Annotated in this window: 40 protein-coding genes; 22 read left to right on the top strand and 18 right to left on the bottom strand. The window is 72.4% G+C overall.

Features of this window, described 5'->3' with window-relative positions; translation table 11 throughout:
• The 10 genes from H3C53_07300 to H3C53_07345 all read right to left on the bottom strand — a co-directional run bounded on the left by H3C53_07300 (position 1) and on the right by H3C53_07345 (position 9,790).
• On the bottom strand, positions 1-618 hold the full coding sequence (locus tag H3C53_07300; GenBank protein MBW7916466.1) for an alpha/beta hydrolase: 618 nt from the start codon (positions 616-618) through the stop codon (positions 1-3).
• A 56-nt stretch (positions 619-674) separates the two neighbouring features.
• On the bottom strand, positions 675-1,706 hold the full coding sequence (locus H3C53_07305; protein MBW7916467.1) for a ring-cleaving dioxygenase: 1,032 nt from the start codon (positions 1,704-1,706) through the stop codon (positions 675-677).
• 25 nt (positions 1,707-1,731) lie between these two features.
• Positions 1,732-2,979 (bottom strand): FAD-dependent oxidoreductase, encoded by a 1,248-nt coding sequence (locus H3C53_07310; protein MBW7916468.1) that lies wholly within the window; start codon positions 2,977-2,979, stop codon positions 1,732-1,734.
• 36 nt (positions 2,980-3,015) lie between these two features.
• Complete coding sequence (locus H3C53_07315; GenBank protein MBW7916469.1) at positions 3,016-4,206, bottom strand: MFS transporter; 1,191 nt, start codon at positions 4,204-4,206, stop codon at positions 3,016-3,018.
• Between the two features lie 258 nt (positions 4,207-4,464).
• Positions 4,465-4,953, bottom strand: coding sequence for a DUF2249 domain-containing protein (locus H3C53_07320; protein ID MBW7916470.1), 489 nt, complete (start codon positions 4,951-4,953; stop codon positions 4,465-4,467).
• Positions 4,954-5,059: 106 nt separating this feature from the next.
• Positions 5,060-5,659, bottom strand: coding sequence for an HAD family phosphatase (locus H3C53_07325; protein MBW7916471.1), 600 nt, complete (start codon positions 5,657-5,659; stop codon positions 5,060-5,062).
• Positions 5,656-6,552, bottom strand: coding sequence for a carbohydrate ABC transporter permease (locus H3C53_07330; protein MBW7916472.1), 897 nt, complete (start codon positions 6,550-6,552; stop codon positions 5,656-5,658). Before H3C53_07330 ends, H3C53_07325 begins: the two co-directional genes overlap by 4 nt.
• Positions 6,553-7,458 (bottom strand): sugar ABC transporter permease, encoded by a 906-nt coding sequence (locus H3C53_07335; GenBank protein MBW7916473.1) that lies wholly within the window; start codon positions 7,456-7,458, stop codon positions 6,553-6,555. It lies immediately after the preceding gene.
• Positions 7,459-7,467: 9 nt separating this feature from the next.
• Complete coding sequence (locus tag H3C53_07340) at positions 7,468-8,754, bottom strand: extracellular solute-binding protein (protein MBW7916474.1); 1,287 nt, start codon at positions 8,752-8,754, stop codon at positions 7,468-7,470.
• Between the two features lie 223 nt (positions 8,755-8,977).
• Positions 8,978-9,790, bottom strand: a complete 813-nt coding sequence (locus tag H3C53_07345) for a neutral zinc metallopeptidase (protein ID MBW7916475.1) — start codon at positions 9,788-9,790, stop codon at positions 8,978-8,980.
• A gap of 87 nt (positions 9,791-9,877) precedes the next feature.
• Here H3C53_07345 and H3C53_07350 point away from each other — a divergent pair, with 87 nt between their 5' ends.
• The 9 genes from H3C53_07350 (at position 9,878) to H3C53_07390 (ending at position 20,193) form a co-directional block, all read left to right on the top strand.
• Entirely contained in the window at positions 9,878-10,630 is a 753-nt protein-coding gene (locus H3C53_07350) for a tyrosine-protein phosphatase (protein MBW7916476.1), read from the top strand.
• 60 nt (positions 10,631-10,690) lie between these two features.
• A complete protein-coding gene (locus tag H3C53_07355) occupies positions 10,691-11,296 on the top strand; it encodes a TetR/AcrR family transcriptional regulator (GenBank protein ID MBW7916477.1) in 606 nt (201 codons plus the stop codon).
• Positions 11,297-11,373: 77 nt separating this feature from the next.
• Entirely contained in the window at positions 11,374-13,635 is a 2,262-nt protein-coding gene (locus H3C53_07360; GenBank protein ID MBW7916478.1) for an MMPL family transporter, read from the top strand.
• A gap of 17 nt (positions 13,636-13,652) precedes the next feature.
• Positions 13,653-14,429 carry an outer membrane lipoprotein-sorting protein gene (locus H3C53_07365; GenBank protein ID MBW7916479.1) on the top strand — a complete coding sequence of 259 codons (777 nt, stop codon included), beginning with the start codon at positions 13,653-13,655 and terminating at the stop codon, positions 14,427-14,429.
• Between the two features lie 44 nt (positions 14,430-14,473).
• Positions 14,474-15,745 (top strand): hypothetical protein, encoded by a 1,272-nt coding sequence (locus tag H3C53_07370; GenBank protein MBW7916480.1) that lies wholly within the window; start codon positions 14,474-14,476, stop codon positions 15,743-15,745.
• A gap of 64 nt (positions 15,746-15,809) precedes the next feature.
• Positions 15,810-16,493 (top strand): hypothetical protein, encoded by a 684-nt coding sequence (locus tag H3C53_07375; GenBank protein MBW7916481.1) that lies wholly within the window; start codon positions 15,810-15,812, stop codon positions 16,491-16,493.
• Positions 16,494-16,666: 173 nt separating this feature from the next.
• Positions 16,667-18,235 (top strand): ABC transporter substrate-binding protein, encoded by a 1,569-nt coding sequence (locus tag H3C53_07380; GenBank protein ID MBW7916482.1) that lies wholly within the window; start codon positions 16,667-16,669, stop codon positions 18,233-18,235.
• A gap of 84 nt (positions 18,236-18,319) precedes the next feature.
• Positions 18,320-19,327: an ABC transporter permease gene (locus tag H3C53_07385; GenBank protein ID MBW7916483.1), complete on the top strand. Its 1,008-nt coding sequence runs from the start codon at positions 18,320-18,322 to the stop codon at positions 19,325-19,327.
• Positions 19,324-20,193 carry an ABC transporter permease gene (locus H3C53_07390; GenBank protein MBW7916484.1) on the top strand — a complete coding sequence of 290 codons (870 nt, stop codon included), beginning with the start codon at positions 19,324-19,326 and terminating at the stop codon, positions 20,191-20,193. The genes H3C53_07385 and H3C53_07390 overlap by 4 nt, the downstream gene beginning before the upstream one ends.
• A gap of 19 nt (positions 20,194-20,212) precedes the next feature.
• Here the strand turns inward: H3C53_07390 and H3C53_07395 are convergent, their stop codons facing one another.
• Both H3C53_07395 and H3C53_07400 read right to left on the bottom strand, forming a co-directional pair.
• Positions 20,213-22,468 (bottom strand): alpha-glucosidase, encoded by a 2,256-nt coding sequence (locus H3C53_07395; protein ID MBW7916485.1) that lies wholly within the window; start codon positions 22,466-22,468, stop codon positions 20,213-20,215.
• Positions 22,469-22,472: 4 nt separating this feature from the next.
• A complete protein-coding gene (locus tag H3C53_07400; protein ID MBW7916486.1) occupies positions 22,473-22,646 on the bottom strand; it encodes a hypothetical protein in 174 nt (57 codons plus the stop codon).
• 161 nt (positions 22,647-22,807) lie between these two features.
• Between H3C53_07400 and H3C53_07405 the strand changes: the two genes are divergently transcribed.
• The 3 genes from H3C53_07405 (at position 22,808) to H3C53_07415 (ending at position 25,933) form a co-directional block, all read left to right on the top strand.
• A complete protein-coding gene (locus tag H3C53_07405) occupies positions 22,808-23,767 on the top strand; it encodes a tripartite tricarboxylate transporter substrate binding protein (GenBank protein MBW7916487.1) in 960 nt (319 codons plus the stop codon).
• A 5-nt stretch (positions 23,768-23,772) separates the two neighbouring features.
• The gene (locus H3C53_07410) at positions 23,773-24,276 is read left to right on the top strand and encodes a tripartite tricarboxylate transporter TctB family protein (protein ID MBW7916488.1); all 504 of its coding nucleotides are present in this window, start codon (positions 23,773-23,775) and stop codon (positions 24,274-24,276) included.
• 145 nt (positions 24,277-24,421) lie between these two features.
• On the top strand, positions 24,422-25,933 hold the full coding sequence (locus H3C53_07415; GenBank protein MBW7916489.1) for a tripartite tricarboxylate transporter permease: 1,512 nt from the start codon (positions 24,422-24,424) through the stop codon (positions 25,931-25,933).
• 17 nt (positions 25,934-25,950) lie between these two features.
• Here H3C53_07415 and H3C53_07420 read toward each other — a convergent pair whose 3' ends face one another.
• The 3 genes from H3C53_07420 to H3C53_07430 all read right to left on the bottom strand — a co-directional run bounded on the left by H3C53_07420 (position 25,951) and on the right by H3C53_07430 (position 28,380).
• On the bottom strand, positions 25,951-26,265 hold the full coding sequence (locus H3C53_07420) for a QacE family quaternary ammonium compound efflux SMR transporter (protein ID MBW7916490.1): 315 nt from the start codon (positions 26,263-26,265) through the stop codon (positions 25,951-25,953).
• Positions 26,266-26,407: 142 nt separating this feature from the next.
• Entirely contained in the window at positions 26,408-27,517 is a 1,110-nt protein-coding gene (menC, locus tag H3C53_07425; protein MBW7916491.1) for an o-succinylbenzoate synthase, read from the bottom strand.
• A 35-nt stretch (positions 27,518-27,552) separates the two neighbouring features.
• On the bottom strand, positions 27,553-28,380 hold the full coding sequence (locus H3C53_07430; GenBank protein MBW7916492.1) for a MurR/RpiR family transcriptional regulator: 828 nt from the start codon (positions 28,378-28,380) through the stop codon (positions 27,553-27,555).
• A gap of 196 nt (positions 28,381-28,576) precedes the next feature.
• Here H3C53_07430 and H3C53_07435 point away from each other — a divergent pair, with 196 nt between their 5' ends.
• The 6 genes from H3C53_07435 (at position 28,577) to H3C53_07460 (ending at position 36,239) form a co-directional block, all read left to right on the top strand.
• Positions 28,577-30,181 (top strand): hypothetical protein, encoded by a 1,605-nt coding sequence (locus H3C53_07435; protein MBW7916493.1) that lies wholly within the window; start codon positions 28,577-28,579, stop codon positions 30,179-30,181.
• Between the two features lie 53 nt (positions 30,182-30,234).
• Positions 30,235-31,161: an ABC transporter permease gene (locus H3C53_07440; GenBank protein MBW7916494.1), complete on the top strand. Its 927-nt coding sequence runs from the start codon at positions 30,235-30,237 to the stop codon at positions 31,159-31,161.
• Between the two features lie 13 nt (positions 31,162-31,174).
• Positions 31,175-32,056, top strand: a complete 882-nt coding sequence (locus H3C53_07445; GenBank protein ID MBW7916495.1) for an ABC transporter permease — start codon at positions 31,175-31,177, stop codon at positions 32,054-32,056.
• Positions 32,056-33,498, top strand: coding sequence for a beta-lactamase family protein (locus H3C53_07450; protein ID MBW7916496.1), 1,443 nt, complete (start codon positions 32,056-32,058; stop codon positions 33,496-33,498). Before H3C53_07445 ends, H3C53_07450 begins: the two co-directional genes overlap by 1 nt.
• A gap of 23 nt (positions 33,499-33,521) precedes the next feature.
• The gene (locus tag H3C53_07455) at positions 33,522-34,991 is read left to right on the top strand and encodes a M81 family metallopeptidase (protein MBW7916497.1); all 1,470 of its coding nucleotides are present in this window, start codon (positions 33,522-33,524) and stop codon (positions 34,989-34,991) included.
• 90 nt (positions 34,992-35,081) lie between these two features.
• Positions 35,082-36,239, top strand: coding sequence for a DUF2961 domain-containing protein (locus H3C53_07460; GenBank protein ID MBW7916498.1), 1,158 nt, complete (start codon positions 35,082-35,084; stop codon positions 36,237-36,239).
• A 103-nt stretch (positions 36,240-36,342) separates the two neighbouring features.
• On the opposite strand, the gene H3C53_07465 is transcribed toward H3C53_07460, so the two are convergent.
• Complete coding sequence (locus H3C53_07465) at positions 36,343-37,356, bottom strand: deoxyhypusine synthase family protein (protein MBW7916499.1); 1,014 nt, start codon at positions 37,354-37,356, stop codon at positions 36,343-36,345.
• Positions 37,357-37,503: 147 nt separating this feature from the next.
• Here H3C53_07465 and H3C53_07470 point away from each other — a divergent pair, with 147 nt between their 5' ends.
• Complete coding sequence (locus H3C53_07470; GenBank protein ID MBW7916500.1) at positions 37,504-39,372, top strand: S8 family peptidase; 1,869 nt, start codon at positions 37,504-37,506, stop codon at positions 39,370-39,372.
• A gap of 22 nt (positions 39,373-39,394) precedes the next feature.
• Here the strand turns inward: H3C53_07470 and H3C53_07475 are convergent, their stop codons facing one another.
• Positions 39,395-39,904 (bottom strand): hypothetical protein, encoded by a 510-nt coding sequence (locus H3C53_07475; GenBank protein MBW7916501.1) that lies wholly within the window; start codon positions 39,902-39,904, stop codon positions 39,395-39,397.
• Between the two features lie 139 nt (positions 39,905-40,043).
• Between H3C53_07475 and H3C53_07480 the strand changes: the two genes are divergently transcribed.
• Positions 40,044-40,745, top strand: a complete 702-nt coding sequence (locus tag H3C53_07480; protein MBW7916502.1) for a hypothetical protein — start codon at positions 40,044-40,046, stop codon at positions 40,743-40,745.
• 652 nt (positions 40,746-41,397) lie between these two features.
• Entirely contained in the window at positions 41,398-41,646 is a 249-nt protein-coding gene (locus H3C53_07485; GenBank protein ID MBW7916503.1) for a hypothetical protein, read from the top strand.
• Between the two features lie 70 nt (positions 41,647-41,716).
• Here the strand turns inward: H3C53_07485 and H3C53_07490 are convergent, their stop codons facing one another.
• Positions 41,717-42,220 (bottom strand): hypothetical protein, encoded by a 504-nt coding sequence (locus H3C53_07490; protein ID MBW7916504.1) that lies wholly within the window; start codon positions 42,218-42,220, stop codon positions 41,717-41,719.
• 80 nt (positions 42,221-42,300) lie between these two features.
• Between H3C53_07490 and H3C53_07495 the strand changes: the two genes are divergently transcribed.
• Positions 42,301-42,503: DUF4870 domain-containing protein (locus tag H3C53_07495; GenBank protein MBW7916505.1), on the top strand; the 203-nt coding region annotated here is incomplete at its 3' end.

Consider the following 42,503-nt stretch of genomic DNA (forward strand, 5'->3'; position numbering starts at 1 on the left):
TCAGCCGACCGCCACGGCCCGCCCGAAGCTCGTCAGCCAGTCGGTCACGCGCCTGACGTCCTCCTCGACCAGCTCGTGGCCGGCGGCGACGGTCAGCTCCTCGAGCGCGGCGCCGCCCTTCCGCAGGTAGGGCCCGACGTCGCGGGCGTGCGGGGCGTACGGGTCGCGGGCGCCCGTGAGGAGCAGGACCGGCTTGCCGCCGAACCGGGCGGCGGGGGGCTGCTCGAGCGGCATGACGGCGCGTAGGAGGACGGCCGCCGCGAAGGCGTCCGGGTCGTAGGCGAGGGTGGCCAGGGCGATGTTGGCGCCGTTCGAGTACCCGAGCGCCGCCAGGCCCCTTGGCGAGAAGCCGTAGGTGGCGGCCGCCCGGCGCGTGAACTCCCCCAGCGCTACCGCCTCGGCGACGATGTTCTCTTGGTCGTAGCTCGTGGGGCCGAAGCGGCGGAAGAAGCGTGGCGTCCCCTCGTCGAGGGAGCGGCCGCGCACGGCGAGGAGGTTGGCGCCGGGCGCCACGAGTCGGCCGAGGCCCACGAGGGAGTTCTCGTCGCCCCCCGTGCCGTGCAGCAGCAGCAGCGTGACGGTCCCTGGGGGCACGGGCGCCTTCGCGCCCGCACCCAGGTCCGGCGCGGGGACGTAGCGGTGGACCCAGGCGAGGCCGGGCGCGGGAGCGTTCGTCATGGGAGCGGCTCGAGCCGGGCCTCGATCGCCGCCCGGTGAGGCTCGAGGAACGGCGGGAGGACGAGCCGCTCGCCGAGGGTGGCGGCGTCCTCGTCGACGGCGAAGCCGGGACCGTCGGTGGCTACCTCGAACAGCACGCCGCCGGGTTCTCGGAAGTAGATGCTGCGGAACCAGAAGCGGTCGACCCAACCGCTGTTGGGTACGCCCAGGCCGGCGAGGTGGTCGAGCCAGTCGCGGTGGATGTGCTCGTCGGGCGCGCGGAACGCGACGTGGTGCACCCCGCCGGCGCCGCTACGCGCCGGGGGCAGGTCGGGGCGCACGGCCACGTGAAGCTCGGCGTGGGGCCCGGTGACGCCGTCCGCCATGCCGTAGACGTGCACCGCGTGGCGGGGGTCCTCCGGGTCGGGGTAGTCGCGCAAGGGGCGCATGTTCGTCACGCCCTGGAGCGCGCGGTCCGTGGGGTTCAGGGCCGGGACGGTGATGACCACTGGCCCGAGCCCGCGGAGCTGATGTTGGGGCGGCAAGGGGCTGTCGTCCCAGGGGACGGGTTCGTCGCCGCTGCCCCCGTCCACTACGAGCGCCAGGCGTTGGCCCTCCGGGTCCTCGAAGCGGAGCTGGGCGCGGCCGTCGACCGTCTCGAGCGGGCCGGCGTCTACGCCCAGGCGAGCGAGACGCTCGCGCCAGTACTCGAGCGAGCCCTCGTCGGCCACGCGCAACCCGGTGCGCGTGACCGCGTGACCGCCACGCCGCTCGCGCGGCAGGCGCCAGTCGAAGAACGTCAGGTCGGTGCCGGGGCTGCCGGCTCCGTCGGCGTAGAAGAGGTGGTAGGCGCCGGTGTCGTCCTGGTTCACGCTGCGCTTCACGAGCCGCATGCCGAGGGTGTCCGTGTAGAAGCGCTTGTTGGCGGCGATCTCGGCCGAGACGGCCGTCAGGTGGTGGAAGCCGGTGAACTGGAGTGTCAACTCGTGCCTCCTCTCGCCCTGCGAGGGCCGGCCGCCGCCGGGCGACCGGGAGCCGGGCGCGGGCATACATACCCGGCCGCGCGTGCCTCCGTCACTCGAGACCCAGGAAGCGCCGCTTGGCGCCGTCGTCGCTGGGCCCGTCCGGCCCTAGGAGTACCACGTCGGGGACCCGGTCCGGGTCGCGGGCGTAGAGGGGGAAGAGCGAGGCGCGCACGGCGTCGGCGGCGGGGCCGGGCGCCCGGAAGACGTCAGCCAACCACGATGTCTGGCGGTGCAGGGCGGCGAAGTCGGCGCGGGCGGCGCCGGCGTACGCCTCGCCGGCTTCGTCCACCGCCTGCGGCGCGAACGAACCAGCGCGGAGCAGCGCCGCGGTAAGGCGCGCCGCGCCGCGCAGGGCCAGCGCGACGCCGCATCCGAAGCTGGGGTCGGCGGCGCCTGCCGCGTCGCCGACCAGCGCGACGCCCCGCAGGTAAGGCGGGTCTACCCAGGTGTCGGCGCCGGGGAACTGGCTCAGCGGCCCCGCCACCTCGGCGCCGGCGAGCCAATCGGGCGGGACGCCGGCCGCGGCGCTGAGGCGCGAGAACTCCGGGAAGGCGGTCGGTCCGCCGAGGCGGTGCCGCCCGGCGGCGAGGTGGTAACCGAGATAGGCGCGGGTCCGGCTCGCGTCGAGGGGTACCAGCGTGGCGAGCAGGCCGGTGGCCGGGGCGAGGAAGACGTGGGCGGTGTCGAGCGCCTCCGTCGTGAAGCCCACGCCGGCGCCCACCAGGAGGACGCCCGCGAACATCAGCTTGGCGGGGTCGGCGAAGAGCTCGAACCCGCCCCACGCGCGCGTGCGCGAGCCGCGCCCGTCCGCGCCTATCACGAGCCGCGCCGGGTGGTCGACGGGGGTGGTGCCCACGCGCGCCTCCACCAACGCGAGTCGCTCGGGACCCGGCAGCCGGCGCACCTGGGTGACGGCGGTGCCCCGCACCACCTCGGCGCCGGCACGCTCGGCGGCGCCGAGCAGGGCCGTCTGGAGTTCGGGGTGAAGGAAGGCGCGCACGCCGAGCCCGCCGCTCTCCGCGGCCATGTCTCGCGGCGGCCGCTCCGCCAGCCCGACGACGCGCGTGCGCCAGTAGCGCACCGGCCTGCTCACGGCGCCCAGCGCCCCCATGAGGCCGAGCCTAACGGCCTCCCTCACCCCCCACGGGTAGACGACGTCGCCGCGCACGCGATCGACGAACTGGTGCTCCCGCTCGAGGACCAGCACGTCGGCGCCGGCGGCCGCGAGGCGGTGGGCGCAGGCCGCGCCCGCCACTCCGCCGCCCACGATCACGACGTCGCGGACCCGTTCGCTCACGCGCCGCCTACGTCCTGCCGTCGGGCGCTCATGGCGTCAGTCGGCGGCAACCGCGGCCACCCGCGGGAGGCGCACGACGACGGCGAGGAGCCCCGCCGTCACCACCGCCCCCGCCAGGCCCATCGCAAGGTAGCCGGCGCGGGCCATTATCAGCCCGCCGACGATGGTGGCGCCCGCCGCCGCCCCACCTACGAGCAGGTCGTTGAACCCCTGCATGCGGCCCTTCTCGGCGGGCGAGAGGGCGTCGGTCAGGAGCGCGGAACCGGCCACGTAGCAGAGGTTCCAGCCCAGCCCGAGCAAGAACAGCGCGAAGGCGACCGGCAGGAGCCGGGGCGACAGCGGCGCCAACAGGCACGAGGCGAGCAGCGTGACGGCGCCGATGCCCAGCACCCGGCGCCTGCCCCACCTGTCGGTCAGCCATCCCGCCACCGACGAGAAGGCGTACATGCCGAACGTGTGACTGGAGAAGACGAGCGAGATGTTGGTGAGCGAGTGCTCGATCTGGTGCATGTGAAGTGACGTCATCTGCATCAGGCCGACCATGACCATGTGTGCCAGCACGACGCTGGTGACGGCGGTCCGCACGGCCGCGTCGCCGAGCAGCTCGCGCAGGCCGCGCGTGGGGCCGAGGCGGTGCGTGCCCGCCTCGTCGAGGGCGATGGCCTCCCCGATCAGGCGCGGTTCCGGTCTCAGGGCAAGGAAGAGGAGGCCGGCCGTGAGGAGGTAGCCGGCGCCGGTGGCCAGGTAGGGGCCGGCGATCTCGCTCCACCCCCACGCCGTGACGAGGCGCCCGGTCGGTCCCACGAGCGCGGGGCCGAGCACGCTGCCGACCGTGCCGCCGAGCACCACCGTGGAGAGCGCGCGGGCGCGCCGCCGGCGCGGGTTCACCTCGGCCGCCACGAAGCGCCCGAGCTGCACGGCCGAGTTGCCCGAGCCGGTGATGAAGAGAGCCACGAGGACGAGCAGGAAGTTGCCGTTGGCCACGCCGAGCAGCGAGAGCGTGGCGCCGAAGGCGCCGGTGAGGAGGGCGGCGGTGAGGGCGCCGCGGCGTCCCAGCCGGTCGGACAGCCGGCTCCAGAAGTAAGCGCCCACCGCGACGCCGACCTGCACGACGGCCGCGGGCAGCCCGGCGAGCGAGTCGCGCCCGGAGAGCTCGGCGCCCACGATGGCCGCGACGGTGGCCGCGGCGATGGAGCCGGCCGAGCCGAGGCTCTGGCTCACGAACAAGGCGCTGGTGATCCTGCGTGCGTGGCGGGCGCGCACCGCGGGGTCGGCGAGCGGCCGCGCGCGTGGTGGGTGCGGCGTCGCTGCTGGCGTCGCGGCAGGCGCGACGGTCGCGCCGACCTCCAGGCTCGGGGGTTCGGGGGACGGCATCACGCCAGACTACTCCGCCGACGCGCCGCGCGCGGCCTTCGGCGCGGCAGTGCGGCCGCCGGGCCGAAGGGAGCGACCCGGCGCGCCAGGCGCCTCAGCGAGGGGCCGCGCTCAGACCCGGCCGATGCGCACGCGCCAGACCTCGGGTCCCTCCTCTAGCGGTTCCCAGCTGAACTCGCCCGGGTACTCGGCGGCGAACTGGTAGTAGAGCGGCTTGGGGTCGTGGTCGTTGACGAGCACGAAGGCGTTGCCCGACGCCAGTCCGAGGTACGTCTCGAGGATGAGGCGGTGGCGTTCGGCGGGTATCAGGTGGCGCACCTCCAGCAGCACGTCCTCGGCCGTCGGGGCTGCCGACTTGCGCGGCCTCACCGTGCGCGTGAGGTAGTGGAGGGTGCCGTTCAGTCGTTCGCCCTCGCGGGGCCAGGCGTGGCGCAGGAGCGTCCACCCTTGGGCCGCCAGCTCGCAGGCGTCGTCCTGCTTACCGGCGTCGCCCAGCGCCCTGAGCGCCGAATCGAAGAGCTTGTTGAGACGGGCCACGGCCTCGTCGGGGGTGAGTTGGGCCGCCTCTGACGCGGACCGGTCGGCTGACGTCTGACTCATCCGGGCACGCTAACCAAGCCCGTCGTGGCGCCACCATGACCTGGGCCAAGGCCGAGCGCGCGGGGCCGGGGCCGCTGCCACGCCGCGCCGTGTGCGGGCCGCTGCCTCACCCGCCGGCGGCGGCGGTGACCGCGGCGCTCACCTGCGGGACCGACTCGAAGCGGACGGCGACGATGCCGAGCGCGGCCGCCGCCGCCACGTTCTCGGGCATGTCGTCGACGAAGAAGGCGGCCGTCGGCTCGGCTCCTTCGGCTTCGAGGATGGCGCGCCAGAAGGCCGGGTCGGGCTTGGAGACGCCCATCAGGTTGGACGCGTAGACGCGGTCGAACACGTCGTAGTCGCCGCGGCGCACGTGCGCCTCGTAGTGCGGGTCGATGGTGTTGGTGCCCGCCACCACGCGCGCGCCCGAGCGCCTGAGGCGGTCGACGAGGGCGTACATGGCCGGGCGCCGGCTCGGGTGGAAGTAGTCGGCCCACGGCTCGCCGCGTGGGCGCCTGCCGGTCGCCGCCTCGAAACGGTCCCAGAACTCGGCCACGGGGATCGCGCCCTCGTGGAGGGCGCGGGAGCCCGCCTCGGCAAGCGCCGCCTCGAGCGAGGCCGGGTCCATGCCGAACTCCGCCGCCATGGCGGGCGCAACGTCGAAGCCGTCTACCATCACGCCACCAACGTCGAAGATGAACAGGGGCGTGGCGCGCGCCGCGGTCACTCCTTGCCCGCCGAGAACACGTTGGCGCCCCTCAAGAACACGCTCGAGAGGCTGAAGAAGATGACGAGCATGGGCAGGCTGGCGAGCGCCGCCACGGCCACCATGGCGCCCTCGTTCGTGCTCTTCTCCTCCATGAACGTCACCACGTAAAGCGGCATGGTCTTGAGCTCCTGCGACTGCACCACGAGCAGCGGCCAGATCAGGTTGCGCCACTGCTCCTCGAACGTCAGCACGGCCAGCACGGCCATGATGGGCACCATGTTGGGGACGACGATCCGGAAGAAGATGCCGACCTCGGAGGCGCCGTCGATGCGGGAGGCGTCGATGAGCTCGTCCGGGAACGTGAGCAGCGACTGCCGCATGAGGAACACGCCGAAGGCGCTGAGCAGGAAGGGGACGATGAGGCCGGGGTAGCTGTCCTGCATCCCCAGGCCCGTGACGACCACGTAGAGGGGGATCATGACCGTCTCGAACGGGATCATGAGGGTCGAGAGGATGAGCATGAAGACGAGGTTGCTGCCGCGGAAGCGGAGCTTGGTCAGGCCGTAACCGGCGAGGGCCGAGAAGAACACGGTGGTCGCCGCCACGCAGCCCGCCACGATGACGGAGTTGAGCAGGGCGCGCGGGAAGATGAACTTGCCGTCGTTGCCGCGGATGGCCTGCCAGAAGTTGTCGAGGTAGAGGCCATCCGGCCACCAGGGGAACGGCATGCGCATGATGTCGCGCGCCGGCATGAACGAGGCCACGAACATGAAGGCGAGCGGCGTCAGCACGAGCAGCACCGCCACGACGAGCACCACCCAGCCGAGGAGGTGGAAGAAGGCCTCGAGCGCGGTGCGCCGGTGGCCGGCCGCGGCGGGGAGGGCGTTCCGCCCCGCTGTCCTGGCGGCCATTCAGGCGTCCCTCGTCCCGCCGAGGCGGAACTGGACCATGGCGAGGACGAACATCACGAGGAGCAGGACGATGCTCATGGCGCTCGCCAGGCCGATCTGGAAGTCGCGGATGCCCGTGTTGTAGATGCCGAGCGTGACCACGTTGATGGGCTCCAAAGGCGCGCCGGCCCTGGTGAAGAGGTACTGGGTGGCGAAGGTGCGCATGCAGAAGATCATCGCCATGATCGACACGAGCAGCGTGGTCGGCTTCAGTAGTGGCAGGGTGATGTAGCGGAAGAGCTGGATGCCGGTGGCGCCGTCGACGGTGGCGGCCTCCTTCACGCTCCGCGGTATGGCGCCCAGCCCGGCGATGAAGATGATGGTGAAGAAGCCGAGCTTGCCCCAGAGGTACACGAGCGAGGTTGAGAGGCGCACCATGTCCGGGTTGGCAAGCCAGTGGTGGTCGACGCCCGGCGTGCCGAGGACGAAGTTGACCCACTGGTTGGCGATGCCGCGCGGGTCGAGCAGGAGCAGCCACACGGCGGCGGCGACCACGCCGGGTATGACGGCGGGGGCGTAGAACGCCATCTGGAAGAAGCGCTGCAGCCGCAGCCGCGAGAAGATCAGCCACGCGAGGAGGAGGCTGAGGACCACGAGCGGCACGGCGGTGCTCAGGGTGAAGAGCCCGGTGGCCTTCCAAGAGTTCCAGAACGTGGCCGAGCCGGCCAGGTCGAGGTAGTTGCGCAGGCCGACGAAGCGCGGCGGCCTGAGCGACAGGACGTTCTTGCTGTGGAGCCCAAGCCAGAAGGCGTTCAGGATCGGGTAGAAGCTGAACAGCGCGAAGTAGATGAGGGCTGGGAGTACGAACGCCCAGCCCCACAACGCTCTTCTGGCGGCGACCGTCAGCGCGGGCCGCTTACGGGTCACCGCGCCTACTCAGTACTCGCCGCGCATGGCGCGCTCGACGCCCTCGCGCATGGTCTTGAGCACGTCGGCGGGCTCCTTGCCCTGGAGCATCACGGCCTCGACGGCGTCCTTGAGGACCTGCTGTACGCGGGGCGCGTCCTCGGCGTAGTAGATGACGTGGGCGTTGGCGAGGTCGTCCATGAACACGGCCGAGTAGGGCGCGTCCTTGAAGAGGGGCGAGCCGATCAGCTCGTGGGTGGGCTGGAGGACGGCGACCTCCTCGAAGAAGTCGGCGGCGTGCTGCGCGAAGTAGCCGAGGAGCGTCCAGGCCGCCCGTTGCTTCTCCTTGGAGGACTGGGCGTTGACCATCCAGTAGTGGCCGTAGTAGGGCTCGGCGACGCGCTCCACGGCGTCCGCCCACTGCGGGAAGGGGATGACCATCCAGCCGTCGCCGGGGAGGAAGGTGGGGTTGTCGTGGACGATGCGTTCGGCCTGGTACTGGCCCGACTCCATCATGCCGATGTCGTCGTTGTTGAAGTTGAAGATCTTGCGGGCGGCGGTGTAGGTGGGCGAGCCGAGGTTCTTGCCCGTCGGGCCCCACTCCTTGAAGTACTCGAGCACGCGCAGCCACGCCTCGTCGTTGACGATGGCGCTCTTGCCGTCGTCGCTCACGAGCTTGCCGCCGAGCTGTTCGGCCATGGGCACCATGAAGTTCAGGTAGTAGGGGTAGCGGAAGTCGAAGCCGCGGCGCGTGATGATGTCGCCGTCGCGGACGGTGAGCTTCTCGGCCACCGCCATCATCTCCTCCCACGTCTTCGGGTAGTCCGTGAGGGGATCGAGGCCGGCGCTCCTGAAGACGTTCATGTTCAGGTAGATGGCCCAGTTCGTGACCTCGAGCGGCAGACCGTACAGCTGGCCTTCGTACGAGACCGGGTCGAGCGTGCCGGGGAGGTAGGCGTCGTAGATGGCCTGCGCGTCGACGTAGCCGGCGGCGGCGGGGTCGATGGGCGCCACGCGCGCGTTCACGATGTACGGGTACTCGTTGAAGATCTCCATGTTGAAGACGTCGGGACCGCGGTTGGCGGCGAAGGCGGCCAGGTTGAGCTGGGCGATCTGATCGGACGGGTTCGTGACGCGCGTGACCTTGATGTCGGGATGGTCGACCTGGAACTGGGCGATCAGCCGCTCCTCGAGGGCCGTGCGGTTGGGGTCCTCGTGGGTCCAGTAGACGATCTCGGTCTGGGCGAGCGCGGCGCCGCCGACGAGCAGCAGCGTGAGGAGGGCGAGGGAGAGCTTCCTTGCCGTGCGGGTGAACATCGTTGCCTCCAACCGGCCGCGGCGCCGGCGTCACGCTGGGCGCGACGCCGGGGACGGCGCCGCCGCCCCGGGAAACGCCTTGGACCGGCGCGACGCCGGACGCCTGGCTCGTTCCGGGAGAGCATAGTTGGTGCCTGCGGGCCGGGTCAACGTGACGAACGCCCCGCGCCGCCCCTACCGCATGGGCGTCAGGGCCGCGCCGAGAGGCGCCAGGGGCCGGGTGTCACCGCGTGGCGCAGGCGCTCGGGTCGCCGGTGCGGTAGCCGGTGCCGAACCACTGGGTGCGCTGGGCCGAGCTGCCGTGCGTGAACGTCTCCTGGTTGGGGATGCGGCCGGCGCGCTTGGCGAGGGTGTCGTCGCCGACGGACGCGGCGGCGGTGAGCCCCTCCTGCAGGTCGCCCGGCTCCATGATGCCGCGGCGCTCGGCGGAGGCGGCCCACACCCCGGCGTAGCAGTCGGCCTGCAGCTCGGTGGCGACGGACCCGCCCCGGGCCTGCGCGCCGCCGAGCGCGCCGAGGAGGTTCTGGACGTGGTGCCCGAGCTCGTGGGCGATGACGTACGCCTCGGCGAAGTCGCCCGGCGCTCCCAGCCGCCTACTCAACTCGTCGAAGAAGGACAGGTCGAGGTAGACGGTGAGGTCGCCCGGGCAGTAGAACGGACCGGTGCTGGCGGGCGCCACGCCGCAGGCCGACTGCACGGCGTCGCGGTAGAGCACGAGCTTGGCGTCGCGGTAGCCGAGGTCGCTGGCCGTGAACGCCTCCTGCCAGTAGGCCTGCACGTCGTCGAGGACGAACGACACGAACCGCACCTGCGGCTCCTCGGCCTGGAGCTGCGACTGGTCCATTGGCGCCTGCGTGCCGGTGGCGGCGGTGGGGCCTACCCCCAGCAGCGAGAAGAGGTCGGTGCCGGTGAGGAGGCTCAGCGCCAGGACCACGAGCACGCCCCCGATGCCGAGGGGTATGGCGGTCCGGCCGGGCCCGGCCCGACCGCGCCTGTCTTCGAGGTTCTTGCTGCGTCCGGCGTCTTCCCACTTCACGGTCATCAGCTCCCGCGGGCGGCGCGCCGCCCGCGGGCATGCTACTACGCGGCGTCCGGCCGCCGCGGCGCGGTACACTCCCGCTGCATGAGCAGCACCCCCTCCCCCACTCACGACGCGCGCTTCGTGCCGCTGAACGGCACGCTGAACACCCGCGACCTCGGCGGCCTGCCAGTGGCGGGCCACGGCCTCACCCGCTCGGGCGTCTTCTACCGTTCCGACATCCCCATGGCGCTGAACGGAGCCGACCTGGAGCGGCTGCGGTCGCTCGGTCTCACCACGGTGATCGACCTGCGCCAGCCGCAGGAGCTGGAGCGCGACCCCAACAGCCTCGCGGGCACGAACGGCATCGATTACCAGAACGTCGAGATCTGGGGCCACATCGACGCGGCGGACGACCGCCCGACGGACCCCTACGACATCACGGCCTTCTACCTGCGCGCGCTCGATCACGCCGGTCCCGCCTTCGTGCGGGTCCTGTCGTTGCTGGCGGCCGCGCCGGGCGCCGCGCTGTTCCACTGCACCGCCGGCAAGGACCGGACGGGGCTGGTGGCGGCGCTGCTGCTCGAGAGCGTCGGCGTCGACCGGGCGACGATCGTCGACGACTTCGCGCTCACCCACGACCGCATCGGTCCGCTGCGGGAGCGGCTCCTCAACGACGCCGAGCAGAACGGCGTGAAGCGCGAGGACTTCGTGCGGCTGCTGGGCGCCACGCCGGAGCTGATCGGCCCGGCGCTCGACCACCTCGACGAGCGGTTCGGCGGCGCGGTGGCGTACCTGAAGGCGAACGGCTTGGCGGCCGAGGCGCTGGGGACGTTGCGGCGGAAGCTGCTGGGCTAGGCGCGCCGCGCGCCGCAGACAACTGGAACGCATGTTCCAGAATGTGCTAGCCTGGGGCCGATGGCGAGGCCCAAGGAGTTCGACCACCAGACGGCCGTGTTGAAGGCGGCGGCGCTGTTCGGGCGGCAGGGGTTCGAGGCCACGTCGGTCCGCGACCTCCTCGACGAGCTCGGGCTGAGCGCCAGCTCTTTCTACGCCGCCTTCGGCGGCAAGGAGCAGCTGTTCATGGCGGCACTCGCCGCCAACGCCGAGGCCGAACGCGACCAGCTGCGCCTCGCCCTCGTCGGGCGCGGATCGTTCCGCGACAAGTACGCGGCCCTCCTCGCCACCCTCGTCGACGAGCTGGCGACCACCGGCGCGAGCAGCTCACTGACGCTGCGCGCCGCCGTCGAGCTGGCCGGCGCCAAACCCGACGTCCTCCGCTACCTCTCCCACTACCTCACGGGGCTCATCGGCATGGTCGAGGGGCTGATCTGGGCCGCCGCCGACCGCGGCGACCTCGCCCCGCGCTTCGGCCCGGAGCAGCTCGCCCGCTACCTCCTCTTCGGCACCTTCAACCTCGGCTTCGTCGCCAAGGTCGACAACCGCCGCGAGGTGCTGGAGGGCCACGCGGCCATACTGCTCGGCGCCCTCGACGACTCACCCGACCCCACCCCAGCCGCCTAGGAGGCCCGTGCAGCCATGACCCGATCCCCACTTGCCCCCACCCTCATCTGGAACGGCCGTTCCAGCGGGGGGGCGGGATGACCCCCACCGGACGGCGCCGCGATTGGGCCACGGTCGTCGCCTTCGCGCTCGTGTCCGTCGGCCTCGGCCTGGGCGCGTTGCGCCTTCAGCTCGACGCCTCCGTGACCGCCATGCTGCCAGACAAGAGCGAGGTCTCGGCGTTGCAGACGGAGATCTCGGACGTCTTCGGCGCCAAGGTCGTCATGGTCGCGCTCGTCGAGGGCGACATCTACACGCCCGAGGCCGTGGCCACCCTCCGGCGGCTGACGACCGACCTCGCCAAGGTGGAAGGCGTCAGCAGCGTGACGAGCGCCGCCAACGCCCAACGCATGGTCGACGACGACGGCTTCCTCCTCGTCGAGGATCTCCTGCCGGCCACCCCGGACGCCAAAGACCTAGCCACGGCGCGCGCCTACCTGGAGACGTCGCCCCTCTACCGCGGCGGCCTGCTGGTGGCCGAGGACGGGCGGGCCGCGAACGTCGTGCTCGAGGTGTCGGGCGACGTCGACTCCGCCGCCCTCAGCCAGGACATCCGCGCCGTGCTCGAGCGCGACTGGCAGGGCGCCGGCATGGGCGCCGTCCACCTGGTCGGCGGCCCGCTCATCAACGGCGAGATGCAGATGACCCTCGCCCGCGAGATGCCCCTGCTGGGCGGCGTGGCCGCGGCCCTGATCCTCGTCATGCTCTTCCTCAACTTCCGCACCGTGCGCGGCGCGATCCTGCCCCTCATGACGGTGCTGGTCGGGCTCCTCTGGGCGCTCGGCGTCATGGGCTGGCTCGGCGCCAAGCTGAACATGCTCAGCGTCATCGCCCCCGTCGCCATCCTCGCCGTCGGCAGCTCCTTCTCTCTCCACCTGCTCGGCCGCTTCTTCCAGGAGCTGGCGCACGGCAAGGCCAAGCCGGAGGCCATCCGCACGGCGCGCAGGGAGACGGGCCTCGGGGTGCTGATCTCAGGCCTCGCCATCTCCGCCGCCCTCACCACCTTCACGCTCTCGGGCATGCCCACCGTCCGCACCCTGGGCCTACTCACCGCCGGTGGGGTGCTCGCCACCCTCGTGGCCGCCCTACTGCTCCTCCCCGCCGTCCTAGGCCTCATGAAGCCGCCGCGGCGCGTCGTCGACCCCGAGCAGCCGGGCGCCATCGCCGGTTTCCTCGAGGCCGTCGCCCGCTTCACCGACCGGCGCCGCCACGCCATCCTCGCGACCTCGGCCCTCCTGCTCGTCCTCGCCGTCGTCGGCGCCACCCGCATCGTGCCCAACACCGCCGTCATCGACTACTTCAACGTCGACTCACCCCTGCGCAAGGACTACGCGGTGGTGGAGGAGGCGTTCGGCGGCTCCAGCGAAGTGCAGGTGATGGTGGAGGGCGACATGACCGACCCGGCCACGCTGCAGGCCATGCTGGCGTTCCAGGAGGGCGTGGCCGCCATCGACGGCGTTGGGCCCACCACCTCCATCGTCACCGTGCTGCGCGCCATCCACTCCACCCTGACGGGAGAGGACGGGCTCCCGACCACGCGCGAGGAGATCGCCCAGGAGCTCCTCCTCTACCAGCTCTCCGGCGACCCGAAGCAGGTGAGCAAGTACCTCACCCTCGACTCGCGCGCGGCCCTCGTCGACGTGGCCACCAAGTCCGAATCGACCTCGGTCATGCGCGGCATGATGGACGAGATCGAGGCCGTCGGCGCCGACACGCTGGGCCGGCACGCGACCCTCGGCTACGCGGGCGCCACGATGGTCCAGCTCGCCATCGAGGACGCCCTGCTTCACGACTTCGTGATAAGCCTGTCGCTCGCCATCCTGCTCGTCCTGATCATCGACTCGTTCGTGCGCTCCGTGCGGGCCGCCATCGTCACCATCCTCGCGCTGCTCCTGACCATCGCCCTGCAGTACGGCCTGCTCGGCCTGCTCGGCATCCCGCTCGACCTCGCCACCATGCTCCTCGGCGCGCTCGCCATCGGCGTCGGCGACTACGCCATCCACCTCACCGTGAGGTACATGGAGGAGCGGCGCGCCGGCCGCGCGCCCGAGCGGGCGATGAGCCAGGCGCTGCACTCCTCCGGCCGCTCCATCCTCTTCACCGCGCTCACGCTCGGCGCCGGCTTCCTCGCCATGGTGTTCAGCCAGTTCGTGCCCGTGCGCACCCTCGGCTCACTCATGGCCTTCACCGTCCTGTCGGTCGGCACCGCGTCCCTCACGCTCCTGCCGGCAGCCTGCCTCGTGTTCCTGCGCAACCCCCGCGGTTCGGCGCCCGCCAAGGCCGCCACCAACCGCGCCTGACCCAGGAGGTCTCACCGATGATCAAGACCGCCCGCCACACCGGAGCGCTTCTCGCCGCCCTCGCCACCCTGGCCCTGCTGGCCACGGCCACGGCCCAGCGCTACGCCACCGCCCAAGAGGTCGTCGACGCCATGAAGGCGCAGCCGGCGCCGACCACCACCATCGCCACGCTGAGCATGACCATCACCTCCGCCGCCGGGCACTCCCTCTCGCGCACCATGCAGATCTGGACGGCCGACGACGGCAAGGCGCAACTCATCAAGTTCCTGGAGCCCGCCGACGTGCGCGGCTCCGGCTTCCTCAACGTAGAGAAGGCGTCCGGCGAGACCGAGACCCTCATCTACCTGCCGGCGCTTGGCCGCGTGCGGCGCGTGGCCGGCGGCCAGAAGCAGGACTCGTTCTTCGGCTCCGACTTCTCCTACGAGGAGATCTCGAGCCTGAGCGGCGACTTCGGCGACGACTTCGAGACCGCCCTCCTGGAGGTCCTCCCCGGCCCCGTCTACGTCCTGGAGGGCAAGGCCCTACCCGGCGCCGAGAGCAGCTACGACCGCATCGTCTACCAGGTGCCCGAGAGCACGCTCGTGCCGCGGCGCGTGGAGTTCTACACGGCGGGCGCGCTCGTGAAGGTGCTCACCATCGAGGCCACCGAGGAGGTCGGCGGCTACACGCTACCGAGCGTCATCCGCATGGAGACGGTGGCGGCGGGCTCCGCCACCACCATCACCCAGTCGGGGTACCAGGTCGACGAGGAGATCCCCGCCGACGTCTTCACCGAGCGGTTCCTGCAGCGTTGACGCGCGCGGCCGCGCCACTCACTCCCCACCAGCGAGGTGCACTCATGAGAAGCCTCCCAACCCGTCGCATCGTCGCCGCCCTCGCCGCCGGCGTGCTCCTGACGGCCATGCCCGCGGCCGCGCAGGTCAGCTACCGCCTCGGCGGCGCCGTCGCGGCGGAGTTCGGCGTCGCCGTCGACGGCGCCATCCCGGTGGCGGCCGCCGACCTGACCGTGAGGCTCGACGGCGAGGTCGGCGCCGGCTTCTTCCCCGACGCGGTCTTCGTCGCCGAGGCGAAGGCGCGCTACGACGCCGCCGCTCCGGAGCCGTTCGGCGCGCGGCTCGGCCGCGCCTACGCCACCGTCTACCTCGGCCCCGTCGACCTGACGGTCGGCAACCAGGTGGTGGCGTGGGGCTCCGTCGACGCCGTCAACCCGGTCGACGTGCTCAACCCGCGCGACATGACGGACCCCGTGGCCGACCCCGCCGACCAGCGCCTGCCCACCCCCCTCGTCCGCGCCACCGTCCACGGCCAGGAGGGCGTGACGGTCGACCTCGTCCTCGTGCCCGTCTTCGTCCCCTCGACCCTGCCGGGAGCCCGCTGGCAGGGGGCGGCCGTCATGCCCGACCTCCCGCCCGGCGTGACCGTGGTAGGCGTCCTCGACCCGGTGACCGCCGTACCGGCGTTCGAGGTGGCCAACATGCAGTTCGGCGGGCGGGTCACCCTCGACCTCGAGGTGGGCGGCGGAGCCGACGCCAGCGTGATGGCGTACCGCGGCTTCAGGCACCTGCCGACGGTGACCGCCGAGCTGGAGCCGACCGGCGTCCCCGGCCAGTTCCTGTTGCGCCCGCGCCTCGGTTACGACCGCGTCACCGTCCTCGGCACCGACTTCTCGGTCGTCCTCGGCAGCTACGTGCTGCGGGGCGAGGCGGCATACACCTTCTCGGCCGACCCGGGCGGCACCGACCCGGCGGTCGGCAACGACGCCTTCGCGGCGGTGCTCGGGGCCGAGACGAACTTGGCCGGCGGACCGTTCGTCACGCTTCAGGTCGCGTACCAGCGCACCGCCCCCGACGCGGGGAAGGCGCCGGACGAGTCGCTGACGACGGTGCTGGCGGCCAAGTTCGAGCAGGGGCAGCGCCTCGGGCTCGACGTAGCTTGGCTGCACGACTGGCTGGACGGCGGCGGGGCCGTACGGCCGCGCCTCACCTACGCCTTCGCCGACGGCCTCACGGGCACGGCCGGGGCGACCGTCCTCTACGGACCCGCAGGGAGCATGTATGGGGCATGGAAGGACAACAGCGAGCTACGGCTCGGCCTCGAGTTCGCGTTCTGAGCCGGCGCAGCGCCACGGGAGGGGAGGCCCGAGGGCGGCGCTCCTGACGGCGCTCCTGACGGCGTTGCCGCTGGGCGCCCTGCCGAGCGCCTTGGCGCAGACGCCGGCCGCGCTGGGCGACCGCGGCGAGTACGCCGCCGCCTGGGAGCGCGCCCACACGGTGCCGACGGCCGCCATGCAGACCAGCGCGGCGCGCGCCGCCACCGACGAGGTCGTCTACCACCTCGTGCCGAGCGGCGCGCCCCTGGCGGAGCAGCTGCCGTGGCTCCAGCGCGCCGTGACCGCCGCGGAGCAGGCGACGAAGCTCGACCCTAGCTCCGCGGCGGCCGTCGTGCAGCTAGCGCGGGCGAAGGGCGAGATCGCGCGGCGCTCCGGCGTGCTGCAGAACCTGGGGGTGGCGTCCGAGCTCAAGGCGCTCTTCGACAGGGCGCTCGAGCTCGACCCGGACGACGCCGACGCGCTCGTGGGCCTGGCGATGTGGCACCTCGAGCTGGTGCAGAACGGCGTCGGTTGGTTGTACGGCGGGCGCAAGGACGCCGTGAGGCCGCTGCTGGAGCGGGGCGTGGCCGCCGCGCCCCGCCAGCTGAACCTGCGCGTCGAGTACGCCACCGCGTTGATCGCGCTCGGCGACGAGGCGAGCGCCAGGGAGCAGCTCGAGCTGGCGCTCGAGCTTCCGGCCGCGCGCGCCTCCGACGAGCTGGAGCGGGCCAGGGCCGCCGCCATGCTGGCGACGCTGGACGACCGCTGACGCTGACCGGCCGGCACGCCCGGCCCCCGGCCGCCGGCCCGTATCGCGGCCAGCCGCACCCTGGCCGTCCCTCGCCACCCATGCGCACCGGGGGTGTAGACTCCGCCTACCCGTGACCCTTTACGGGCAGACAACCAGACTCGCTAGACGGAGGCAGCATGAGGTTCAAGCGGATGGCAACCTTTGCGGTCGCGCTCGGCATCGCCGTCGTTACCGCGTTCGGAGCCGCCCAGTCGGCGCGGCAGTCCACGTTGGTGATCGGCGGCGACTGGGGCGACCTGCTCACCATCGACCCCGGCGTCAGCTACGAGTTCTCGGGCACCATCGTCATCGACAACATCTACGAGCGCCTCGTCAAGTTCGACGGCGCCGACCTCTCCCAGGTCGTGCCCGGCCTGGCCGAGTCGTGGGAGATCGCGCCGCGCGACGGTGGCGGCACCAGCATCACCTTCCACCTGCGCGAGGCGAACTTCTCGACCGGCCGGCCCGTCAAGGCCTCCGACGTCGTGTTCAGCTTCGACCGCGCCATATTGCGCGACGGGCCGTCGGCGTTCCTGTTCACCGACGTGGCGGGCATGGAGGTCGGCTCCACCGTGGCGGTCGACGACCGCACGGTGCGCCTCGATCTGCCCGCGGGCGTCAACCCCAGCATCGTCTTGAACCTGCTCACGTTCAACATCGGCGGGGTCATGGACCAGGCGGCGGTGGAACCGAACTTCGAGGACGGCGACTACGGGCAGAACTGGCTCAACGACCACTCGGCCGGCTCGGGCCCCTACATGCTCGAGCGTTGGGACCGCAGCGCGCAGGTCGTGCTCGTCGCCAACCCCGAGTACCGTGCGCCGGGCCCCATCACGCGCGTGATCATGCGCTACATGCAGGAGTCGAACGCCCAGCGCACGGCCCTCGAGTCGGGCGAGATCGACATCGCCTGGGACTTCACCCCCGAGGCGTTCAAGGCCGCCGCGAGCAACCCGGACCTGAAGACCTACAACACCGACACCTTCCAGATGACCTACCTCGGCATGAACTCGGGCGAGGGCGCCAAGTTCGCCGACAACCGCGTGCGTGACGCCGTCCGGTACGCCGTCGACCAGCAGGCCATCATCGACGCCCTCCTCCTGGGCGGCGCCCGCCGCATGCAGACGATCGTCCCCGCCGGCCTGCTCGGCGCTGACACGCACATCTACTACGAGCGCGACGTCGAGAAGGCCAAGGCGCTGCTCGCGGAGGCGGGCGCCACCGGGCTCACCGTCGAGTTCCTCGTCTCGACCGGCGCCTGCGGCGGCGGCATCCCCTGCGCCGACCTGGCCGCCAAGATCCAGTCCGACCTCGCCGAGGCGGGCATCACCGCCAACATCAAGGCGACGGTCGACAGCGAGCTCTACACCATCTACCGCGCCCAGAAGGCCGAGCTCGTCCTGGCGGCCTGGAGCCCCGACTACCCCGACCCCGACGGCAACGCCACGCCGCTCTCGAGCTACGCCGCCAAGTCGATCGCCTGGCGCAACGTGTGGGACAACGCCGAGGCAGCCGCGCTCGCCGCCGAGGCCGCCACCACGATCGACGTGGCCAAGCGCACGGAGCTCTACGCGCAGCTGACCCGCCTCGTGGCCACCGAGGGCCCCTACGAGATGCTCTACCAGCCGTTCAAGCCGATCGTGACGTCGGCCAAGGTCGAGGGCTTCGAGCGCAGCGCCGGCGGCGACGTGGAGTTCGACCGGATCAGCAAGCTCCCGTAGGCCGAGGCGAGCAGGCTTGCCGACGAGTTCGAACGGGGAGGGTCCGGTCGACCGGGCCCTCCCCGGCCTCGCGGAGGGTGAGCGGTGGCCGCGTTCCTTCTGAGGCGCCTCGGCTCCCTCGTCTTCGTCGTGTGGGGCGTGGGGTTCGCGGCCTTCTTCATCTCGCAGGTCGTGCCGGCCGACCCGGCCGCCGCTGCGCTCGGCAACAACGCCCGTCCCGCCCAGATCGCCGCCTACCGCGAGAAGCACGGGCTCGACCGGCCCGCCTGGCAGCAGTACCTGCTCTACATGCGCGCGCTCGCGACCGGCGACCTCGGCAGGTCGCTGCGCACCGGCCGCCCCATCGTCAGCGACCTGAAGGACTTCTTCCCCGCCACGCTCGAACTCACGCTCGGCGCGATGCTCTTCTCGCTGCTGCTCGGCATCCCGTTCGGGATCCTCGCGGCGGTCAAGCAGGACGGACCGCTCGACCTGGGGGTCAGGACCCTCGCCCTGGTGGGCGGCGCCACCCCCGTCTACTGGCTCGCCATCCTCGCGCTGCAGCTCTTCCACGCCAAGCTCGGCTGGCTGCCGGGCCCGGGGCGCCTCGACGCCTACCTGCTGGCGCCGCCGCGCATCACCGGCATCCTCACGCTCGACGCGCTGGTGGCGGGCGACTGGGAGGTGCTCGGCGACGCGCTCAGGCACCTGCTCCTGCCGGCCCTGGTGCTCGGCGCCTTCTCGACGGCGCTGGTGGCGCGCATGGTGCGTAGCGCCATGCTCGAGGTGTTGTCGCAGGACTTCGTGCGCACGGCCAGGGCCAAGGGCCTGCCCGGCGGCAAGGTCGTCATGAAACACGCGCTACGCAACGCGGCGCTCCCCGTCCTCACCGTGCTGGGTAGCCTGCTCGGCTCGCTCCTCACGGGCGCCGTCCTCACCGAGACCATCTTCTCGTGGCCCGGCCTCGGCTCGTACGCCACCGCCAGCGCCACGGCCCTCGACTTCCCGGCCGTGATGGGCGTGACGCTCGTGGCGGGTCTGGCGTATAGCCTCATCAACCTACTCGTGGACGTCATGTACGCCGTCTTCGACCCGAGGATCGCCTACTCGTGACGGCGACGACCGGCGGGCGGCGCGGGGCGCTCGTTCGCAACAAGGCCCTGAGGCGCTTCCTCAGGAACCCTGGCACCGTCGTGGGTAGCCTCCTGGCCCTGGCCCTCGTGCTCGTCGCCCTCCTCGCGCCCTACCTCGCGGGCGACCCGCTGGCGCAGGACCTGGGCGCGCGCCTCCAAGGCCCGAGCGCCGCCCACCCGTTCGGCACCGATCAGCTGGGCCGCGACGTGATGGCGCGCGTGGTGCACGGCTCGCGCATCTCGCTCCTCATCGGCCTGACCGTGGTGAGCGTGTCGCTCGTCGTCGGTGGGCTGGTCGGACTCCTGGCGGGCCTGTTCGGCGGCGTCGTCGACGAGGTCGCCATGCGCATAACCGACATATTCTTCGCCTTCCCCGCCCTCATCCTCGCCATGGCCATCGCTGGCGCCCTCGGGCCCAGCCTCGGCAACCTCATGATCGCCGTCGCCGCCGTGTCGTGGCCGTACTACGCCCGGCTCATCCGGGCGCAGGTCTTGAGCCTGAAGACGCTCGACTTCGTCGACGCCTCCCGCGCCCTCGGCGCCGGTCGCTGGCGCCAGGCGTTCAAGCACGTACTGCCCAACGCCCTCACGCCGTTGCTCGTGCAGGCGAGCTTCGACGTCGGCGCCGCCATCCTCACGGCTGCCGGCCTCGGCTTCATCGGCTTCGGGGCGCAGCCGCCCACGCCGGAGTGGGGCGCGGTCGTGTCGGAGACGCGGTCGTTCATCGCCGAGGCGCCGTGGGCGTCGTCAGCGCCCGCCCTGGCCATCCTCGTGACCGTGCTGGCCTTCAACCTGCTCGGCGACGGCCTGCGCGACGTGCTCGACCCGCGCGGCCGCCGGCACTGAGTACCCGTCGCCGGCGGCGTCACCTCACGCGGTCGAACAGGCCGGGCTCGCCCAGCGGGGCCGGCACCTCCACCCACGCCCCCGTGCCCTCGTGGGCGGCGCCCGTCCAGCGGTGCCGCCACGCCCCGCTGCCGGCAGGCAAGTAGGCCCGCACGGAGGCGGCGCCGGGCCGGAGCACGGGCGCGACGAGCAGGTTGGGGCCCAGGAAGAACTGCTCGGTCAGGTCGGCGCAGGCCGGGTCGCCCGGGTACTGCAGCCACGGGTGGCGCGCCACCGGCATGCCGCCGGCGGCGGCCTCGGCCATGAGCTCGCCCCGCAGCGCGCGCCAGGAGGCGTGCAGCCGCGCCGCTTGGGCGAACGCCTCCCGGGTGGCCGCGTCCGAGTAGACCTGCACGTTGTGGTCGGGCCGGTTCCCCTCGTGGCTGCGCAGCACCACCGTGAACGCCATCAGCTCGCCCCAGCGCGCGAGCAGCTCGGGGGTGCGCAAGGTGGTGGGCAGTGGCGGCAGGGTCGAGGTGTAGCCGCCAACGTCGCCGTGCTGCAGCGCGAACCCCGAGAAGCCGCTCGACAGGAGCCCCGTGAGGGCGCTGGCGAGGCCGTCGAAGCGGTCCCACGTGACGGTCTGGTCGCCGAGCCAGAAGAGCCCGGCGCTACCCGGGCTCCGCGTGAAGCCGGAGCGGTGGAACGTCACGATCTCGTTCGGAGCCACGCCGCGCAGCGCGGCGACGGCGCCGCGGAGGTCGCGGCCGAACTCGGCCCACGCCTCGGGGTAACGGTTGTGCCACTCGAGGGCGTTGCCGGCGTGGAGCACGGCGTCGAACGGCAGACCCTCGCCGAAATCGGCCATCCAGCCGCACGCGCCGCTCTCGTGGATGTTGGCGGCCAGGCGCTCCAGGTACCAGGCGCGGGCGCCGGGGTTCGTCAGGTCGACGAGGCCGGCCACGAAGTCGCCCTGGTCGGTCAGGTAGGTGCTGCCGTCCGGGCGCCTCACGAAGTACCCGCGCGCCTCGGCCTCCTCGAACAGGCCCGGGCGGCCGCCGGGCCGGTCGGTCACCGGTGACAGGAACGGGTTCACGTAGGTGAGGAGCCTCACGCCCTGCGCCGCCAACCGCCGCCGCATGCCGTGCCAGTCGGGGTAGCGCTCCCTGTCGCGCTGCCAATCCCACCAGAGGCGAGTGCCGAACGGCACCTGGCGGTTGCCGACCCAGTCCTGCAGCCACACGCCCGCCACGGGCGCTTGGGCGGCGCGGAGCTCGGCCACCACGCGCTCCACCTTGGCCTCGCCGCCCTGCAGGCCGATGACGGCGCCCGCGTGCACCCAGTCGGGGAGTGGCGCCATGCGGCCCGTTGCGCGCGTGTGGCGCTCGAGCAGGGCGGCGGGCGTGGCCGCGGCGTAGGCGAGGACCCGCAGGGTGGGGGCGTAGACGCGCACGGCGGCCACCCCGGGCCGGCGCAGGTCGAAGCGCGCCGGCTCCGTGCCCGTCACCAGCAGGCCCGTCAGGTCGGTGGTGAGGAAGCCGGGCACGGGCGCGTAGGTGCTCCACCAGTCGCCGCCGGCGCCGCCGAGCGCCTCCGTCCAGCGCGTGAGCGGCTGCGCCCCGCGGCCGACGCCCTGCTCGGCGCTGAGGATGGGCACCGCCCGGCCGCGCATGTCGAGGTAGGTGAACTGCGCGCCGAAGCCGAACACGCGCGCGTGAGGCGACTGCTGCCAGAACAGGTCGGCGATGGCGGGTGCCTCGGCCTCGGCGCCGGCAGCGGCGAACAGGTCGAATTCGAGGCCGAGCCGCTCGCCGTCTACGTCGACGAGGCGCAGCTCGTAGCCGCAAGCCCCAGTAGGCGTGGCGCCGGCCGCCGCCGCGGCCAGGTCGCCCGGCTGGGCCGTGAGCAACCCCCGCAGCCGCAGCGCGGGCCGCTCCGCGACGCGCGTTGGCGCCACCTCCGCCAACCACTGGTGCCGGTACGAGGCGCCCAGGCGCTCCTCGGGCCTCAGGTGGCCGGCGCGGCCCGTCGCGCGGTAGCTCCCGGCACTTCCCGCCAGGAAGGCGCGTCCTGCGGGGGTGCGGAATGGCGGCGCGCCGAACGCGCCCGCCTCCGACCGGCCGTAGACGAGCAGGTGCGCGCCGCTATCGGCCGTGATCACGAGGGTGAAGGCGCCGAACTCGAAGTCCTGCTCCGCCAAGCGGGGCGCCACTGCCAGCCGCCCCGGTCTGACGGCGCGGCGGCTGGTGGCGAGCGGGAACGCCCGCGTCAGCCCGGCGGCGCCATGGCCGGGCACGGCGCTACTTGCCGCGCCTGCCGCGGTCGACGCCCTGCCAGGCCCCGATGGCCATGCCGAAGGCCAGCGCCGAGAGGAAGTAGAAGAGCGGACCGCCGCCCCCCAGCGCGCGCCACAGCAGGTAGGCGCCGATCAGCACGAACACGACCACCAGGGCCAGGCTGTTGCCGCTCTTCACGCCGTCACCTTCCCGGGGCGCCACGTCGACCCGTACGAGGAGAAGGTATCACGCCCGCTTCGCTCGTCGGACGCGGGGTAGCCGCCGTCGGTTACCGCTGCGCCCTACGTCCGGGCGAGAGGGCTTATAGTCGATATGAGTCTGAAAGTCGAGGTGTTGGCATGCGTACGTTCGTCCGTGGTGTCTCGACGCTCCTGTTGGCGCTGGCCGTCGGTGCGGCCCTCGCCGCCCCGCCCGCCAGCCTGCGGATCATGGCCCCGGCCTCGCCCGGTGGCGGCTGGGACGGCACCTCCCGCGCCATGCAGTCCGCGCTGCAGGAGGCGGGCATCGTCAAGTCGGTGGAGGTCTTCAACGTCCCCGGCGCCGGCGGGACCATCGGCTTGGCGCAGTTGGCCACGGCCGAGAAGGGCAAGGACGACATCCTGATGATGATGGGCCTCGTGATGGTGGGTGCCATCCTCAGCAACGACGCCCCCGTCACCCTGGCGCAGACCACGCCCATCGCGCGGCTGACCGCCGAGTACGAGGTCATCGTCGTGCCGGCCAACTCGCCCCTCAAGACGCTCGCCGACCTGGTGGCCGCCCTGAAGGCCGACCCCGGCGCCGTCTCGTGGGCCGGCGGCTCGGCGGGCGGCACCGACCATATCCTGGTCGGCCTCTTCGCCAAGGCGGTCGGCGTCGACCCGAAGGCCATCAACTACATCGCCTTCTCTGGCGGCGGCGAGGCGCTCGCGTCCATCCTCGGTGGCCAGGTGACGGCCGGCGTGTCGGGCTACTCGGAGTGGGCCGGCCAGATCGAGGCGGGCGACCTGCGCGTCCTGGCGATCTCATCGCCCGAGCGGCAGCCCGGCATCGACGCCCCCACCATGCGTGAGGGGGGCGTGGACCTCGACCTCGCCAACTGGCGCGGCGTGGTCGCTCCTCCGGGCATCAGCGACGCCGCCAGGGACGCTCTCGTGAGCGCCATCGACGCCATGGTGGCGAGCGACGCCTGGGCGGCCAAGCTCGAGCAGTTCGGGTGGACGAGCGCCTACATGGGCGGCGACGCCTTCGCCGACTACCTCGTCAACGAGGACGCGCGCGTCACCGAGATCCTCAAAGACATAGGCCTCGTCGACTGAGCGAAGTGCCGGCCGACGAGCCCGCCCCGCCGAGCCGGGTCTCCTGGGGCGACCTGCTGGTCGCCCTGGGGGTGCTCGGCCTCGGCGCCTTCTTCCTCCACGGCGCCACCGTCATCAGGGTTCTGCCGAGTTACGCCCGGGTGGGTCCGCGCTTCTTCCCGTTCGCGGTGGCGGGCGCGCTCCTCGCCTGCGGCGCCGTGCTCGCCATCTTGGCGCTCTCGGGCCGGCGGGGCCTGCCCGAGGACTCGGAGGACGCGGACGCGGAGGCGCCCACCGACTGGCGGGTGCTCGCCGTGATCGGCGCCGCGCTCGTGTTGGACCTGTTCCTGATCGAGCCCGCGGGCTTCGTGCTCTCCTCCACCCTCCTGTTCTGGGGGGTAGCGCTAGGCTTCGGCGACAGGCGCCCCCTTCGCACGATCCCCATCGGCTTCGTGCTGGCGGCCGGCGTCTACCTCGCCTTCACGCGGCTGTTGGGGCTCACGCTGCCGGCCGGGATCCTGCCCCTATGAGGGACCCGTCCGGTCGCGCGCGCCGCTTGTCGGCGCGCCGCTTGCCGGCGCGCTGCTTTCCGGCGCGCTGCTTTCCGGCGCGCCGCTTTCCGGCGCGCCGCGGCCGCGTGCCCCGCCGTCGCTCGGCGCGGTCGCGGGAGGGCGCATGGACACGCTGACCGCGCTCCTGCACGGCTTCAGCATCGCGCTCACCTGGCAGAACCTGCTGTGGGCGCTCGCCGGCGTGACGCTCGGCACGATGGTGGGCATCCTGCCAGGCATCGGCCCGGCGCTTACGGTCGCGCTGCTCCTCCCCGTCACCTACAACCTCGACCCGGTCGCCAGCTTCATCATGTTCGCGGGCATCTACTACGGCGGCATGTACGGCGGCTCCACCACCTCCATCCTCCTGAACACGCCGGGCGAGTCGGCCTCCATCATCACGGCCATCGAGGGGAACCAGATGGCGCGGCGGGGGCGTGGCGCCGCGGCCCTCGCCACGGCCGCCATCGGGTCGTTCGTGGCCGGCACCCTCGCCACGGCGGCGCTCACCTTCGTGGCGCCCGTGATGGTGCGGCTCGGCTTGGCGTTCGGGCCGGCGGACTACTTCGCCCTGATGGTCCTCGCCTTCACGACCGTCACGGCGGTGCTCGGGTCGTCGCTCGTGCGCGGCCTCACGAGCCTGCTGTTCGGCATCGGCCTCGGCATGGTCGGCATCGACCTGCAGAGCGGCCAGGCGCGCTACACGCTCGGCAGCCTGGAACTGCTCGATGGCATAAGCGTCATCACGGTGGCGGTGGGGCTCTTCGCCGTGGGCGAGACGCTCTACGTGGCGTCGCGGCTCCGCCGCACCCAGCAGGACGTGGAGGCCATCAAGGGGTCCGTCTGGATGAGTCGCGAGGAGTGGGCGCGGTCGTGGCGGCCCTGGCTGCGCGGCGCGCTCCTCGGCTTCCCCCTTGGGAGCCTGCCCGCCGGCGGGGCCGAGATCCCGACGTTCCTCAGCTACAGCCTCGAGAAGCGCCTGAGCAAGCACAAGGAGGAGTTCGGCAAGGGCGCCATCGAGGGGGTGGCGGGGCCGGAGGCGGCCAACAACGCCGCGGCGGCCGGCGTCCTCGTGCCGCTGCTCACCCTCGGCATCCCCACGTCGGCGACGGCCGCCATCATGCTGGCGGCGTTCCAGCAGTTCGGCCTGCAACCGGGCCCGCTCCTGTTCCAGAACGCGCCGGGCCTCGTGTGGGGCCTCATCGCCAGCCTCTACGTCGGCAACGCCATGCTGCTCGTGCTCAACCTGCCGCTGGTCGGCATGTGGGTCAGGCTGTTGACCATCCCGCGGCCGCTCCTCTACGCGGGCATCCTGCTGTTCGCCACGCTGGGGGTGTACAGCCTCGCCAACTCCGTCGTCGACCTGATCACCCTCTACGCCATCGGCCTCGTGGGCTTCCTGATGCGGCGCTTCGGTTTCCCGGTGGCGCCGGCGGTGATCGGCATGATCCTCGGACCGTTGGCGGAGCAGCAGTTCAGGCGCGCGCTCGCCATCAGCCAGGGCGATTACGCCGTCTTCGTGGCGCGGCCCCTATCGCTGAGCCTCCTCGTCGTTGCCGCCCTGGCGCTGGTCGTCCCCGTGATCCTCGACGCGCGCGTGAAGCGGCGGCAACGCCTGCGGGAGCTCGACGACTAGGGACGCGCGGGACCGGTTCAGGCGACGAGGCGCAGCCCCGCGATGCAGGCGACGAGCCCGGCGAGGAGGGCGGCCTTGGCCCACGAGAACGGCTCGTTGCCGCTGAGCATGGCGAACGCCACCGCCACGCCCGCGCCTACGCCCACCCACACGGCGTAGGAGGTGCCGGTGGGCAGCGACCTCATGGCGTAGGCTAGGCCCCCCATGCTCACGGCCAGGGCGGCGAGGAAGACGAGGCTTGGTACGGGCCGCGTGAGGCCGGCCGAGCGGCCGAGGGCGGTGGCCCAGACGGCCTCGAACAACCCGGAGACGATGAGGACGATCCACGCCATGAGGCACCTCCATGGCGACGTCTTGTCGTTACCGGGTACGTCGCGCTCGTCCGGGACCGGGTGGCCATGGGGCGCGCCCTCCGGGGCGGCCACCCCACCTGGTCGAGGTCGGATGCTAGCACGCCCGCCCACGGCGCCCCGGTCAGGCGGGCTTCAGCACCTGCGTGCGGCGCGTCAGGCGCGCCACGAGGTCGTCCCTGAGGGTCACTCCCGTGCCGGGGCCCTCCGGCACCGTCTGCACGCCGTTCACGGCCTCGAGCGGCTGCTCGACGATGTCCTCGGTCCAGTAGCGGCTGGCGCTCGAGGTGTCGCCGGGAAGCGTGAAGTTCTCGAGGGTGCTCACGTGCAGGTTGTGGGCGCGGCCCACGCCGCTCTCGAGCATGCCGCCGCACCAGACGGGCGCCCCGAAGGTCCTGGCCACGTCGTGGACGGCCCGGGCCGCGAGCAGGCCGCGGACGCGGCCCGTCTTGACGTTGATGACGCGGCCGGCGCCGATGGCGAGGCCCTTGCGCGCGTCCTCGGGCGAGTGGACGCTCTCGTCGAGGCAGATGGCCGTGCTCAGTTGCGCCTGCAACTCGGCGTGGTCGACGAGGTCGTCGTAGGCCAGCGGCTGCTCGATGTAGGTGAGCCGCAGGTCGTCGAGTTCGAGCAGGCGGGGGGCGTCGTTCAGGCGGTAGGCGCTGTTGGCGTCGACGGTCAGCTCGATGTCGGGGAGGGCGGCGCGCACGGCGGCCACCGGCTCCACGTCCCAACCCGGCTCGATCTTGAGCTTGACGCGCCGGTAGCCGAGCGCGGCGTTGTGGCGCGCCAGGTCGACCGTCTCCTCGATGGAATCCTGGATGCCGAGCGAGATGCCCACGGGGATGGGCCGCAGCCGCCCGCCCAGGAGCTGCCACAGCGGCACGCCGAGCGCGCGGGCCTGCAGGTCCCAGAACGCCATCTCCACGGCGGCGACGGCCATGTTGTGGCCGCGCACGTAGCGCAGGGCGTGGAGGAGTTCGGCGGGGGTCGCGAAGTCGTGACCCACCAGGGTGGGGGCGATGAAGTCGCTGATCACGTGCCAGGCGGTCTCCACCGTCTCGTAGGAGTAGCCGGGGAACTCGCCGGCGGTGCACTCTGCCATCCCGGTCAGCCCCCCGGACTGGACCGACACGAGCATGATGCGCCGGTCGCGCTCGACCCCGAACGAGGTGCGGAACGGGAACTTGAGGCGCATGGCCACTTCGCGGAGCTCGATGCGGTCGATCTTCATGGTCGTCCTATCTCCCGTCTGGGCGCGGGGTGCCCTCAACCGTCCTCCTGGAAGAGCCCGAGCTCGGCCCACAGCGCCTCGGCCCGCTCCAGGCGCTCGGGCACGCCCTTGGCGAGACGAGCGACGGCCAGCACGAGCACGTGAGCGGTAGCGTACGCCGCCACGTCGGACGGCAGGCCGGAGATGCTCTCGGTTGCGAACAGCACGCTGGTGGTGGCGAAGGGCAGCAGCGGCGAGCTCGCCTCGTTCGTGAGGAGGACGATGGGGAGTTGCGTCCGCACGCGGCGCGCCAAGGTCACCGAGTCGCGCGAGTAGCGGCTCATGCTGGTCAGGAGGAGGGCGTCGGTCGCTTGCATGTCGAGGAGCCGGTCGGCGTACCCGGCGGCGTTGCCCGGGAGGAGGCGCACGCCTGGCCTGATCATGCGGAGGTAGTGGGCGGTGTAGGCGGCCACCTGGGCGCTGGCGCGGTCGCCGCCCACCCAGAGCGTGGCGGCGCCGGCCAGGACGGTGGCGGCGCGCTCGATCACCTGGGCCTGCCGCGCCAGACCGGCAAGGTTCTGGGCCTGGGCGGCCACGAACTGCTCGATGTACTCGGCGCCCTCGGGCGCGAGGCTGACGAGGCGCCGCGTCTCGCGGAGCTGGCGGCGCAGCTCGGCCTGCAGGGTGGGCCAGCCGTCGTAGCCGAGGGCCTGGGCGAAGCGGACGACGCTGGAGGCCGACACGCCCAGCTCGCGCGCCACCTGGGTGGCGCTGGCGTAGGCGAGTTCGTGCTGGCGGCTATGCAATTGATCGGCGACCGCGCGTTGGGCGGCCGTCAGGTCGTCGGCTCTCTGCGCCAGCCGGGCTTGCCACGAATCTTGCATAGGTAGTACAATCCTTACAAGAAACGTTGCACAATGCAACCCGCCGGGGCACGGAGGTGGCGACCACGGCGCGGGCACCGACAGGAGGTCGAGCGCCGCCACGGCCACGGACCAACCACCAGACGCCTCGCCCCGTCACCGGACCCGCCGGCGACCCCCGAAGCACCCGATCCGCCCCACCAAGGAGGAGGACAAGTTGAGCCGCAACCACGCACCCCACCGACGCCACACCCTCGTCGCCATCGCCGCCATCGCGATGCTGCTCTCGACCCTGTTCGGCACGGCCGCGGCCCAGGTCGTCGGCGGCCGCCTCGTCATCGGCCGCTCCACGCCCCCCTCGACGCTCGACGCCCAGAAGACCGGCGAGGTCGCCGCCTACGACGTGCTTGCCCTGGTCGGCGGCGCCCTGGTGGCCGCCGATCCCGAGACCCTCGCCGTGATCCCCGCCCTGGCGGAGTCGTACGAGCTCTCGGGCGACTCCCTCACCTACACCTTCCACCTCAAGCAGGGCGTCAAGTTCCATAACGGCGACCCCCTCACCGCCGCCGACTTCAAGTACACCTTCGAGCGCGCCCTCGACCCCGCCACCGAGTCGGTGGTCTCGGGCGACCTGCTCTCGGCCGTCAGCTCAATCGAGGCCCCCGACGCGAGCACCCTCGTGATCACCCTCGACGGGCCCAGCCCCGTGTTCCTGCGCAACCTCGGTAGCGCCTACCTCCAGCCGCTGTCGAAGCGCGCCGTCGAGTCGCTCGACCCCGGCCAGCACCCCGTAGGCGTCGGCCCCTACCGCTTCAAGGAGTGGGTGGCCGGCTACTCGATCACCCTCGAGCGCAACCCCGACTTCGCCTGGCCCACCTCCCCGTACGCCAACCGCGGCCCCGCCTACCCGGACGAGATCGAGTTCCGCTACATCCCCGAGCAGGGCACCCTCGTTGCCGCCCTCGAGGTCGGCGAGGTCGACCTGGCCGGCGTGACGGCGGGCGACCTCTTCCTGTTCGACGGCAACCCCAACTTCTACGTCTACTCGAGCCTGCGCACGGGCATCGGCCGGCTGTTCCTCTTCAACATGAACGACCCCGTCATGGCCGACCTGCGGGTGCGCCAGGCGTTCAGTCACGCCGTCGACAAGCAGTTCTTCATCGACACGCTCGTCGAGGGCCGCGCCATCCCCGCCACGAGCGCCCTGCCCCCGTCGCTCCCCGGTTACGACCCGGCCACGGCCGACACCGACTACGACTTCGACCGCGAGGCGGCCGCTAGGCTCCTCGATGAGGCCGGCTGGAAGCTGGGCGCGGGCGGCGTGCGTGAGAAGGACGGCCAGAAGCTGACCGTCCGCATCGTGGCCTACACCGACACCGCCGTGATGCTCGCCTCCGAGCTCCTGCAGAGCCAGCTCAAGGCCATCGGCGTCGACGCCACCCTGGAGAGCTACGAGCGCAGCCTCCAGATGCCCATGCTCATCGAGGGCGACTTCCAGATCGCGCCGCTCGGTTGGGCCTACGACGACCCCGACATCCTCTACATCCTCTACCACTCGAGCCAGCACCCCAACGGCCTCAACCTGGGCGCCGTCAGCGATCCGACCCTCGACAAGGCGCTGGAGGCCGGCCGCACGACCGTCGACGACGCTCAGCGCATGCTCGCCTACCACGACGCGCAGCGCATCATCAACGAGGAGGCCTACATCATCCCCGTCTACATCGAGGAGATCTACACCGTCTCGCGCAACAACGTGCACGGCCTGCGCTTCGACGCGCTCGGCGGCATGATGCTGCACGACGTCTGGGTCCAGGACCGCTGAGGCAGCGGGACTCGGCCCCGGGGCCGAGACGCCCCTAGGAGCCCCCAGCCCTGATGGCGCGCTTCTACTTGCAACGCCTGCTGTCGTTGTTCGCCGTGTTGGCGGGAACGCTCGTGCTCGTGTTCCTGATGCTGCACCTCACGCCGGGCGACCCGGCGAGGGCGCTCGTCAGCAACCGGCCGGTATCGGCGGAGGCGTACGAGAGGTTGCGCGCCGAGCTGGGACTCGACGAGCCCCTGCCCCTCCAGTTCGTCCGCTTCGCCGGTGGCGTCCTGCGGGGCGACTTCGGGAGGTCGCACTTCACGAAGCAGCCGGTGCTCGCCGAGGCGGCCAGCCGCTTCCCCATCACCCTGCGACTCATGATCGGCGCGATGCTGGTGGCGCTGGCCCTCGGCCTGCCCGCCGGCATCGTCGCCGCCGCCCGCTTCGGCAGCGCCTTCGACTTCCTCGTCATGAGCGTCGCGACCCTGAGCGTCAGCATGCCGGGCTTCTGGGTCGGCCTCATGCTGATCCTCGCCTTCAGCGTCCACTTGGGGTGGTTGCCCGTGGCGGGCGTTGGCGGCCTGCGATACTACGTGCTGCCGTCCATCGCCCTCGGCACGGGCGCCGCCGCCATCCTCGCGCGCCTCATGCGCTCCAACCTCGTCGAGGTCCTGCGCTCCGACTACGTGCGAACGGCGCGGGCCAAGGGCGTCGCCCCGGTCAGGGTCATGCTGGTCCACGCCTTCCGCAACGCCTTCATCCCGGTCCTCACCGTCATCGGCCTGCAGGTCGGCTCGCTCCTCGCCGGGGCCGTCGTCATCGAGACGGTGTTCGCCCTGCCGGGCCTTGGGCGCCTGCTGGTGCAGGGCGTGTCGAGCCGGGATTACCCCCTCGTCCAGGGCCTGAGCCTGCTCATCGCCGCCACCTACGTGATCGTCAACTTCGTCGTCGACCTGCTCTATAGCGTCGTCAACCCACGCATCCGGTACGTGGACTGATGGGTCGTCACCCTTGACGACCACCGGCACGGCCACGGCCGCGCCCCGCGAGGCGCGGTCCGGCAGACGCAGGGCCACCTTCAAGCGCCTACTCCGGAAGCCCGGCTTCGTCTTCGGCGTGTTGGTGCTCGTGCCGCTCGTGCTGTCGGCGGTCTTCGCGCCGCAACTCGCCCCCTATGATCCCAGCGCGATGAGCAGCGCGCGCCTCCTCCCCCCGGGTAGCCCCGGGCACCTGCTCGGCACGGACAACGTGGGGCGCGACGTCCTGAGCCGCATGATGTACGGCGGCCGCCTGTCGCTCTTTGTGGGCATCGTCGTGATCGGCATCGGCGCCTCCGCCGGCTCGCTACTCGGCGTGATCGCGGGCTACTTCGGCGGCGTGGTCGACAACGTCATCATGCGCGTCACCGACGTCATGTTGGCCTTCCCCGACATACTGTTGGCGCTCCTCCTCATCACCATGCTCGGCCCGGGTATCTTCAACGTCATGATCGCCCTCGGCTTCGCCACCATCCCCGGCTTCACGCGCCTCGTGCGCTCCAGCACGCTGGAGGTCCGGAGCCTCGAGTACGTGGAGGCCAGCCGCGCCCTCGGCAACAGGTCGCTGCGCCTGCTACTCCACCACGTGCTCCCCAACGTGTTCCAACCCGTCATCGTGGTGGCCTCCCTGGGGGTGGCCACGGCCATCCTCGCCGCTGCCGGCCTCAGCTTCATCGGCCTGGGCGCCGCGCCCGGCACCGCCGAATGGGGGGCCATGCTCAACGACGCCCGCACCTACATGCGCCGCGCCTGGTGGCTCGCCACCGTGCCCGGCGTGACCATCACCCTCGCCGTCCTGGCCATCAGCCTCATGGGGGAGGCGCTGAGGGAAGCGTTCGACCCCCGCATCGGCTGATGGCGGCGCCCACGAAGGACGCCTACCTCGCCTACCTGGAGGCGGCCGTGGAGCGACGGCGGCTGCCCGGCCTGGCGGCGCAGGTGACCCGCGGCGGCGAGACGCTCTTCACGGCAGGGGTGGGGCTCGCCGACCGCGAGGCCGGTCGCCCCGTCACCCCTAACACCATCTTCGGCGTCGGCTCCATCACCAAGTCGTTCACGGCCCTCGCCGTCATGCAGCTCGCCGACGCGGGGGCGCTGCGGGTGGACGACGCGGCGGCCGACTACCTCCCCGCCCTGGCGCGCTCGGCCAACCGCGACTACGAGCGCATCACGCTGCACCACCTGCTCACCAACACGAGCGGGCTCCCGCCCCTCCCCTACCTGGCGCGCGCCCTGGCGCGCAGCGTGATGGCGGACCCCGCCCGCGAGCTGATCGGTCTCAAGGCGGAGGACTACCGGGCGCCGCTCGACACGGTCGACGAACTGGTCGAGGCGTTGGCGGACGCCGCCACGCCCCTGGTGCGCCCCCCGGGCACGATCTTCAGCTACTCCAACGACGGCTTCGCCATGCTGGGCCGCGTCGTCGAGGTCGTCTCCGGCCTAGGGTACGAGGCGTACGTGCGAGAGCGCATCCTGACCCCCTTGGGCATGACGCGCAGCCTCTTCGCCGCCGCCGAGCTGGCGGCGCACGACGACGTCACCGAGCTCTACTCGTACGTTGGCGGCTTCGAGCGGGTGGAGCGCACCCCCGGGTGGTGGGAGGCGTCGGCCATGACGAGCGCCGGCTTCCTCAAGTCGACGGCCGCCGACATGACGCGCTACGCGGCCGTCTACCTCGGCGAGCGCCCCGACGTCATCTCGCCCGCGGCCCTGGCGCAGATGACCAGCCCGCACGCCCGCACCGGGCCGGAGCGGTGGTACGGCTACGGCGTGATGGTGCAGCCCGACTACCGGGGCCGCAAGCTCGTGGAGCACGGCGGGAACATCAAGGGAGTAGGCGCCTGGTTCGGCGCCGTCACCGGCGTGGGGGTCCCCGGAGTGGGGGTCCCCGGCGGGGGGTCCCCTGCGGGGGGGGTCACGAGCGTGGTCCTCGCCAACATCACGGGCGGCCCGGTCGCCGAGCTCGCGCTGGGCGGCGTCAACCTGGCGCTCGGCGCCCCGCTCGACGCGCGGCGCGTGACCTTCGCCGCCACGCCCGACCTCACGGACGAGCAGTTGGAGCGGTTCGCGGGCGTCTACCGGAGCGCCGAGGGCACCCAGGTCACGGTGGGGCGCCACGCCGACGGCAAGCTGTCCGTGCGGGTGAACAAGGACGAGCTGCCCACGCGCGCCGTGAGCGACTCCGCGCTCCTCCTCGACCTGAACGGGCAGGACGCCCTCGTCGAGTTCATCGAGCCGACACCGGCGGGCTTCGCGGCCGTCACCTTCGGTTACCGCGTGCTGGAGCGCCAGGCGTGACCTGGCCCCCAGCGGGCCGGAACGTGCGCGTGTTCGCGGCGGCCATCAACACCGAGACGAACACCTTCTCGCCCTTCCCCACGACCCTGGCCGACTTCACGGTGGTGCGGCCCGCCCAGGCGGCCGCCTCCGGCTTCGCCGAGGAGCCAGGCCTGGAGGAGACCCGCCGCCTGACGCTCGAGCGCGGCTGGGAGTTCCACTTCGGCCTGCAGGCCGCCGCGCAGCCGGCCGGCGTCACGACGCGCGCGGCCTACGAGGGCCTGCGGGACGAACTCCTCGAGCGGCTGCGCGCCGCCCTCCCGGTCGACCTCGTCATCCTCCCGCTGCACGGCGCGATGGTGGCCGAGGGGTACCTGAACTGCGAGGTGGACCTGGCGCGGCGCGTGCGGACGGTGGTGGGGCCGAACGTGCCCATCGGCGTCAGCCTCGACCTCCACTGCCACCTCTCGCAGGACCTGCTCGACGCCGCCGACGTGGTGGTGACGTACAAGGAGTACCCCCACACCGACATGGGCGCTCGTGCGGCGGACCTGTTCGAGCTCACGGTCGGCACGGCCGCCGGCCGCGTGCGGCCCACCATGGCCCTCTTCGACTGCCGCGCCATCGGCCTCTACCCCACCGAGCCCCAGCCGCTGCGCGGCTTCGTCGACGCCATGCTGGCGGCGGAGGCGCGCGGCGAGGCGCTGTCGCTGTCGCTCGGCCACGGCTTCCCGTGGGGCGACGTGCCGGACCAGGGCACCAAGCTGCTGGCCGTCACCGACGACGACCCGGAGGGCGCGGCGCGCCTGGCGCGCGAGTGGGGGGAGCGCTTCTACGCCATCCGGCGCGAGGCGCCGTTCCGCCCGCTCGGGCTTCACGAGGCGCTGGACCGCGCCCTCGCCGCCGAGCGCGGGCCCGTGGTGGTCGCCGACCAGGCCGACAACCCGGGCGGCGGGGCACCCGGCGATTCCACCTTCGCGCTGGCGGCGCTGCTAGCGCGCGGCGCGACCGACGCCGCCCTGGGCATGATCTACGATCCCGAGACGGTGCGGCTCGCCACAGCAGCCGGCGTGGGCGCCACGGTGCGCGTGAAGCTCGGGGGCAAGCAGGCGCCCGGCGCCGCCTCCGGTCGCCCCGTGGAGGCAGACGCCACCGTGCTGGCCCTCAGCCCCGCCCTCGTGCAGGACTGGCCGCAGGCGGGCGAGCGCCTCGAGATGGCGTGCGGCGCGGCCGCCGCGCTCCGGCTCGGCGGCGTCGACGTGGTCGTGAACGACAAGCGCGGTCAGGTGTTCAGCCCCGACGTCTTCACCAACCTGGGCATCGACGCTTCCGCCAAGCGCCTGCTGGTGGTGAAGTCGACCCAGCACTTCTACGCCGGCTTCGCTCCGGTGGCCAGCGAGGTCGTCTACCTGGGCGGTCCCGGGGCGCTGGCGCCCCGCATGACCGACATCCCCCTCGTGAACGCGGACACGGACAAGTACCCGTGGGTCGAGGACCCGCTCGGTTTGGGCTGACAGCCCGCCAATGCGGCGCCCCGCGCCGACCGACCCCACACCAGCCCCCGGCCGCCCCGCGGCGCCGGCGAGGAACACCGGAGGATAGCGATGCTCGAGACCCTCATCCACCCCCGCAAGGGCCTGCGCGCCCGCAGCTCCAGCTGGGACCCCACCGGCGGCAACGCCGACTTCGTGGCGGTCGCGCCCGGCGAGTCGCACGACCTCCTCGACGTGGCCGGCGCCGGCACGGTCAAGCACATCTGGCTGACGCTCAACACGGAGAACCGCAACTACCTGCGCGACCTCGTCATCGAGATGCGTTGGGACGGCGCCACCCACCCGGCCGTAGCCACCCCGCTCGGCGACTTCTTCGCCCTCGGTCACGCTCGCGCGACCTCGTTGACGAGCCTGCCGATCACGGTGGTCGCGGGTGGGCGCTCCGGCCAGCTCAACATGGCCGCCTTCAACTGCTGGTGGCAGATGCCGTTCGGCTCGGGCGCCAGGATCTCCATCCGCAACGAGGGCGAGGCGCCCGTGTCGCACCTCTACTACTACGTCGACTACGACTCCCTGGACGCGGCCGAGTCGCCGCTGCGCTTCCACGCCCACTACCGCCAGGAGCGCCCGACCGAGGCCACCATCGACCTGAGCCGCGAGGACGGCGACTGGTCGGACGTGATGAAGCTCCGCAACCCCTCGGCGGAGGGCAACTACGTGATCCTCGACACGGAGGGCGCCGGGCACTACGTGGGCTGCCTCCTGAACGTGGATCACATCAACCCCATCCGCAGCCAGGGCTGGTTCGGGGAGGGCGACGACATGATCTTCGTCGACGGCCGCCCCGGCACGGGCGCCCCCGCCCGCCCCGAGTCGGCGGAGGGCGCGAACGACGCCTGGCCCCCCACCCTCCACGGCACGGGCACCGAGGACTACTTCGGGGCCGCCTGGTGCTACCCGGCCGGGCAGCAGAACACGCCGTTCCACGGCGTGAGCCTCGCCGGCGAGGGCGAGGGCAAGGTCCTCGACTACGGCGGGAAGTGGTCCATGTACCGCTTCCACGTCACCGACCCCGTCATGTTCGAGCGCTCCGTGCGGGTGACCATCGAGCACGGTCACGCCAACTGCCACGCGGACGACTTCAGCAGCGTGGCCTACTGGTACCAGACGCCGCGCGCCGCGCCGCTCCCCCCGCTCCCGCCGGCGGCCGAGCGGCGCCCCCTCACCGACCGCGAGAGCTTCGCGGCGTTCCTGCGCACGCGGGTCTGAGCGTCAGCGCGGTTCCGGCCGCGCTCAAGATGGGTCCGGGGGCGCGTCCAGGCGGCGTGCCCCCGGGTCGTCGTGCATCGAGCCGCCTCCCGCCGCCCCCGACTCACTGCCCGAGTATCAGCGCGAACATCAAAGGCGCCACGATGGTGGCGTCGGATTCGATGATGAACTTGGGCGTGTCGATCCCGAGCTTGCCCCAGGTGATCTTCTCGTTGGGCACGGCGCCCGAGTACGAGCCGTAGCTCGTGGTGGAGTCGCTGATCTGGCAGAAGTAGCCCCACAGGGGGGTGGGGCGCCGCATGTCCTGCTCGAGCATGGGCACGACGCAGATGGGGAAGTCGCCGGCGATGCCGCCACCGATCTGGTAGAAGCCCACCGAGCGCTTCGCGGCCATCTCCGTGTACCAGTCGGCGAGGAACATCATGTACTCGATGCCGGTCTTCACGGTGTGCACGTTCTTGATCTCGCCCATCAGGTTGTGCGCCGCGTACATGTTGCCGCTGGTCGAGTCCTCCCAGCCCGGCACGACGATGGGCAGGTTCTTCTGCGCCGCTGCGAGGAGCCAGGAGTCCTTCGGGTCGATCTGGTAGTTCTGCTCGAGCCGGCCCGACAGCAGGATGCGGTAGAGGACCTCGTGCGGGAAGAGCCGCTCGCCGGCCCTGTCGGCGCGCGTCCACTCGTCGACCAACGCCCCCTCCAGGCGCCGCATGGCCTCGCCCTCGGGGATGCACGTGTCGGTCACGCGGTTCAGGTGGCGGTCGAGCAGGGCCTGCTCGTCCTGGGGCGTGAGGTCGCGGTAGTGCGGCACGCGCTCGTAGAAGTCGTGCGCGATCAGGTTGTAGACGTCCTCCTCGAGGTTGGCGCCCGTGCAGGTGATGATCTGCACCTTGTCCTGGCGGATCATCTCCGCGAGCGACAACCCGAGTTCGGCGGTGCTCATGGCGCCCGCCAGCGTGATCATCATGGCGCCGCCCGCGTCGAGATGATGACGGTAGGCGTCCGCGGCGTCGATCAGCGCGGCGGCGTTGAAGTGGCGGTAGTGGTGGCGCAGGAAGGCGCCGATGGGGCCTTGCGCGCCCTTAGTGGCGGCGTGGCGGTCGTCGTGGGTCGGGGTCATGATGTCACTCCTCCCGGCCATGTTACGAGAGCAGCCGCGGCGCCGGCGCTCCCGGAAACGAGTAGACTGCGGGCCAAGCTGGCAGTTGCCAAGGTCGCGGTTCCCCACCCCCCTGGCGCCTCCACCGGCGAACGGAAGGAAGCCCCGATGAAGCGCACGCTCGTCCCACTGGTCGTCCTCGTGATGCTAGCGGCCCTCGCCGCGTGCGGCGGCGAGCCGCCGCGCCGGTTGGGGTCCATCTCGGGTAGCCTCGTCTACCCCGGCTCCATGGGCGCCGCGGCGCGCGCCGCCCTGCCGCTGAGCTCCGCTCCGGTGGTGGCGACCGCCCGCAACGACCTCGGCCGCGGCCGCGCGCCCCAAGTGGTGCCCGGCGAGGTGCTCGTGTTCCTCGCGCCCGACGCGCGCGCGCAGGCGTTCGACGCGAGCTCCTTCGGCATGACCGCCGTCCGCGCTCTGCCCACCGCCGGCGCCGGGGCGCGGCTCATGCGGGCCGAGGGACTCGACCAGGCCGGGACCGTACGCCTGGCGGAGCGCGTGGCACGCGAGCCCGGCGTCGTGGCCGCCTTCCCGAACTGGGTGCTCCACGCCTTCAAGACCCCCGACGACGAGCACTTCCCGCTCCAGTGGCACTACGGCGCCATGAACCTCCCGGCCGCGTGGGACAGCGAGGACGGAAGCAGCAACGCCGTCACCGTGGCCGTGGTGGACTCGGGCTACGTGGCGCACCCCGACCTGGTGCCCAACCTGCTGCCCGGCTACGACTTCATCAGCGACCCGAGCTCCGCCGGCGACGGCGACGGCCGCGACGCCGACCCGTGGGACGAGGGCGGCGAGTCCGGCTACCACGGCACGCACGTGGCCGGGACCGTGGCGGCGGCGACGGACAACGCCACGGGCGTGGCCGGCGTGAGCTGGGGCGCCAAGGTCGTGCCGGTGCGCGTGCTCGGCGTCACCGGCAGCGGCTCGACGGCCGACATCCTCGACGGCACCGCCTGGGCGGCCGGCAAGGCGGTGCCGGGCGTTCCCGCTAACGTCAACCCGGCCAGGGTCATCAACCTGAGCCTGGGCGGCGACCTCGGCCAACCGTGCCCGGCCGAGCTGGGGGACTTCTTCACCGCCCTCGCCGACGAAGGCACGATCGTCGTGGTGGCCGCCGGCAACGACAACGTCGACGCGGCCACGACCTTCCCCGCCAGTTGCGCCGGCGTCATCACCGTCGGCGCCACGGGCCCCGCCAACACCCGCGCCCCGTACTCGAACTACGGCGCCGTCATCGACGTCATGGCCGCCGGCGGCGACGTCAGTCGCAGCTTCCAGTGGGGCGGGAGCACCTACCCGGCGGGCGTGCTCAGCACCCTGGCGGAGGAGACCCCCGGTGGGCTGATGGCCACCTACGCCTTCTACCAGGGGACCTCGATGGCGAGCCCGCACGTGGCGGGCATCGCCGCGCTGATGCTGTCGCGCGACCCGGGCCTGGGTTTCGCCGACGTGCGGGACCGCCTCAAGCTGGCGGCCACGCCCTTGGACGCGGCCGACTGCGAGCGACCGTCGGGCACGGCCTGCGGCGCCGGGCTGGTGGACGCCGCCAAGGCCTTGGTCGCGGGCGGCACCCCACCCGAGCCGCCGGGGCCGCCGACGACGGCCAAGCTGACCACCTACGTGGCCGCCCTGTACTGCGACCTCGGGTGCTACGACTTCGACCTCGAGCACTCCAAGCTCGTGGAGGTGGAGGTCACGTCGAGCGTCGTCCCCTACGTCATAGGGACGTTGGAGCCCGGCGTCTACGTGGCCGCGGCGTGGCAGGACCTCGACCGCGACGGCGAGATCGACGACGGGGAGCCGTTCGGGGTCTTCGGCGCGGCCCCCGGCGGCAGCCCCATCACCGTGCAGGCGGGCGAGGACAAGCGCGACGTGATCATCGTGATGACGCCGCTGACGCTGTCGGACCTGCTCGCCCCGAACGCTGCCGGTTCGCGGATCGGCCCGCTGGGCGCGCTCGAGCGGCTACCGCGCTGAGTGGCGCGGTGGCCCGCGCCACTCAGAAGTGGTAGTTGACGCCCAACGCCGCGCCGAAGGTGGGCACCTGGGCGGGCGCTCCGTTGCCAAGCCCGAACGAGCCGCCCAGCGTCGCCTCGAGGAAGAGCCCGAGCGGCGCGAGGCCTAGGTCACTGAAGCGGAACTCCCCGCCGAAGAGGGCGTGCACGTCCAGCCACGCGCCGCCGCTACCGAACTCGATGGCCGGGCCGGCGCCGAGGTAGGCGGAGAACGGCCCCTCGCTCGCCACCGTGGTCATGGCGTCGACGCCGACTCCGAAGCGCGCGCTGCCGCCTCCCGCCGTCACGCGCCCGCTGACCCGCAGGTCGAAGCCGTTGGAGAGCACGTTCTGCATGCCGTAATGGAGCGTGACTCCCAGCGGGTAGCCGCTGCGCACCCCGAACCAGCTCTGGGCGCTGCTCGTGCCGAGTAGGAGCAGGAGCACGGTGCAGGCGACGGCGAGGGCGGGGCGGGGGGCGGTGGTGCGGGCGCGGGGGCGCGGTGGTGGGTACATGGCGTCCATTCTGCGAGACGGCGGCCGCCGTGACTGCGGAACGCCTTACGTTCGGGGGCGCGGCCGGCGCGCGGCAGCCGCGCGCGCCCGGGTTATGGTCGGGGCGCCCCGGCCCCTCGGGCCGGCGCCAGGAGCCGCCATGACCGACCCGCTCAGCATCAGCCCCGCCGTGGCCGCGCGCTTCCCCGACTACCACGCCCTCGTGCTGGTGGCAGACGGGCTCGTGAACGGGCCCACGGACGCCCGGAGCGACGCGTGGCTGCACGAGGCCGAGACCGAGGTGCGGCACGCGTTCGCGGCGCTCGCACCGGCCGAGCACCCGCACCTGGCCGCCTGGCGCGAGGCGTTCCGCGCCTTCGGCGCCAAGCCGCAGAGGACCATGAACTCCGCCGAGGCGCTCATCACCCGCGTGACGAGGGGCGGGGAGTTGCCGCGCGTGAACAGCCTAGTCGACGCCTACAACGCCGTGAGCGCGCGCTTCGTCGTGCCCGCGGGCGGCGAGGACCTGGCCCGGGTGGTGGGCCGCGTCACGCTCGCGGTGGCGGACGGCACGGAACCGTTCGAGACCGTCAAGGACGGCGCCCCCTTCGTCGACCGCCCGCGGCGCGGCGAGGTGGTGTGGGCCGACGCCGCCGGCGTGACGTGCCGCGCCTGGAACTGGCGCCAGGGCACGCGCACGCGCCTGACCGAGGCCACGACCAGCGCCTACTTCCTGTTCGACGCGCTGGCGCCATGCTCCCCGGACGCGCTGGACGCCGCCGGCGACGAGCTCGAACGGCTGTTGGCGCTGGCTGCGCCGACCGCGTCGGTGACGCGTTTCCGCCTGACCGCGTCACCCTAGGACCGGACCGCCATCCTCCGACCGGCCGGGCGCCGCAGGCGCGGTCGTGCGCGGCGAGGGCGCTCCCGGCGGCGTGTCCGGTCGTCGTGGTCAGCTGCGATTGACGAGTCGCCGCGCGTCTGCTAGTCTTTCGCCCGGCTGGGGAGTCGCACGCCCCAACCCGGCGCCGAGCGCCGGGACGCCGGGAGGAGGTAGACGATGGAACGAACCGCGATGGTCGCGCAAGTTGGCGCGCGCCAGGTCGTCGTCGTCGTGCCCGCCCGGCCGACCCCGATCCACTGACCTGACCCCCGACTGATGCCGCTGCAAGGCAGCGACGCTGCCATGCGCCGCCGCTCTCCCGCAGCGCCCTCGCGCCGCAGCGCCGTTCCGGGCGCCGACGCGCCTCGACCCCCAGCGCTCCGCGCCGGGGGACGCCACCACCCCACGCGACTGCAAGCAGGAAGGAAGGTGTCATGCTCGAGCGCACCCTCGAACGGACGAACCCGCAACGCCGGCTCCGCGCGCCCCGCGCCGCCGGCAGCCGCTGCCGCCAACGCCGCCGCCGCTCCGGCGAGCGCGCGAACCACCCACCACGAGACCGGGTCGCCCGCTGAGATAGACCGCAGCCCCGTGACCCGCCGCTGGCTAGAGCCCGGGAGGGCCAACCGAGATGCTAGAGCAGAGTCACTCTCACTTCCTCGCCTCGCAAGAACGAGCACGCGCGTTACGCGAACACGCCGCCAACGTGGCCGTGGTGCGCGCCATCCGCGCCGAGAAGCGGCGCGCCGCCATCGCGGCCATCCTGCGGACCCTGACCGCCGAGCTGCAGGAACTCGAGCGGAGGACGGACACCGCCTGGCGCGCCCGGCACGAGGAGCGGGCCGCTCACTCGCGCGGGCGGCTCCAGCAGGTCCGCTGATACCGCGCTAGGTGGCCGCGAGCGACGGCCGAGCGTGCATGTGCCCGGCCGTCTCGCGACGCCGCCGACGTCACAGCGTCATGTAGGGGCTCAGCCGGCCGCCCTTGAGGGCGAGCACCTCGAACGGGGCGCTCTTCTCGCCCGGCATGCCGGGCGTGCCGACGGGCATGCCCGGCAGCACCAGGCCGTCGATGGCGGGCCGCTCGGCGAGCAGCCGCTCGAGGGCCTCGAGCGGTACGTGCCCCTCGACCACGTAGCCCGCCAACTCGAACGTGTGGCACGAGTACCCGGCGACGGGGATCGCGTGCCGGCGCTTGGCCGCGGCCAGGGCGGCGTCGCCGTCGACGAGGCGCACCACCGCGCCGGCCGCTCTCAGGGCCTCGGCGTACTCGGTGCAGCAGCCGCAGGTGGGGCTCTTGTGGAGCACGACGTGTTGCCCGGCGAGGTGGGTGGCTGCGACCGCCGACCCGGCGGCCTGCGCGGCGGTGGGGGCCGCGGCGCGGCGCGCGACGGTGGCCGCCAGGGCGGCCACCGTCGCGACCACGAGGAGCAGCGTGACGACACGGCGTTGCATGGCGCCACGCTAGCGGCACCCCGGCGGGACAGATGTCCCGACCGCTCCGACCGCCCGACCGCGCGTGGTGTAATCGCGCCATGGACGAGCGCAACGACGCCGCGGCGTTGGCCGCCCGCGACTGGGCGATGGTGGCCCACCTATCGGCCCTGGTGGGCCTCCTCGGCAACGGCATCGGCTTCGTGTTGGGGCCCCTGGTGGTGTGGCTCTGGAAGCGGGACGACCACGAGTACATCCGCGAGCAGGCGCTCGAGGCCCTCAACTTCCAGATCACGATGTTCAT

The sequence above is a fragment of the Trueperaceae bacterium genome, assembly GCA_019454765.1.
GTDB lineage: Bacteria > Deinococcota > Deinococci > Deinococcales > Trueperaceae > JAAYYF01.

Bases quoted from the DNA above. Each gene is read 5' to 3' on its own strand.
- H3C53_07330 (MBW7916472.1), bottom strand. From the start codon at position 6,552: ATGGCCGCCAGGACAGCGGGGCGGAACGCCCTCCCCGCCGCGGCCGGC.
- H3C53_07365 (MBW7916479.1), top strand. From the start codon at position 13,653: ATGATCAAGACCGCCCGCCACACCGGAGCGCTTCTCGCCGCCCTCGCC.
- H3C53_07405 (MBW7916487.1), top strand. From the start codon at position 22,808: ATGCGTACGTTCGTCCGTGGTGTCTCGACGCTCCTGTTGGCGCTGGCC.
- H3C53_07355 (MBW7916477.1), top strand. From the start codon at position 10,691: ATGGCGAGGCCCAAGGAGTTCGACCACCAGACGGCCGTGTTGAAGGCG.
- H3C53_07350 (MBW7916476.1), top strand. From the start codon at position 9,878: ATGAGCAGCACCCCCTCCCCCACTCACGACGCGCGCTTCGTGCCGCTG.
- H3C53_07490 (MBW7916504.1), bottom strand. From the start codon at position 42,220: ATGCAACGCCGTGTCGTCACGCTGCTCCTCGTGGTCGCGACGGTGGCC.
- H3C53_07465 (MBW7916499.1), bottom strand. From the start codon at position 37,356: ATGACCCCGACCCACGACGACCGCCACGCCGCCACTAAGGGCGCGCAA.
- H3C53_07340 (MBW7916474.1), bottom strand. From the start codon at position 8,754: ATGTTCACCCGCACGGCAAGGAAGCTCTCCCTCGCCCTCCTCACGCTG.
- H3C53_07360 (MBW7916478.1), top strand. From the start codon at position 11,374: ATGACCCCCACCGGACGGCGCCGCGATTGGGCCACGGTCGTCGCCTTC.
- H3C53_07430 (MBW7916492.1), bottom strand. From the start codon at position 28,380: ATGCAAGATTCGTGGCAAGCCCGGCTGGCGCAGAGAGCCGACGACCTG.
- menC (MBW7916491.1), bottom strand. From the start codon at position 27,517: ATGAAGATCGACCGCATCGAGCTCCGCGAAGTGGCCATGCGCCTCAAG.
- H3C53_07305 (MBW7916467.1), bottom strand. From the start codon at position 1,706: ATGCCCGCGCCCGGCTCCCGGTCGCCCGGCGGCGGCCGGCCCTCGCAG.
- H3C53_07470 (MBW7916500.1), top strand. From the start codon at position 37,504: ATGAAGCGCACGCTCGTCCCACTGGTCGTCCTCGTGATGCTAGCGGCC.
- H3C53_07485 (MBW7916503.1), top strand. From the start codon at position 41,398: ATGCTAGAGCAGAGTCACTCTCACTTCCTCGCCTCGCAAGAACGAGCA.
- H3C53_07440 (MBW7916494.1), top strand. From the start codon at position 30,235: ATGGCGCGCTTCTACTTGCAACGCCTGCTGTCGTTGTTCGCCGTGTTG.
- H3C53_07475 (MBW7916501.1), bottom strand. From the start codon at position 39,904: ATGTACCCACCACCGCGCCCCCGCGCCCGCACCACCGCCCCCCGCCCC.
- H3C53_07480 (MBW7916502.1), top strand. From the start codon at position 40,044: ATGACCGACCCGCTCAGCATCAGCCCCGCCGTGGCCGCGCGCTTCCCC.
- H3C53_07460 (MBW7916498.1), top strand. From the start codon at position 35,082: ATGCTCGAGACCCTCATCCACCCCCGCAAGGGCCTGCGCGCCCGCAGC.
- H3C53_07370 (MBW7916480.1), top strand. From the start codon at position 14,474: ATGAGAAGCCTCCCAACCCGTCGCATCGTCGCCGCCCTCGCCGCCGGC.
- H3C53_07450 (MBW7916496.1), top strand. From the start codon at position 32,056: ATGGCGGCGCCCACGAAGGACGCCTACCTCGCCTACCTGGAGGCGGCC.
- H3C53_07415 (MBW7916489.1), top strand. From the start codon at position 24,422: ATGGACACGCTGACCGCGCTCCTGCACGGCTTCAGCATCGCGCTCACC.
- H3C53_07320 (MBW7916470.1), bottom strand. From the start codon at position 4,953: ATGAGTCAGACGTCAGCCGACCGGTCCGCGTCAGAGGCGGCCCAACTC.
- H3C53_07420 (MBW7916490.1), bottom strand. From the start codon at position 26,265: ATGGCGTGGATCGTCCTCATCGTCTCCGGGTTGTTCGAGGCCGTCTGG.
- H3C53_07380 (MBW7916482.1), top strand. From the start codon at position 16,667: ATGGCAACCTTTGCGGTCGCGCTCGGCATCGCCGTCGTTACCGCGTTC.